Annotated in this window: 58 protein-coding genes (2 of these 58 cut by a window edge); 8 read left to right on the top strand and 50 right to left on the bottom strand. The window is 41.8% G+C overall.

The features are described from left to right. The 6 genes from amyS to EKQ44_RS14420 all read right to left on the bottom strand — a co-directional run. On the bottom strand, positions 1–1,379 hold the 5' portion of the coding sequence (gene amyS / locus EKQ44_RS14445; RefSeq protein ID WP_237664250.1) for an alpha-amylase. 172 nt of this gene lie to the left of the window's left edge; the window shows 1,379 of its 1,551 coding nt (coding positions 1–1,379); the start codon lies at positions 1,377–1,379; its stop codon lies off the left edge, out of view. A 332-nt stretch (positions 1,380–1,711) separates the two neighbouring features. Then, the gene (locus tag EKQ44_RS14440; RefSeq protein ID WP_237664249.1) at positions 1,712–3,235 is read right to left on the bottom strand and encodes a glycosyl hydrolase family 18 protein; all 1,524 of its coding nucleotides are present in this window, start codon (positions 3,233–3,235) and stop codon (positions 1,712–1,714) included. 144 nt (positions 3,236–3,379) lie between these two features. Continuing rightward, positions 3,380–3,817, bottom strand: coding sequence for a BrxA/BrxB family bacilliredoxin (locus EKQ44_RS14435; protein WP_237664248.1), 438 nt, complete (start codon positions 3,815–3,817; stop codon positions 3,380–3,382). Positions 3,818–3,992: 175 nt separating this feature from the next. Then, on the bottom strand, positions 3,993–5,018 hold the full coding sequence (gene meaB, locus EKQ44_RS14430; RefSeq protein ID WP_237664247.1) for a methylmalonyl Co-A mutase-associated GTPase MeaB: 1,026 nt from the start codon (positions 5,016–5,018) through the stop codon (positions 3,993–3,995). Then, on the bottom strand, positions 5,011–7,170 hold the full coding sequence (scpA, locus tag EKQ44_RS14425; RefSeq protein ID WP_237664342.1) for a methylmalonyl-CoA mutase: 2,160 nt from the start codon (positions 7,168–7,170) through the stop codon (positions 5,011–5,013). The genes meaB and scpA overlap by 8 nt, the downstream gene beginning before the upstream one ends. A gap of 7 nt (positions 7,171–7,177) precedes the next feature. Further along, on the bottom strand, positions 7,178–9,037 hold the full coding sequence (locus tag EKQ44_RS14420; RefSeq protein ID WP_237664246.1) for a methylmalonyl-CoA mutase family protein: 1,860 nt from the start codon (positions 9,035–9,037) through the stop codon (positions 7,178–7,180). A 204-nt stretch (positions 9,038–9,241) separates the two neighbouring features. Between EKQ44_RS14420 and EKQ44_RS14415 the strand changes: the two genes are divergently transcribed. Beyond that, on the top strand, positions 9,242–9,670 hold the full coding sequence (locus EKQ44_RS14415; protein ID WP_237664245.1) for a hypothetical protein: 429 nt from the start codon (positions 9,242–9,244) through the stop codon (positions 9,668–9,670). Between the two features lie 59 nt (positions 9,671–9,729). Here the strand turns inward: EKQ44_RS14415 and EKQ44_RS14410 are convergent, their stop codons facing one another. The 9 genes from EKQ44_RS14410 to EKQ44_RS14370 all read right to left on the bottom strand — a co-directional run bounded on the left by EKQ44_RS14410 (position 9,730) and on the right by EKQ44_RS14370 (position 22,003). Continuing rightward, positions 9,730–10,791, bottom strand: coding sequence for a DmpA family aminopeptidase (locus EKQ44_RS14410; protein WP_237664244.1), 1,062 nt, complete (start codon positions 10,789–10,791; stop codon positions 9,730–9,732). 537 nt (positions 10,792–11,328) lie between these two features. Beyond that, a complete protein-coding gene (locus tag EKQ44_RS14405) occupies positions 11,329–12,684 on the bottom strand; it encodes a dihydrolipoamide acetyltransferase family protein (RefSeq protein WP_237664243.1) in 1,356 nt (451 codons plus the stop codon). 220 nt (positions 12,685–12,904) lie between these two features. Beyond that, complete coding sequence (locus EKQ44_RS14400) at positions 12,905–13,888, bottom strand: alpha-ketoacid dehydrogenase subunit beta (RefSeq protein WP_064098284.1); 984 nt, start codon at positions 13,886–13,888, stop codon at positions 12,905–12,907. Positions 13,889–13,900: 12 nt separating this feature from the next. Continuing rightward, positions 13,901–14,893: a thiamine pyrophosphate-dependent dehydrogenase E1 component subunit alpha gene (locus EKQ44_RS14395; RefSeq protein ID WP_237664242.1), complete on the bottom strand. Its 993-nt coding sequence runs from the start codon at positions 14,891–14,893 to the stop codon at positions 13,901–13,903. 55 nt (positions 14,894–14,948) lie between these two features. Further along, positions 14,949–16,373, bottom strand: coding sequence for a dihydrolipoyl dehydrogenase (gene lpdA / locus EKQ44_RS14390; protein ID WP_237664241.1), 1,425 nt, complete (start codon positions 16,371–16,373; stop codon positions 14,949–14,951). Positions 16,374–16,389: 16 nt separating this feature from the next. Beyond that, positions 16,390–17,517, bottom strand: a complete 1,128-nt coding sequence (gene buk, locus EKQ44_RS14385) for a butyrate kinase (RefSeq protein WP_237664240.1) — start codon at positions 17,515–17,517, stop codon at positions 16,390–16,392. Between the two features lie 74 nt (positions 17,518–17,591). Further along, positions 17,592–18,695, bottom strand: a complete 1,104-nt coding sequence (gene bcd, locus EKQ44_RS14380; protein ID WP_237664239.1) for a Leu/Phe/Val dehydrogenase — start codon at positions 18,693–18,695, stop codon at positions 17,592–17,594. 220 nt (positions 18,696–18,915) lie between these two features. Continuing rightward, complete coding sequence (gene yqiS / locus EKQ44_RS14375; protein WP_237664238.1) at positions 18,916–19,815, bottom strand: phosphate butyryltransferase; 900 nt, start codon at positions 19,813–19,815, stop codon at positions 18,916–18,918. Positions 19,816–19,951: 136 nt separating this feature from the next. Next, complete coding sequence (locus EKQ44_RS14370) at positions 19,952–22,003, bottom strand: sigma-54 interaction domain-containing protein (protein ID WP_237664237.1); 2,052 nt, start codon at positions 22,001–22,003, stop codon at positions 19,952–19,954. A 190-nt stretch (positions 22,004–22,193) separates the two neighbouring features. Between EKQ44_RS14370 and EKQ44_RS14365 the strand changes: the two genes are divergently transcribed. Continuing rightward, entirely contained in the window at positions 22,194–22,442 is a 249-nt protein-coding gene (locus EKQ44_RS14365; RefSeq protein WP_237664236.1) for a DUF2627 domain-containing protein, read from the top strand. A gap of 24 nt (positions 22,443–22,466) precedes the next feature. On the opposite strand, the gene EKQ44_RS14360 is transcribed toward EKQ44_RS14365, so the two are convergent. Beyond that, entirely contained in the window at positions 22,467–23,192 is a 726-nt protein-coding gene (locus EKQ44_RS14360) for a glycerophosphodiester phosphodiesterase (protein ID WP_237664341.1), read from the bottom strand. Between the two features lie 91 nt (positions 23,193–23,283). Between EKQ44_RS14360 and EKQ44_RS14355 the strand changes: the two genes are divergently transcribed. Continuing rightward, a complete protein-coding gene (locus tag EKQ44_RS14355; protein WP_237664235.1) occupies positions 23,284–23,430 on the top strand; it encodes a YycC family protein in 147 nt (48 codons plus the stop codon). A 107-nt stretch (positions 23,431–23,537) separates the two neighbouring features. Here the strand turns inward: EKQ44_RS14355 and spo0A are convergent, their stop codons facing one another. Both spo0A and spoIVB read right to left on the bottom strand, forming a co-directional pair. After that, a complete protein-coding gene (gene spo0A, locus EKQ44_RS14350; RefSeq protein ID WP_237664234.1) occupies positions 23,538–24,329 on the bottom strand; it encodes a sporulation transcription factor Spo0A in 792 nt (263 codons plus the stop codon). Between the two features lie 275 nt (positions 24,330–24,604). Next, positions 24,605–25,900 (bottom strand): SpoIVB peptidase, encoded by a 1,296-nt coding sequence (gene spoIVB / locus EKQ44_RS14345; RefSeq protein WP_237664233.1) that lies wholly within the window; start codon positions 25,898–25,900, stop codon positions 24,605–24,607. 202 nt (positions 25,901–26,102) lie between these two features. Here spoIVB and EKQ44_RS14340 point away from each other — a divergent pair, with 202 nt between their 5' ends. Further along, a complete protein-coding gene (locus EKQ44_RS14340; protein WP_237664232.1) occupies positions 26,103–26,459 on the top strand; it encodes a hypothetical protein in 357 nt (118 codons plus the stop codon). 25 nt (positions 26,460–26,484) lie between these two features. Here EKQ44_RS14340 and recN read toward each other — a convergent pair whose 3' ends face one another. The 13 genes from recN to accB all read right to left on the bottom strand — a co-directional run bounded on the left by recN (position 26,485) and on the right by accB (position 39,619). Then, the gene (gene recN / locus EKQ44_RS14335) at positions 26,485–28,191 is read right to left on the bottom strand and encodes a DNA repair protein RecN (protein WP_237664231.1); all 1,707 of its coding nucleotides are present in this window, start codon (positions 28,189–28,191) and stop codon (positions 26,485–26,487) included. 22 nt (positions 28,192–28,213) lie between these two features. Beyond that, positions 28,214–28,663 carry a transcriptional regulator AhrC/ArgR gene (gene ahrC / locus EKQ44_RS14330; RefSeq protein WP_237664230.1) on the bottom strand — a complete coding sequence of 150 codons (450 nt, stop codon included), beginning with the start codon at positions 28,661–28,663 and terminating at the stop codon, positions 28,214–28,216. 108 nt (positions 28,664–28,771) lie between these two features. Continuing rightward, the gene (locus tag EKQ44_RS14325) at positions 28,772–29,608 is read right to left on the bottom strand and encodes a TlyA family RNA methyltransferase (protein ID WP_237664229.1); all 837 of its coding nucleotides are present in this window, start codon (positions 29,606–29,608) and stop codon (positions 28,772–28,774) included. Between the two features lie 5 nt (positions 29,609–29,613). Next, a complete protein-coding gene (gene dxs / locus EKQ44_RS14320) occupies positions 29,614–31,506 on the bottom strand; it encodes a 1-deoxy-D-xylulose-5-phosphate synthase (protein WP_237664228.1) in 1,893 nt (630 codons plus the stop codon). A gap of 19 nt (positions 31,507–31,525) precedes the next feature. Next, positions 31,526–32,131 (bottom strand): hypothetical protein, encoded by a 606-nt coding sequence (locus tag EKQ44_RS14315; RefSeq protein WP_237664227.1) that lies wholly within the window; start codon positions 32,129–32,131, stop codon positions 31,526–31,528. Positions 32,132–32,894: 763 nt separating this feature from the next. After that, positions 32,895–33,785 carry a polyprenyl synthetase family protein gene (locus EKQ44_RS14310; RefSeq protein WP_237664340.1) on the bottom strand — a complete coding sequence of 297 codons (891 nt, stop codon included), beginning with the start codon at positions 33,783–33,785 and terminating at the stop codon, positions 32,895–32,897. A gap of 12 nt (positions 33,786–33,797) precedes the next feature. Next, entirely contained in the window at positions 33,798–34,034 is a 237-nt protein-coding gene (locus EKQ44_RS14305; RefSeq protein ID WP_237664226.1) for an exodeoxyribonuclease VII small subunit, read from the bottom strand. Continuing rightward, a complete protein-coding gene (gene xseA / locus EKQ44_RS14300) occupies positions 34,027–35,382 on the bottom strand; it encodes an exodeoxyribonuclease VII large subunit (RefSeq protein WP_237664225.1) in 1,356 nt (451 codons plus the stop codon). Before xseA ends, EKQ44_RS14305 begins: the two co-directional genes overlap by 8 nt. 277 nt (positions 35,383–35,659) lie before the next feature. Further along, positions 35,660–36,535, bottom strand: coding sequence for a bifunctional methylenetetrahydrofolate dehydrogenase/methenyltetrahydrofolate cyclohydrolase FolD (folD, locus tag EKQ44_RS14295; RefSeq protein ID WP_237664224.1), 876 nt, complete (start codon positions 36,533–36,535; stop codon positions 35,660–35,662). Between the two features lie 29 nt (positions 36,536–36,564). After that, a complete protein-coding gene (gene nusB / locus EKQ44_RS14290; RefSeq protein WP_237664223.1) occupies positions 36,565–36,960 on the bottom strand; it encodes a transcription antitermination factor NusB in 396 nt (131 codons plus the stop codon). A gap of 356 nt (positions 36,961–37,316) precedes the next feature. Next, positions 37,317–37,721: an Asp23/Gls24 family envelope stress response protein gene (locus EKQ44_RS14285; protein WP_063560427.1), complete on the bottom strand. Its 405-nt coding sequence runs from the start codon at positions 37,719–37,721 to the stop codon at positions 37,317–37,319. 22 nt (positions 37,722–37,743) lie between these two features. After that, the gene (gene accC / locus EKQ44_RS14280) at positions 37,744–39,096 is read right to left on the bottom strand and encodes an acetyl-CoA carboxylase biotin carboxylase subunit (RefSeq protein WP_237664222.1); all 1,353 of its coding nucleotides are present in this window, start codon (positions 39,094–39,096) and stop codon (positions 37,744–37,746) included. Positions 39,097–39,112: 16 nt separating this feature from the next. After that, positions 39,113–39,619 carry an acetyl-CoA carboxylase biotin carboxyl carrier protein gene (gene accB / locus EKQ44_RS14275; RefSeq protein ID WP_237664221.1) on the bottom strand — a complete coding sequence of 169 codons (507 nt, stop codon included), beginning with the start codon at positions 39,617–39,619 and terminating at the stop codon, positions 39,113–39,115. Positions 39,620–40,438: 819 nt separating this feature from the next. On the opposite strand from accB, the gene EKQ44_RS14270 reads away from it, so the two are divergent. Beyond that, entirely contained in the window at positions 40,439–41,419 is a 981-nt protein-coding gene (locus EKQ44_RS14270) for a nuclease-related domain-containing protein (protein WP_237664220.1), read from the top strand. Between the two features lie 68 nt (positions 41,420–41,487). Here the strand turns inward: EKQ44_RS14270 and EKQ44_RS14265 are convergent, their stop codons facing one another. The 9 genes from EKQ44_RS14265 to EKQ44_RS14225 form a co-directional block, all read right to left on the bottom strand. Then, positions 41,488–42,153 carry a SpoIIIAH-like family protein gene (locus tag EKQ44_RS14265; RefSeq protein ID WP_237664219.1) on the bottom strand — a complete coding sequence of 222 codons (666 nt, stop codon included), beginning with the start codon at positions 42,151–42,153 and terminating at the stop codon, positions 41,488–41,490. 3 nt (positions 42,154–42,156) lie between these two features. Continuing rightward, positions 42,157–42,825 carry a stage III sporulation protein AG gene (gene spoIIIAG, locus EKQ44_RS14260; protein ID WP_237664218.1) on the bottom strand — a complete coding sequence of 223 codons (669 nt, stop codon included), beginning with the start codon at positions 42,823–42,825 and terminating at the stop codon, positions 42,157–42,159. A gap of 6 nt (positions 42,826–42,831) precedes the next feature. Beyond that, positions 42,832–43,455, bottom strand: a complete 624-nt coding sequence (spoIIIAF, locus tag EKQ44_RS14255) for a stage III sporulation protein AF (RefSeq protein ID WP_237664217.1) — start codon at positions 43,453–43,455, stop codon at positions 42,832–42,834. Positions 43,456–43,469: 14 nt separating this feature from the next. Beyond that, positions 43,470–44,642 (bottom strand): stage III sporulation protein AE, encoded by a 1,173-nt coding sequence (spoIIIAE, locus tag EKQ44_RS14250; RefSeq protein ID WP_237664216.1) that lies wholly within the window; start codon positions 44,640–44,642, stop codon positions 43,470–43,472. A 27-nt stretch (positions 44,643–44,669) separates the two neighbouring features. Then, positions 44,670–45,059: a stage III sporulation protein AD gene (spoIIIAD, locus tag EKQ44_RS14245; protein ID WP_082380912.1), complete on the bottom strand. Its 390-nt coding sequence runs from the start codon at positions 45,057–45,059 to the stop codon at positions 44,670–44,672. Positions 45,060–45,076: 17 nt separating this feature from the next. After that, positions 45,077–45,280, bottom strand: coding sequence for a stage III sporulation protein AC (gene spoIIIAC / locus EKQ44_RS14240; RefSeq protein ID WP_060666334.1), 204 nt, complete (start codon positions 45,278–45,280; stop codon positions 45,077–45,079). Positions 45,281–45,501: 221 nt separating this feature from the next. Beyond that, positions 45,502–46,017, bottom strand: a complete 516-nt coding sequence (gene spoIIIAB / locus EKQ44_RS14235; protein ID WP_237664215.1) for a stage III sporulation protein SpoIIIAB — start codon at positions 46,015–46,017, stop codon at positions 45,502–45,504. Beyond that, positions 46,014–46,946, bottom strand: coding sequence for a stage III sporulation protein AA (gene spoIIIAA / locus EKQ44_RS14230; RefSeq protein WP_237664214.1), 933 nt, complete (start codon positions 46,944–46,946; stop codon positions 46,014–46,016). The genes spoIIIAB and spoIIIAA overlap by 4 nt, the downstream gene beginning before the upstream one ends. Positions 46,947–47,023: 77 nt before the next feature. Next, positions 47,024–47,305, bottom strand: coding sequence for a YqhV family protein (locus tag EKQ44_RS14225; protein WP_237664213.1), 282 nt, complete (start codon positions 47,303–47,305; stop codon positions 47,024–47,026). Between the two features lie 153 nt (positions 47,306–47,458). Here EKQ44_RS14225 and EKQ44_RS14220 point away from each other — a divergent pair, with 153 nt between their 5' ends. Together EKQ44_RS14220 and EKQ44_RS14215 are read left to right on the top strand one after the other, a co-directional pair. After that, positions 47,459–48,964: a glycine betaine uptake BCCT transporter gene (locus EKQ44_RS14220; RefSeq protein WP_237664212.1), complete on the top strand. Its 1,506-nt coding sequence runs from the start codon at positions 47,459–47,461 to the stop codon at positions 48,962–48,964. A 36-nt stretch (positions 48,965–49,000) separates the two neighbouring features. Next, the gene (locus EKQ44_RS14215; protein ID WP_207556219.1) at positions 49,001–49,174 is read left to right on the top strand and encodes a hypothetical protein; all 174 of its coding nucleotides are present in this window, start codon (positions 49,001–49,003) and stop codon (positions 49,172–49,174) included. A 45-nt stretch (positions 49,175–49,219) separates the two neighbouring features. Here the strand turns inward: EKQ44_RS14215 and EKQ44_RS14210 are convergent, their stop codons facing one another. The 4 genes from EKQ44_RS14210 to EKQ44_RS14195 form a co-directional block, all read right to left on the bottom strand. Continuing rightward, on the bottom strand, positions 49,220–49,927 hold the full coding sequence (locus EKQ44_RS14210; protein WP_237664211.1) for a nitroreductase family protein: 708 nt from the start codon (positions 49,925–49,927) through the stop codon (positions 49,220–49,222). A gap of 111 nt (positions 49,928–50,038) precedes the next feature. Next, positions 50,039–50,452, bottom strand: coding sequence for an RrF2 family transcriptional regulator (locus tag EKQ44_RS14205; protein WP_237664210.1), 414 nt, complete (start codon positions 50,450–50,452; stop codon positions 50,039–50,041). A gap of 292 nt (positions 50,453–50,744) precedes the next feature. After that, positions 50,745–51,173 (bottom strand): hypothetical protein, encoded by a 429-nt coding sequence (locus EKQ44_RS14200; RefSeq protein ID WP_237664209.1) that lies wholly within the window; start codon positions 51,171–51,173, stop codon positions 50,745–50,747. A 158-nt stretch (positions 51,174–51,331) separates the two neighbouring features. Further along, on the bottom strand, positions 51,332–51,916 hold the full coding sequence (locus EKQ44_RS14195) for an NAD(P)H-dependent oxidoreductase (protein ID WP_237664208.1): 585 nt from the start codon (positions 51,914–51,916) through the stop codon (positions 51,332–51,334). Positions 51,917–51,998: 82 nt separating this feature from the next. On the opposite strand from EKQ44_RS14195, the gene EKQ44_RS14190 reads away from it, so the two are divergent. After that, positions 51,999–53,135, top strand: coding sequence for an AraC family transcriptional regulator (locus tag EKQ44_RS14190; RefSeq protein ID WP_237664207.1), 1,137 nt, complete (start codon positions 51,999–52,001; stop codon positions 53,133–53,135). Between the two features lie 160 nt (positions 53,136–53,295). Here EKQ44_RS14190 and EKQ44_RS14185 read toward each other — a convergent pair whose 3' ends face one another. The 6 genes from EKQ44_RS14185 to EKQ44_RS14160 all read right to left on the bottom strand — a co-directional run. Next, positions 53,296–54,027: a class I SAM-dependent methyltransferase gene (locus EKQ44_RS14185; RefSeq protein ID WP_237664206.1), complete on the bottom strand. Its 732-nt coding sequence runs from the start codon at positions 54,025–54,027 to the stop codon at positions 53,296–53,298. A gap of 286 nt (positions 54,028–54,313) precedes the next feature. Beyond that, entirely contained in the window at positions 54,314–55,030 is a 717-nt protein-coding gene (locus EKQ44_RS14180; protein ID WP_237664205.1) for an SDR family oxidoreductase, read from the bottom strand. 296 nt (positions 55,031–55,326) lie between these two features. Continuing rightward, positions 55,327–56,124, bottom strand: a complete 798-nt coding sequence (locus EKQ44_RS14175) for a carbon-nitrogen hydrolase family protein (RefSeq protein ID WP_237664204.1) — start codon at positions 56,122–56,124, stop codon at positions 55,327–55,329. Positions 56,125–56,518: 394 nt separating this feature from the next. Beyond that, positions 56,519–56,755, bottom strand: a complete 237-nt coding sequence (locus EKQ44_RS14170) for a DUF3977 family protein (protein ID WP_237664203.1) — start codon at positions 56,753–56,755, stop codon at positions 56,519–56,521. Positions 56,756–56,805: 50 nt separating this feature from the next. Further along, positions 56,806–57,507: a cytochrome c biogenesis CcdA family protein gene (locus tag EKQ44_RS14165; protein WP_237664202.1), complete on the bottom strand. Its 702-nt coding sequence runs from the start codon at positions 57,505–57,507 to the stop codon at positions 56,806–56,808. 49 nt (positions 57,508–57,556) lie between these two features. After that, a protein-coding gene (locus tag EKQ44_RS14160) for a TlpA disulfide reductase family protein (RefSeq protein WP_237664201.1) crosses the window boundary here: on the bottom strand, positions 57,557–57,671 show its 3' portion. It continues 395 nt past the right edge of the window; the window shows 115 of its 510 coding nt (coding positions 396–510); the start codon falls outside the window, past its right edge — the gene reads right to left on this strand; it ends in the stop codon at positions 57,557–57,559.

The raw sequence follows: 57,671 nt of genomic DNA, 5'->3' as shown, positions 1-57,671 counted from the left end.
ATGGTGGCAAGGCCTGAATTTGGATGGGAGCTATTTCCCTCTCTTGTCCAACCGATAATATCATGATGATCAAAGTAATCATTCTGCGTACCATAGGCGTAAGTTTGACGTGCCTGTAGAAGAGGGTCTATTTTCGATTTCATAGCCGGAACACCATGTGTTGGGATACCGTAGTAATCCCCATAAAATACGGAAGGATAACCTTGTTCCCTTGTCAGAACCAATGCATATGCAAGTGGTTTAAACCATTGTTGAACAAAGGATTCCAATGCTTCCCCGGGCTGAGAATCATGATTATCAACAAATGTTACGGCATGTGTTGGATGTTTCTGTACGACAGAACCATTTAGAATATTTCTCATATCATAATACCCACCACCGCTAGATGCATTGTACAAATTATAGTGGAGAGGAACATCAAACACCGAGTGATTCCAATTTGTTTTATTCAAATAGTTTTCAATTGCACCAAGGTCATTTTTCCAAAACTCAGCTACTGCAAACATCGGTTTACCTGTGGTGTTACGCACATGTGCAAGCCAATCTCTCGTAAAGCTATATTTTATATGTTTCACTGCATCAATTCTAAATCCATCAAGGTTTAGTGTATTCGTATACCACACTCCCCACTTTCTAAGTTCATTAATTACTTCTGGGTGATCCATATCCACGTCTGCATACATTAGGTAGTCATAGTTGCCATTCTCTGTATCGACTTCCCAGTCCCAGGCCTTTCCTGTTCCCCTAAATTTATATATTTTGTTTTGCAACTGGCGTGACTGATCCCAATCTGTCCCATCAAAATGATACCAGCGCCATTTAAAGCTGGAATGGGTATTACCTCTGCCAGGAAAATCAAACTTTGTCCATGCTTCTATGGAGTACTCTCCTGATGTTTCCTGGTTTCGGTTGCTCCTGTTTACTTCCACAGCGTTCACCATTTCAGTACCATCTGCTCCACCCTTATGATTCATGACGACATCTCCATATACCTGTATGCCATTATTTTTCAAAGATGTCACGGCAGACTGCAGCTGGCTACGTGTTCCATATTTTGTACGAATGGTACCTTTTTGATTAAACTCACCTAAATCATATAAATCATATGCTCCATAACCTACATCATTCTGGGAAGTCCCCTTCCATGCAGGTGGTATCCATACAGCTGTTATACCTTTACTCTTTAAGTTAGCTGCGTCATCCCTCAATCTGTTCCAATGATTCCCGTCATTTGGCAAATACCATTCGAAATACTGCATCATCGTGCCATTTGTCCCATTATGATGAGCCTGGGCTGGTTCAGTTGTAAACGGAAAAAGAGCAGACACAGCTAAAAGTATTATTAAAAATACACTTATAATACGTTTCTCATGTTTCATAAAATACCCCTCTCATTTAAGATTTGTGCAAACGCTTTCATATTAAACCAAAAACAAGTCTTTTTAATATCACTTCCTAACACTCTAGTTTTGCAATTTGTGCAAACGTTAGCATTTTTTCCATAGTTGTGAACTCCAAATTTATATTAACACGATGATTTTAACCTGCGCAATCGTTTTCTTTTTATTCTGAAAATAATGAACCTTTTTTCCTATCAGGCTTAAACTCCCGATATTAGGCAATGTATATTCAGGATTCTTTTACAATAAAAAACACACCTTAGGGTGCGTTTTTTATTGAATACTATAGCTTCAATCTATAATTTTTCTATTTATTCATCTCCACTCAACTCAGAAAAAATTCGTTCCAATAGTACTCTATCTGGATCCTGACTCAACTCCCACATCATCGCTCCACCAAGCCCATTAGCTTTCAGGAATTCTGTTTTCTTCACGATCGATTCTTCATCATCATAACTGATGAACGTATTGCCATCATAAAGGATTGGTACCTTTGTCTCTTCTATCCAATAACGCTCAAAGCCGTTCTTATTGATGTAATCCGAATCAAGCTTGGCATAGCTAAACGATGTACCTCCATTGAACGACTGATACAAGCCGTTGTTCGCAGCATCTGCATCATGGAACACCCTCCCATAGAACGGCATTCCCATTACCAGCTTATCTGCCGGCACACCACTTTCCATATAGGTTTCTATCCCGTCTTGCACACTCCACTGCCAACTGAAGGCACTATTAGGATCTGGATACAATGGCGCATTCAAACCGGTCAATTCATCCCATTCCCCATTGATGTCATAGGTCATCAACTGAATATAATCGACATATTGATGAAGTTCTGATAGCTCCATGTTCGCTGCGTGAGACTTACTCGCCCCAGTAGCAATTGTTAACAAATACTCTTTGCCATCCTTCTTTTCTTGCTCGTTCAAGGTTTCCCTGATCTTTTTAAGTAAAAGTGTATAATTACGCTTATCCTCGGGACGGTTCACATTATCAGGATGTCCCCCGCTTACTGGGTACTCCCAGTCCAGATCCACTCCATCAAAGCCATGTTCTAACATAAATAGTCGAACACTTTCTGCAAACCTAGCTCTTGAATCTTCTGAAGCCGCTGCGTCGGAGAAATTCTTCGACCAAGTCCAACCACCCACAGAAATCATCGTTTTTAAATGAGGGTGCTGCTTCTTTAGCTGTTGTAGCTGCTTGAAGTTTTCATGATCGATTGATGGGTCGCCGACTACTATCTCTCCATCATCTGAAACATTAGCAAATGCGTAGTTGATATGTGTCAGTTTACTAGCATCAATGTCGGTAACGTGGAAACCGGAATAACTGGCCCATCCGGCATAATAGCCGACCATTTTGTAATCCGCTTCCTCTTCTTCTTTATTTTCTACGATTACCTTTTTCGTTACTTCCGCCTTTTGTCCGGCACTATCGTAAACAACCACTTTCAATATCTGCTCCCCGTTTTCCACCCAGGGATCTGTTGCCCAATTGATGGTGTAAGGCGCTTCTGTCTTTTCGCCAATTAAGTAGCCGCCATTGCTAGAATAAAATTTAACTTTATTGATTGAGTTATCATCCTTTGCTTCTACTTGGAGTTCTACATCTCCACTTACTACAGCATCTTCCTTCTTATCTGATGAAGTATGCGTGAAATTAATAATTTTAGGTGGGTGATCTGTTACTTCCTCCACGACTTCCGATTGCTTTTCTGGGTTCGAATCAGTAGATACTGGCTTTGTTGAATTTATTAAATATATAGTTATGGCACTCACTATAACTAAGAGAGCCAAAAGAAAAAACGTAAGTTTCCATCTAAGTTGCATGTCCTGTTACTTCCCCCTATTAACCTGTCTAACTACTATTGTAATATGCTATGGGGAGAGGATGTAGCGGTAAATATTAGCTTTATAATCTACAACAAAAAATGCCGGTCCCAAAAAAGGAACCGGCATTCTTCTAATTACTTCTTATAACTCTTCACAATGCTCTTCAAAATAGCCTTGAAGCTTTGTGATGACTGACATAGGCGCATGGCCTTCGATTTCGTGTCTTTCTACCATCGTTACGATCTTGCCATCTTTTAATAATGCAAAAGAAGGAGAGGATGGAGGATAACCTTCGAAATATTCGCGTGCTTTCTCCGTTGCTTCTTTATCTTGACCTGCAAACACAGTAACCAAGTGTGTAGGGCGCTTGTCATAATGCACCGCATGCCTTGCAGCTGGACGTGCGATACCGCCGGCACAACCACAAACAGAGTTCACCATTACAAGTGTCGTCCCTTTACGTGCAAATGCTTCTTCTACATCTTCAACTGTTCTAAGTTGCTCATAGCCAGCGTTATCCATTTCTTCTCTGGCAGTACGCACAACATCATTCATAAACATATTAAAATCGATATTCATGTTGTATCACCTCAAGTTTTAAACTACTCTTATCATACCAATTTTTTTCAAATAAAAAAACAAAAAAGGTTTATTTTATTTGCCTGCGGGTATTATATCACTAACATCTAGATATCCATACCCCTATACTCCCTAGATGAAGGAAAGTGATATGCTCACTTTCCTTTTTTTTACCCTATAGTGTATGTTTGTAACTTTCCACTAACTTTTCCACTGCTAAAGACACAGAAACTTCATCTTTCCCAACTTGCCTCTCTAGCTTCGGCAACTCTTTTTTCACCTTTTCATCCTCAAAAAACATCCGCTCAATCTGATCCTTCAACGACGTATAAAACCAAGTCTTTTTTTGTGCATTCCTTCGTTCAACAAAAACTCCGGATTCTTTCGTGCTTTCCATAAACTTCTGAACAATCTTCCAGGTCTTATCTACATTCACATAATTCAAAGCCGAGCAAGTAAACGTCTTCGTTTCCCAGCCTTCTGTTGCAGGCTGAAGAAAGTGAAGGATTTGTTTATACTCATGAGCTGTTTTCTCCGCTCTCGCTTTATTATCTCCATCCGCTTTGTTCACTATAATCGCATCCACAAGCTCCATAATGCCCTTTTTCATGCCTTGAAGCTCATCCCCTGCACCCGTTAGAACCAGCAATAAAAAGAAATCGACCATATCTCGCACAATGGCTTCGCTCTGTCCGACTCCGACTGTCTCTACTAGAATCACATCATAGCCAGCAGCTTCACACAAAAGAATGCTTTCACGCGTTTTCCTATGAACTCCACCCAATGTGCCACTTGAAGGTGATGGACGGATGAATGCCTGTGGATGCCTTGCAAGTTGTTCCATCCGGGTTTTATCCCCTAGGATACTTCCACCTGTCTTGGAACTACTCGGATCGACTGCGAGCACCGCCACTTTATGTCCTTGCTCACACAAATACAAACCAAATGCTTCTATAAAAGTACTTTTGCCGGCACCTGGTACACCGCTTATCCCTATCCGAACAGAGCGTCCAGTCGAAGGCATGATTTCTTGAATGATTTCTTGGCTCTTATGAAAATGTCGTGTTGCATTGCTCTCAACAAGCGTGATGGCCTGAGCTAGGTCAGAGCGGACTCCTGCATGGATACCTGATATGATATCCGCTGTACTCCGCTCCTCCTTTTTTAGAACCTTTTTTCGCGGTTTACGCTCTTTAGTCATTCGTCTCTTCCACTTCCTCATAGCCTAGGCGTTCATAGATTTCCTCCAGAACTTTTTCGGCTGCACGCGGAATGACCGTTCCAGGTCCAAAAATGGCTGAAGCGCCTTTGCTATATAAGAATTTATAATCTTGGGCTGGAATTACCCCGCCAATTACAACGATGATGTCTTCACGGTTCAATTTTTTCAGCTCTTCTACTAGTAGCGGAAGGAGTGTCTTATGACCGGCAGCAAGGGAGCTGATTCCGATAACATGCACGTCATTTTCCACTGCTTGCAGCGCTGTTTCTGCAGGTGTTTGGAAAAGAGGTCCGATATCCACATCAAATCCAAGGTCAGCGAACGCGGTGGAAATGACTTTTGCCCCTCTGTCATGACCATCCTGCCCCATTTTCGCAATCATGATTCTTGGACGTCTTCCTTCAAGCTCCAAGAATTCCTCAATTTTATCCTTCACGGCCTTCATCTCCTCCTCATTGGAGAATTCACTGCTGTACACGCCGCTGATGGAGCGGATGACAGCACGATGGCGATTGGCAACCTTTTCTATGGCATCTGAAATCTCCCCAAGGCTTGCACGTGCACGGGCTGCGTCAACAGCGAGTTCGAGAAGATTCCCTTTCCCTGTACGAGCCGCATCTGTCAGTGCTTCTAGAGCAGAAACAACTTCTGTTTCATCTCTGTTTTCACGAAGCTCCTGCAAGCGAAGGATCTGCTTTTTACGAACCTCTGCATTATCAATATCCAGAACATCAATAGCCGTATCCTCTTTATCCAGGCGAAACTTGTTTACGCCAATGATGGCTTCTTTCCCTGAATCGATCTTTGCTTGTCGGCGTGCAGACGCTTCTTCAATTCTCATCTTAGGCAATCCTGTTTCGATTGCTTTTGCCATCCCACCAAGCTCTTCAATTTCTTCAATATGTGACCAAGCTTTATCAATCAATTCCTTCGTCAATGTTTCCACATAATAAGAACCTGCCCAAGGGTCAATGACTTTAGTAATCTCCGTTTCTTCCTGCAAATACAACTGTGTATTGCGTGCAATACGGGCGGAAAAGTCCGTAGGTAGTGCAATCGCTTCATCCAATGCGTTGGTATGCAAGGATTGTGTATGACCATTGGCAGCAGCTAGCGCCTCAATGCAAGTACGTGTCACATTGTTGAATGGGTCCTGTTCTGTCAAGCTCCATCCAGATGTTTGTGAATGGGTCCTTAATGCCATCGACTTCGGATTTTGTGGTAAGAACTCTTTCATCATCTTCGCCCAAATAAAACGAGCAGCACGCATTTTTGCCACTTCCATGAAGAAGTTCATGCCGATGGCCCAGAAGAACGAAAGTCTCGGTGCAAATTTATCAATATCAATGCCTGCTTCAAGACCTGTTCTTACATATTCGAGGCCATCTGCAAGCGTATAGGCAAGCTCAATATCGGCTGGTGCTCCTGCTTCTTGCATATGATAACCGGAAATACTGATGCTATTAAACTTCGGCATATGCTGGGATGTGTACGCAAAAATATCGCCAATTATTCGCATGGACATCTCTGGAGGATAAATATACGTATTACGAACCATATACTCTTTTAAAATATCATTTTGTATCGTCCCGGAAAGCTTCTCTGGACTAACACCTTGTTCCTCAGCCGTAACGATATAAAAAGCCATAATCGGAAGAACCGCCCCATTCATCGTCATGGATACGGACATTTTATCCAAAGGGATTCCGTCAAAAAGAACCTTCATATCCAGTATGGAATCTATGGCAACTCCGGCTTTTCCAACATCCCCTTCTACTCGGGGGTGGTCGGAATCATAGCCACGATGCGTCGCAAGGTCAAAAGCAACTGACAATCCTTTCTGACCCATTTCCAGGTTTCTTCTATAAAAAGCATTGCTCTCTTCCGCTGTCGAGAAGCCGGCATACTGACGGATCGTCCAAGGACGGTTAACATACATCGTAGGGTAAGGTCCACGTAAATATGGGGCAATACCAGGAAGTGTTCCAAGGTGGTCGGCTCCATTCAAGTCCGCCTGTGTGTAATTAGCCTTCAATTTAATTTGTTCATTTGTTTCATAAAATAGTTCTTCCACCGCTTCGTTGGATAATGGCACTTGCGTAACTGTGGTTTCCTTGTTTAATGTTCTCATTGAAAAATCAGGCTTCATTGTCGGTCAACCCCATTTCTTGATGTATCTCTAGTAATAGCTTATAACAATTCGAGCGCATATGAATAAAATCACTAACCCCTATTTCCTGCAGCTCTTTCTGACGAGTTGCTTCAGGTATGCCAGCAACTAATACTTTTCGGTTAGGAGAATTAACTGCCATCACCGCAGCATTTAACAACTCTTCGTAAGTATCATCACTGCCGCAAATGCATACATAGCCAGTGATGTTTTGAGCAGAGACCCACTCCACTATTTCTTTTGCATTTTCAAAACTTGGACTGACGACAGGTTGAAGACCTCCTACCTGGAAGAAGCCTGATACAAAGTCAGTTCGTGGCTTATGTGATGCTAATGAGCCAAGATTAATCAAGGTAACTTTAGGCGGTGTTCCTTGTTTTTCCTGATACATCTTCGCTTGGTAACGCAAGCTTTCAAAGGCACCCGATAGCCTTATTGGTTGAATGGCCTGTACCTTGACTGGAGCATGTTCATTTTCTTTAATAGGTTGCGTGCTTATTTGCCAATTTAGCTCCTCTTTAAGATTCGCATACATATTAGTTCCGACCAACACTTTTTTCCTGCTTTGGGCATCCTTAAGTCGCTTTTCTTTTACCTCGGCAATACGATCCTGTAGAAAATTCGTTCGCAACGCTTCCACAATCCCGCCCAGCTTGTCCAGTTCCTGAAACAGCTTCCATGCCTCATCCGCCAATTGATTTGTTAGGTTTTCGACGTAATAAGAGCCTGCTGCTGGATCCACTACTTTATTTAAAAAGCTCTCTTCTTTTAAGATATAGTGGGTATTTCTTGCGATTCTGCGTGAGAAATTGTCGTTACCTTGCTGATAGCTATCTACATTGATACTGTCTGCTCCTCCTATCGCTGCAGAGAATGCCTCTGTTGTCGAACGGAGCATATTGACGTACGGATCAAGATTAGATTTCGTAAACATAGAGGTTGTCGCATGGACCGTCATCTTCTGGGCTTTGTCATTTCCTCCAAACGCCTCCACGATATTTGTCCATAACACTCGTGCCGCTCTCAGCTTGCTAAGTTCCATGAAAAAGTCACTTCCTACCGGAAAAGTGAATGCTATTTCTTGGGAAGCTTCATCAATGGTCAATCCTCTATTCATCAGTTGTTGCAAATATTCAACGGCCGTTGCCATGACAGCCGCAAGCTCCTGTACAGCATTGGCTCCCCCGTTGTGATAGGCATTGGACTGGACCCAAACTGTTTTAAGGTGTGGGGCATTGTTCACTTTCCACTCTATATTGGATTTCATATCGTCATAATACTGCTCTATGGGTTGACTCAGCCTGCCTGTAGCTGCTAGTTCGCCGACAGGATCTGCCCCAATCATTCCTTGCAGGTTTTTCGTCTCCATCCCGCTATCAATCAACGCATTGATGAATGTAGTTGCGCTGGGGCCGGTATGCACTTGGAGAGCTATTTCATTCAATGAAATAGCTTTTAGTAAAGTTTTAAGGTCTGTTTGGTCTTTTATCAATAAAGCATTATGCTCCGTTGATGGATAAGTGGCAAAATGAATGGATTGCGAACCACTTTCTAGTTCCTGTTTTACTTGAATATTTAATTCTTCAAAGGAAGTAGATGCATATAGTTGCTGACTGACTGTCCAATCAGACTTATCTATTAGATTTTTAGAGACATGTTCATTTCTATCGTTTTCTGTATATACCGGTTTTCTTGTAATGCCTTCGTATGTATCGGTGTTGAGTTTGGTAACAGGCTTCCCCTTTAACGCTTTCTCTGCCTGCTCTACCCACTCTTCCATAGTCACTCTCGGGAAGCTATTGTTCTTCATTTCTTTCAATCTATTCACCTTCATCCCCTCGTTCCCTCAATTGCGTAATCGCTTACAAATTTAAATTTTTCAAAAGTTCATATATTTATTTTAATATAGTTATGTGGGCACGGCAAATAAAGAAAGCATTGGAATTACTTATTTTCGGTGGTATTCCATAATGAGAAAAACTATACTTACTATATGAATGATAGTTTTTTAAAAAGGTAGTGATTTGTCGCGATGTTATACATATGGAATATTGAAAACATAATTAAAGAGACACTAGAAGAGCTTGGTTTAGATATTAATTTTGAATTTGATAACAAGTTAAAAGCACCAATGAGTTTTAACATATCAACCAACACGATTAAATTCAATTATTTGGAGATTAACGGGTACAAAGCGAAGATAAATAATAAAATCAGGGAATCCGATGAAAACTTTGTGAAGCTCATACTCTTTCATGAAGTCGGCTATTACCTGGATTTTAAAAAGAACAAGCATGATTTGAGGATCTTGATGTATGGAGGGGAAGATGAAAAAGTAATCCTTATGCGTCAAATCGAAAAGAATGCGTGGGTGTTTGGAAGGACGGTCGTACCTGACCATTTGGTAGAGGCTTATGATAAGATGCGGGAGTTGGATGAGATGTTTTCAAGGGTTAAATAAAGCAACCATTCTTTTCGACAAGACAGGCTAAGAAGCAATGCTTTTTAGCCTGATCTATTTTACAAATCAATATTAAGTTCTTTCAATAAATCTTTTAAAGTAGGTCTTTCATTTCCGTTTCTACCTGTGATTTTTGATGCGGTAATCAATGAGTTTAACACAGCTTCTTCTGTCGCCTCCCCAATTGCCCGAAAAGCGAGATCAATATCTTCCTCATGTATGATGGGAACCGTTATGCAATCAACTGATTTGTCATGAGGAATTTTTGTAGCTGTCGAAAACCCAATCACGACTTCTCCACTCCCCGTGGTAATTATGGAACCTGTCCGGGACAATCCAGTGACCGTTCTTTTTATAATCCTATTTAGTTGTCGTTCAGATACGGGAAGATCTGTACCGACAATGATAATAATGGAACCTTTGTCCTCTTCCGTGACAGGTTCTCGTAAGGCTTCTTCCATTTGTTCCCCTATACATTTACCACCTATGGTTAAGTCACTCAAACTACCGAAGTTGGTCAACACCAAGACCCCCATCGTATATGTCCCTTGTTGCAGCTCCATCTCTCTCGAAGAAGTTCCAATCCCACCTTTCAAAGAATAGCAAAGCATCCCCCTTCCAGCCCCTACTGATCCTTCTTCCACTTTAGACGAGGTGTTATGCAGCGCTTCAAGAATATGCTCCTTTGTAACAAATCTAGCTCGAATATCATTCAATACCATGTCATTACACTCACATACAACTGGGTTGACAGTACCTGTTGTCCGCCCGATTTCTGGATTCCGTTCCAGCATATAGTCAAATACAGCATCTACTGCCGTCCCAATACTTAGCGTGTTTGTCAGAATGATTGGAGTTTCTAATGTACCAAGCTCCATAATTTGAATGGTACCCATTGATTTACCAAATCCATTAATTATATGGCTTGATGCAATTAGCTTTTCTTTAAAAGTATTACCTTGATGTGGCAGGATGGCCGTGACACCGGTTTGTTTATCCCCATCACTAAGTGTAACATGTCCAACTGTAACTCCCTTTACATCCGTGATGGCGTTATTTGGGCCAGTTTTCATCTTTCCCACTTTCACGCCATAATCTCTTATTCTCTTTTGGTGTGACATGGTGAAGTCTCCTTTCAAGTCCCTTCCTGATTACTTTTATATTACCACATTAATCCAATTAGGCATGTGTTTAAAGAGACAATGAATATTGGTGTATATGTAAGAAGGTGAAGGTGGTTGATCTGTACAATTGTCCGAAGATTTTTGGTTTTTGTCCGAAGATTTCGGATAGTTGGCCGAAGAAAGCCGATAGTTGTCCAAAGTTTTCCAATTTATGTCCAAACCTTAAATCTAATAGTCCGAAGCTCCAGTAAAGGTTATCCGAACTCCTCGGTATTTTGTCCGATCCCTTGGTTGATTCCACCGCAATTTGTCCATAGGGAGAAGAAGAGTGTCTGAACCCAAATTCTCACTATAAAATACTATAAAATGCTATAAAATATAGGTATTCACCAATAAAATATACCATCTTTTCATCAGTAGCAGTGTCACAAACAAGCATAGACAGAATCCATCCAATGGAACGATTCTATATTTTCTTTAACAATCAAAAACCGACAAAACCCCCTAACCGGGATCTTGTCGGTTTCCTAGATATTAATAGATCGAAGTATTCTCTTTAGACATTTTCTCGATGATTTCTTTAACGCGCGCCAGGAAGCGTCCGCATACAAGACCATCAAGTACTCGGTGGTCAAGAGACATACATAAGTTTACCATGTCACGAACAGCGATCATGCCGTGGTCCATGACAACAGGACGTTTCACGATGGATTCCACTTGCAGGATTGCTGCCTGTGGGTAGTTGATGATGCCTTGTGATTGAACAGAACCGAAAGAACCAGTGTTGTTCACGGTAAATGTTCCACCTTGCATTTCTGCAGATGTTAGTTTACCAGCGCGAACTTTGTTGGCAAGCTCTGTGATTTCACGTGCGATACCTTTGATTGTTTTTTCATCAGCGTTGCGGATAACCGGCACATAAAGTGCGTCGTCTGTTGCAACGGCGATGGAGATGTTGATGTCTTTCTTTTGGACGATTTTGTCGCCAGCCCACATGGAGTTGATTTGTGGGAATTCTTTCAATGCTTGTGCAACGGCTTTTACGAAGAATGCGAAGAACGTAAGGTTGTAGCCTTCTTTTTTCTTGAATTCACTCTTCAATGAGTTGCGGTATTCTACAAGGTTTGTTGCGTCCACTTCGATCATCGTCCAAGCATGCGGCGCTTCATGTTTGCTGCGCAGCATGTTTGCTGCGATTGCTTTACGGACGCCTGTTACAGGGATTTCGATATCTCCTGCTTCCACTGGTACGTTCACTGGTTGAGCAGCTTTTGGTGCACTTGCTGCTGCCGGTGCTGTTGGAGCCGCTGGTGCTGCTTTTTCTACTTTCGGAGCTTCCGCTGCTGGAGCTTGAGCCGCTGCCGGCTTGGAATCAGCAGTTGGAATGTTACCGGAATCGATCACCGCTTGGATGTCTTTTCTTGTAATACGTCCGCCTGCGCCACTTCCTTTTACTTGCTCAAGATCTACACCGTTTTCTTGTGCAAGACGTAGAACTGCAGGGGAATAACGACGCTTGTTGGGTGCGTCTGCATCCTCTTTAGTAGCTGGTGCTGATGGAGCTTCAGATTTTGCTGCTGGTGCAGATGCAGCTGCTGGTGCACTTTCTTCTTTCGGTGCGTCTGCAGTTGCTTCTGCTTCTCCGCCACCTTCTGTTTCGATATAGCAGATGATTTCTCCTACTGCCAGTGTGTCACCGTCTTCCGCTACAAGTTCTTTGATTGTTCCTGTAAAAGAAGATGGAATTTCTGCATTAACTTTATCAGTCATGACCTCTGCTAGAGGGTCGTATTTGTTTACTTTGTCGCCTACGCTTACGATCCAGCGGCTGATTGTACCTTCAGTTACGCTTTCCCCAAGCTGTGGCATGGTGATTTTTTCTACTGCCATGATGAGAACCTCCTTTAATCAGTGGGCTCTGTTGAACTGTGCAGTTGATTTCCGTTCCAAGAGCTTGCTTTCCGCGGGCGATCCGGGAGCCTCCTCAGGCTACGCCTTTCGGGGTCTCCCATGTCCCTTCCTCCCGCAGGAGTCAAGCTCCTTTCACTACAATCAACTGCATGAAAATCAACATTACCAATCGTTCACTCTTCCACTTAAAAATCAGCTATTAGTACTGAGCTAGCTCGCGCATCGCTTTTTCTACTTTGTCTGGGTTAACCATGAAGTATTTCTCCATAGTTGGTGCATATGGCATTGCAGGTACGTCAGGGCCAGCAAGGCGCATGATTGGTGCATCAAGGTCGAATAAGCAGTTCTCTGCGATGATTGCAGACACTTCACTCATGATGCTTCCTTCTTTTGTATCCTCTGTAAGCAGGAGTACTTTACCTGTTTTAGATGCCGCTTCCATGATTGCTTCTTTATCAAGCGGATACACCGTACGTAAATCTAGAATGTGAGCGGAGATTCCGTCTTGTGCAAGGCGCTCTGCCGCTTGCAGTGCAAAGTGTACGCAAAGACCGTACGTGATGACTGTAATGTCTTCGCCTTCGCGTTTTACATCTGCTTTACCGATTGGTAGTACGTAATCATCTGTTGGTACTTCACCTTTGATTAGACGGTATGCACGTTTGTGCTCGAAGAATAGAACTGGATCTTCGTCACGGATAGCTGCTTTTAATAATCCTTTTACATCATAAGGAGTAGAAGGCATAACAATTTTTAAACCAGGCTGGTTCGCGAACACTGCCTCAACGGATTGAGAGTGGTAAAGTGCACCGTGAACTCCCCCACCGTATGGAGCACGAACAACTAGTGGACAAGTCCAGTCGTTGTTGGAGCGGTAACGGATTTTAGCCGCTTCTGAAATGATTTGGTTTACTGCAGGCATGATAAAATCAGCGAACTGCATTTCTGCAATTGGACGCATGCCGTACATTGCCGCACCGATTGCCACACCAGCGATTGCGGATTCCGCTAGAGGTGTGTCGATGACTTTATCTTCCCCAAATTGGTCGTAAAGGCCAGTAGTGGCTTTAAATACTCCACCCTTTCTTCCTACGTCTTCTCCAAGAACAAATACTTTAGAATCACGTTCCATCTCTTCACGGATTGCCATTGTTACTGCATCTATATAAGAAATAACTGCCATGATGGTTCCCCCTTACTCTGCGTAGACATGCTTCATTGCGGATTCAGCATCTGCATATGGAGCATTTTCTGCATATTCTGTAGCGTCGTTTACTTCTTTTGCAATTTTGTCATTGATTTCTTTCTCTTTTTCATCTGTTAGAACGCCAACTTCTTTTAAGTAAGCTGCAAAACTGATGATCGGATCTTTCGCTTTAGCTGCATCCACTTCGTCACGCTCACGATATGCGCGGTCATCATCGTCACTGGAGTGAGGAGTCAAACGGTAGGAAATTGCTTCTACAAGTGTAGGACCATCTCCACGTCGCCCGCGATCTGCCGCTTCTTTCACTGCTGCATAAACTTCAAGCGGGTCGTTTCCGTCAACTGTAATACCAGGCATTCCGTATCCGATTGCACGGTCAGAGATTTTCTCACATGCCACTTGCTTTTCGTAAGGAACGGATATTGCGTATTTGTTGTTTTCGCACATGAAGATAACTGGTAGCTTGTGAACTGCTGCATAGTTAGCACCTTCATGAAAGTCCCCTTGGTTGGAGGAACCTTCACCAAACGTTACAAACGTACAAAGGTCTTTTCCTTCTAAACGGCCACCAAGTGCCACTCCTACTGCGTGTGGAACTTGTGTTGTTACTGGTGAAGAACCGGTTACGATTCTGTTTTTCTTTTGACCGAAGTGACCAGGCATTTGACGTCCGCCTGAGTTTGGATCTTCCGCTTTTGCGAAACCGGAAAGCATCAATTCCGTGGCTGTCATGCCGAATGTAAGAACGACACCCATGTCACGGTAGTATGGTAATACATAGTCTTTTTCACGGTCTAAAGCGAATGCCGCTCCTACTTGAGCTGCTTCTTGACCTTGGCAAGAGATTACGAATGGGATTTTCCCTGCGCGGTTCAGTAACCACATGCGCTCGTCAATACGGCGCGCCATTAACATTGTTTCAAACATTTCTAGTACATTTTCATCTGTAAGCCCAAGAGCTTCGTGACGATTTTCTGCCATTATATTTACCTCCTATATGTAGAGAGTTGGGAGCGGGTAGCTCCCATTTCTAGTTTTAAGAATGTATCGCTTTCCCATCTACCGCTAGGGCCGCTTCGCCGATTGCTTCGGAAAGGGATGGATGTGGGTGGATGGTGTGGCCGATTTCCCATGGTGTTGCATCAAGAACTCTTGCAAGACCTGCTTCAGAAATCATATCGGTAACATGTGGACCGATCATGTGAACACCAAGTATATCGTCGTTTTCTTTGTTTACTACCAGTTTCACAAAGCCGTCAGACTCCCCGTAAACAAGTGCTTTTCCAATTGCACGGAAAGAGAACTTACCTGTTTTTACTTCAAAGCCTTTTTCTTTTGCTTCTTCTTCCGTATAACCAACGGACGCCACTTCAGGGCTAGAGTATACGCATTTTGAGATCATCGAATAGTCGATTGGTGCAGGATTTTCGTTTGCCATATGCTCTACTGCCACAATTCCTTCATGGGAAGCAACATGTGCCAGTTGCAGACCACCGATAACATCTCCGATAGCGTAAATGTGAGATTCTTTCGTTTGGAAATGGTCATTCGTTTTGATGAATCCTTTTTCCACTTGGATGTCTGTATTTTCAAGGCCAATGCCTTCTACATTAGCTTGACGACCAACGGATACCAGCATCTTTTCTGCAGTGAAGGATTTCTCTTCTCCTTTATGCTCGGCTTTGATGGTTACAGATCCGTCTGCTTTTTCCAGTGTTTCTGGAAGAACCTTCGCACTTGTTACTACTTTGATGCCGCGCTTTTTCAATAGACGCTGCATTTCTTTGGAAACTTCTTTGTCTTCTGTTGGCAATACGCGATCTGCATACTCAAGTACCGTTACTTCCACACCAAAATCATCTAGCATGGACGCCCACTCAATACCGATAACCCCGCCACCAACGATGATGATGGATTTCGGAAGTTCTTCTAACGCTAATGCTTCATCAGAAGTCATCACCTGATTGCCATCGATTTCAAGTCCAGGTAGGGAACGAGGACGGGAACCTGTGGCTACGATCACGTTTTTGGGGATTAACATTTCATTTTCATCACCGTTTTCGAACTCAACGGAAATGGTGCCAGGCATTGGTGAGAAAATGGAAGGTCCTAGGATGCGACCTGTTCCGTAAAATACATCAATTTTCCCTTGCTTCATCAAATGCTGTACGCCACCATGTAGTTGATCGATGATTTTTTGTTTACGTTCTTGCACTTTGAAGAAGTCCAATTTCACTTCACCAGAGATAACACCGAACTCTTCACTATTCTTCGTTTGCGCAAATACCTCTGCACTGCGAAGTAATGCTTTACTTGGAATACACCCTGCATGCAGGCATGTTCCACCGATTTTTTTCTTTTCTACTACTGCTGTTTTTAAGCCAAGTTGAGATGCACGTATAGCCGCGACATACCCGCCTGTTCCGCCACCTAGGATGACTAAATCATATTCTTGTGCCATTATTCCTTGCTCCCTTCTAGCTCTGTACTACTTTTGTGTCTACAACCGTACCTGGGTATTCTTTTGCTTGTTCTTCACCACGCAATACGCGTAGTGCACCTTCTGTTAGAGCTTGCAATTCGTTTTCGCCTGGTTGTACGATAACATCTGCAATCCAGCTGATTCGTTCGGAGATCTGTTTAACAAAACCTTTTCCATAGGCAAGTCCACCAGTCAAAATGATCGCATCCACTTTACCCGCAAGCACTGCACTTGCTGAACCGATTTCTTTGGCAACCTGATAGGCCATCGCATCATATACTAGAGCAGCATTCCCATCGCCCGCTTCTATCATCTGTTCCACTTTTACGGCATCGTTTGTTCCAAGGTATCCAACAAGTCCGCCCTGTCCTACTAGTTTTTTCATAATTTCATCACGGTAATAATCACCTGAGAAGCAAAGTGATACAAGGTCACCGGCCGGTACCGTTCCAGCACGCTCTGGACTGAACGGGCCGTCTCCATGAAGTCCATTGTTCACATCGACAACTCTTCCTCCAACGTGTGTACCGACGGTGATTCCCCCGCCCATATGGGTGACGATCAGATTTAAATCTTCATACTTTTTCCCAAGGTCTTTGGCTACTCTGCGCGCCACTGCTTTTTGGTTCAGTGCATGAAAGATGCTTTTTCGCTCAATCAAGGAGAAACCTGTGATACGGGCAATGTCGGAAAGCTCATCCACTACCACAGGATCGACGATAAAGGATGGAATATTTAATCCTGTCGCAATCTCATAAGCGATGATTCCACCAAGGTTGGATGCATGTTGCCCTGCAAATCCAATCTTTAAGTCATGTAACATTTCTTTATTAACGGAGTATGTCCCACCTTCGATTGGGCGTAAAAGTCCACCACGCCCACATACTGCACTAAGCTTCGATATATTGATACCTTCTTGGTCCAATGTTTCAAGAATGGTCGTTTTTCTAAATTCATATTGATCATAAATACTTGCAAAGGAATTAATCGTTTCGCTATCGTGACGTAAAGTTTTCTCAAAAACAGAGCGTTCATTATCAAATACGCCGATTTTCGTTGATGTGGATCCTGGATTGATGACAAGTATGCGATATTCCTTTTCTAACACTGTTGAAACCTCCATTTCAGACGGACGGCAAACGAGTGAATGATACGTTCACTTCGTTTGCCCCTTCTGAGATACTTATATTTTCTATATTAGCGTCCGTTACGACGGCTTAAAATATGATGTCCGTTTTGTAAAAATTGACTACGGGAATTTTTCATACGCTCAATGCGCTCTTCAGCTAAGCGATCTGCTGCGCGGTAAGTTGGGATGCCGTCACGTTTTGCAATTTCAATAACTCTCTCGATGTTGTCGTAGATTCCTTCTACTTTTTTCATTGCACGCTCACGGTTATAACCGTATAGCTCATCTGCAACGTTGATAACTCCACCAGCATTGATTACATAGTCAGGGGCGTACACGATGCCCATTTCATGGATGATATCCCCGTGTTTCGTATCAAGCAATTGGTTGTTTGCTGCACCAGCGATTACTCTTGCTTTTAATTGTGGAATTGTCTCGTCGTTGATCGTCGCACCAAGAGCACATGGTGCATAAATGTCACAATCAACACTGTAGATGTCGTTGATGTCTACAGCTTTTGCACCAAACTCTTCTACTGCTCTGTTAACCGCCTCTTTATTGATATCCGTTACGATTAGTTGTGCACCTTCTTCGTGCAGATGACGGCAAAGGTTGAATGCCACATTTCCTACACCTTGAACTGCTACCACTTTACCTTCTAATGAATCAGTTCCGAATGCTTCTTTCGCTGCAGCTTTCATTCCGCGGTATACACCAAATGCTGTTACAGGAGATGGGTTACCGGAAGAACCGAATGCAGGAGATACACCTGTTACATAGTCTGTTTCTTCATAGATCAAGTCCATGTCAGCAACAGTTGTTCCAACATCTTCTGCTGTGATGTAGCGTCCGTTTAATCCTTGAATGTAACGGCCGAAAGCGCGGAACATTTCTTCGTTTTTGTCTGTGCGTGGGTCACCGATGATAACTGTTTTACCGCCGCCAAGATTTAATCCAGCTGCAGCGTTTTTGTATGTCATCCCTTTTGCTAGGCGAAGTGCATCTTCAATTGCTGCACCTTCGTTTGCGTATGTCCACATGCGTGTTCCACCAAGTGCTGGCCCAAGTGTTGTATCGTGAATGGCGATGATTGCTTTTAGTCCGGATTGTTTGTCTTGGCAGATCACCAATTGCTCGTAGTCGTAAGTCTCCATATATTTGAAAATTTCCATGATAAAATTCCTCCCCAAGATAGTAAATAATTTTAATGTGATGGTCTCTGTTGTATACTGTTGGTGATTTCCGCACATGGCTTCGCTTTCCGCGGGGCGCTTGTGGAGCCTCCTCGGCAAGCCTGCGGGGTCTCCACTAAGCGCTACCTTCCTCTGGAGTCTACGCCCCGTGCTCCAATCACCAGCTAAATTTAATGAATCTTAGCTACTGACAGAGTGTTTATTTAACAGAGCAAACCGCTAGTGCCAAGGAGTTTAATTTACTCTCAGCTGAATCGGCTCTGGATGTTAACACAATTGGTGCTTTAGCGCCGGCGATGATTGCGCCGACTTTTGCTTTTGCAAAATATATCAATGATTTATATAGGACATTCCCAACTTCAATGGTTGGTACAAACAGGATGTCCGCTTGTCCTGCCACTTCACTTTTGATTCCTTTATGCTCTGCTGCAAGTGCTGAAATGGCATTATCCAGCGCTAATGGCCCATCGACGATACAGTTTTTGATTTGTCCTCTATTATTCATTTGTGTAAGTAAGGCTGCATCAACAGTTGCTTGCATGGCAGGGTTTACTACTTCTACTGCTGCTAAAGGCGCAACTTTCGGCTGATCAATACCTAATGCTCTTGCCACCTGTACGGAGTTTTGTACGATTTGAACCTTTTGATTAAGATCTGGATCCACATTCATTGCTGCATCCGTCACAAATATAAGTTGGTCGTAGCCTGGCACCTCAAATGCCGCCACATGGGAAAGGACATTTCCAGTACGCAGACCGTATTCCTTATTCAATACTTCTTTCAGTATGGCTGCGGTCGGTACATTCCCTTTCATCAAGACGTCCGCTTTCCCGCTTGATACAGCTTTCACTGCAAGTTCTGAAGCTTTCTTTGCACCTTCAGCTGCTACTATATCCAACGCTTGATGTGATGGATCGATATTGTGTTCCTTCAGTAATGCAATTATTTTATCCTCATTCCCAAACAATATAAATGAAGCCAACTGTTTGTTTAAGGCGTGAGAAACTGCTTCGATCACTTCTTCATCTTCCGCAGCTGCAATCGCTACCACCTTTGAGGTGAGCTGGGTTGCTTTGGTGATAAGTTCCTCTAGTTTCATAATTCTCAACCCTTCCTTTCTACTCCAATATTACTTATGCAAGAAGCGTGCCAACTTCATTTTATTGAAAACGCTTTATTTACAAATGAATGAATCTGCAAATCATTTCATACCATGCAATTATTTGCAGGCAATATTATTCAATCGAAAACTTCTCCATTTTATAATAAAGATTTCGAATAGAAACCCCGAGTTCTTTGGCAGTTCTCGTTTTGTTTCCTTTATTCTTCTTCAAGGTCTTCTGAATTATTTTCGCCTCATAACCTTCAAGCATTTCCGCGAGGGTATAATCACTTGCAACAGCTTCTGTAGAATCTTGGGAAACTTTATCCCCACTTGTTGCAAGCGGAGGGATATGTTCTGTATCAATAAACACTTCATTAAATTTCATGAAAATGATTGCCCGTCCCAGTACATTCTCAAGCTCCCTCACATTCCCAGGCCAATCATATGCTGCAAGATGATTGATGGCTCTTGGGGTTAGTCCTTCTACATTTCTTCCATAATCTTGATTGATTTTTCGGATGAGATGTTCACTCAACGCTTCAATATCTTCTTTTCTTTTCCGAAGCGGGGGAATATGGATCGGCATCCTATTCAACCTGTAATAAAGATCCTCCCGAAATGAACCATTCGCAATTCCCTTTTCAAGGTTGACATTCGTTGCTGCGATGACCCGGACATTTATCGATATGGACTTAGTGCCACCCACACGGATAATCTCATTTTCTTGTAATACCCTTAATAGTTTTGCTTGTGTGTTGGCCGACAATTCCCCAATTTCATCAAGGAAAATACTGCCGTTGTTCGCCTCTTCAAAAAGCCCCTTCTTACCGCCACGCTTTGCACCGGAAAATGCACCCTCCTCATATCCAAACAACTCACTTTCCAGTAACGACTCAGATAAGGCAGCACAATTCACACGAATGAATTTGTTATATTTCCGATTACTCGCATTATGAATGGCATGCGCAAACAATTCTTTCCCTGTTCCCGACTCCCCTCGCAAAAGAACCGTCGCTGGAGTCTTTGCCCCAAGCTTTGCCTGCTCGATTGCTAGCCCCATTTCTTCAGAAGATCCAATGATATCTTCAAATGAATATTTAGCTTCAAGCGTTCTTATAATCTGTCTCGCCCGGTCAAGCTCAGTTGTCAGCGTTTGGATTTCAGAGACATCATGGATGACACCTACACTCCCCTTAAGCTTTCCATCCACTATGATTGGTGCTACATTAACAATTACTTCTTTCTTCGAAGGACCTACCTTTAGGTTCACCCCTCGGACGGCTCGCCTTGTTTCAAGCACCTTCATATGCATACTTTCCCCTTCGGAAATATCGGCCGTCGCAGGTTTTCCTATGACCTGTCCTTCTTCTAGTCCAGTCAGTCTAGAGTAAGCAGGGTTTATCATTAACCCTCGACCAAATTCATCCACTACCGATATAGCTTCATCCGAAGATTGTATGATCGCTTCTAGCATCGTCTGAATGCCTTTCAGGTTGGTAACTTCCTCTGCAAGATTCATGACTTCTGTTATATCCTTAAAAACCGCAAATGCTCCGATGACCATCCCATCCTCATCAATTAAAGGAGATCTGGTGGTAATGATCTTCTTGCCGTTTTCAAGCAACATTTCTTTATTTTTTTCTACCTTTTGTGTATGTATCACTTCTTGCAAACGACTAGTCGGAATATTTTCAAGTATATGCTGACCCAACATATGCGCTTTTTTTATTCCCACAATTTTCTCTGCACTTTTGTTATAGATGATTACCTTCCCTGTTTGATCAACAACCATCAATCCATCATGCAATAGATTAAAGATGAGATCTCTCTTATGGGATTCATATTTCATTTTCGCGATCAATTCTTCTTTTTCTTCCACCAAAGTAGCGGTAATATGAGCTACCGTTCCAGGTACAAGAACCGTTTTCTTATTCTTCGCATCTCGAATTTCTCGAAAAACTTCATCAGAGCCTGTAGCTTCAATAATGATATCGATTTTCTCAGAAAGGAATTCCTTCCAGTCGGACCCTATCTTTATCCCCATTTCTTTTGCTAACGACAACCCAGGTGCAGCTTGGTTTACATCGACCACAGCAAGGAGATTGAACATTCCTGAATGCGTTAACATTTTTAAAATCGCAGAGCCACCTTTACCAGCGCCAACTACTAATACCGTCTGCATATAAAACCCCTCTACACCGGATACATTTATTTCTCTTACTAATAAGTAAATTGAAAGAAAATTCACAGTGTTCTATAAAAGGTGTGAAATTTCTTGCACACTTTTATCATAATTCTTTTTCCTCTTCTGTGCAAGATAATTTCTGCTATAATATAAGTCGAAAGCTTTGAAAGTGAGGCCAACAATAGATATGCAACGAATAGTCGCTCTAATTATTTTATTAATCCCAGGTATCATTGCCGTATATGGAATAAAACTTATGCGTGATATGGTCTTCAATATCGCCCATCCCCTTATTCCGTCCCTAACTTTGCAATTCATTATTGGATTCCTATTTTTCCTGATAGGCTTGTGGTTTGTGGCTGGTTTCATCTTTTACCGAGATAGGAAGCGCAATAATGTACAAAAGAGGTTTCAAAAGAAAGAGAATGGAAAATAAAAAACCGCTGATCACTCAGCGGTTTTAATTTTGGTATTTTAATTGTACAGCTATCTTGGGATAATCTGTGAAAAAACCTGCACAACCCTCATCAAACAGTCTTTTCATCATTTTTTCATCATTTACTGTAAATGGACGGACAGGGACTCCCGCAGCTTGTGCCCGTTGGATAATACTTGGCGTAGCCGCTTTAATATGTGGATGAATACCATTTCCTCCGACCCATTTTGTGTAGTCCCACGGTTTATAAATTCCTTCCATATACAACACTGCCTTTTCCAATTCCGGTGCAAGTGCGTGTAATCGCGCGATACTATAATGATTAAAGCTCGAAAAGATGATCAGATGCTTCATATTGTACCTATTAATCAAATCCAATACTTTCTCTTCCATCCCGGAATAAGGTACTATACTATTTTTCAGCTCGATATTTACGATCGTTTGCTTTTTACTAGCCCACTCCAAAACCTCTTCTAAAGTTGGTATTTCTGCTTGTTTGTACAGTTTTTTGAATTTATGGACCGCATTTAGTTGTTTAAGTTCCAACAGGGACAAGTCTTTGACCAATCCTTTTCCATCCGTCGTCCTGTTTACTTTTTCATCATGAATGACAACCGGAATGCCATCTTTACTAAGTTGTACATCAAGCTCAATGCCATCGGCTCCATCTTTGTATGCTTGTTCGAAGCTGATCATGGTATTTTCCGGATGGGTACCAGCTGAGCCCCTATGTCCAAAAATTTTCGTCATCATTTATCACCCTTCATTTTTCATATCCCAGAAAAAATTGTAAACATACGTATCATTTAGTAAAATCTTAGTTGAAGAGAGGTGAACCGACATGCGCCCACTACAAATATCCGCAGAAACTGCTCAAAAGCTCGCTAAAGCCTTGGATGTTCCCATTGAACAAGTAATGCATCTACCACAACATATTCTCATTCAGAAGCTTGTGGAATTGGAGCGAAGTGAAGCTGAAGAAAAGTAGTAATTGTCCTTATATACCCGGATAAAATTATATGTAACAATAACAAACCCAACATACCGGTTCGCATGTTGGGTTTTTTACTTTACCTAATTAGATTCCTTACCCTCTCAGGAAGCCCTATGCTCCAATCGCAGCTTGTCCGCAACCATTGCAATGAACTCACTGTTTGTTGGCTTGGCCTTGGACATGGAAACTGTATAACCAAAAAGGGAAGAGATGCTGTCGATATTCCCGCGGGACCACGCAACTTCGATTGCATGTCGAATCGCACGTTCTACTCGGCTAGCTGTGGTATTGTATTTTTTGGCGATATCAGGATATAAAACCTTTGTGATGGATCCCAATAATTCGATATCGTTATATACCATAGATATTGCTTCACGTAAGTATAGGTACCCTTTAATGTGGGCAGGAACACCAATCTCGTGAATGATACTTGTGATATTCGCATCGAGATTTCTACCTTTGTTTTCTGGGCTGGAGGAACGGACAGAAGACGAGTTGGATCTCTTAAGGATAGGTGATGCTTTACCGCTCACTTGACGGATGTTACTAACAAGGTTCTCCATATCAAAAGGTTTTAAAATAAAGTAGGATGCCCCTAAATCGACTGCCTTTTTCGTTACGTCTTCCTGCCCGAAAGCTGTCAACATAATGACATTAGGCGACTTTTCCAAAGTCAATGAACGCATTTTTTCAAGAACACCCAAACCATCAAGGTGAGGCATGATTATATCGAGAACTAAAACATCAGGATTTTTATCTTGAAGCAACTGAAGACATTCTTGACCATTGTGAGCTACCCCTACAACTTCCATGTCCTCTTGCGCTGAAATGTACTCTTCCAATAGACCTACCAACTCACGATTATCATCAACGACACATACTTTAATTTTCATATAACTAGTTTCCTCCTCAGTCCCTATACTTTCTTGAAAAGCAATTAAGCCTTATTTTTATTCTAAATGTTAAATTCGACAATGCAACCTCTTTTCCTTTAAAAAAATTAAAAAACCTTAAAAATTATATATTATCTTTATTTTTCTCCAGAATACTCTTAAATTCGACGTAATACGCAAAACCTTACATTTACTGGAACTTTTGTCGAATAATCTTTATCATTTTTACATCATAACGTAATTTATCTCATAATAAAAGAAAAAAGCGAGCTTTTTCAGCCCACTTTCTCCTCTTTATCTTTTTGATAAATGTCTATTCCGGCTTCGTTCAGCATCCATTCTATATGAACGCCATACCCGCTTGTCGAATCATTTACAAATACGTGGGTGACAGCACCAATCACTTTGCCATTCTGAATGATTGGACTTCCACTCATCCCTTGCACAATTCCACCTGTCTTTTCTAAGAGGACCGGATCTGTGATTTTAATGACCATCCCCTTAGTGGCAGGGAATTTCTGAGGGATGCTACTCACTACTTCCACATCAAATTCTTCCACTTTATCTCCATCCACAACGGTCAGAATTTTAGCAGGTCCTTCTTTCACTTCTGTCGACAACGCGATTGGCAAGGCTTTGTCCATGATGCCATTCTCAATATCTTTGTTAAGCGTTCCGAAGATCCCGAACGGGCTGTTTCTAGAGATATCACCGATTGCCGATCTATCGTTGGAAAACCTTGCAAGCTTTTCACCCGGTACTCCATTGCTTCCCTTATCAATGGAGGTAACGGTCGATCGGACAATCTGGCCGTCTTGAACGACAATTGGCTTTTTAGTATCCATATCTGAAATCACATGGCCTAATGCTCCATATTTCATGGTAATCGGGTCATAGAAGGTCATGGTTCCAATTCCGGCAGCCGAATCTCTAATATAAAGTCCAATCCTGAATGAACTGTCCTGTTTGTCTTTTAAAGGAATAAGCTTTGTGTTAATGGTTTCTTTTTCTCGTGTGATGACAACATCAAGGGGATTACCGGTCTTGCCGGACTCTTGTACAAATGGAGCAACATCACTCATCTGCTCGATGGTTTTGCCGTTGATTTTTGTAATAATGTCGCCTACTTGGATACCCGCAATTTCTCCAGGTGATTGTTTACCTTCTTCCGTATCGACCTGGTGGTGGCCGACAACCAGAACACCCAATGTGTTTAATTTCACTCCAATGGATTGACCACCCGGATACACTTTATATTCCGGTATGACATCTACATTCACCTGTTTGACAGGAACACCGGCAAGCTGCAAAACAACCTGACCTTCTCCTGCTTGTTTTCCGTTAAGTGCTAACGTTTTATGGTCTGTCTCGATCCCGAGAGAGGAGGAAGAATTTTCATTTATCTTGGCAGTCACCGGTACGGACGACTGGAAATGTAATCCTTGTCCTTCAAACATCGTTATATTATTTGGGATTTGGACATACTCTTTAAATGGCTGACTTACACATAATACCATGACTGAAACAAGGAGAAATACACCAACAATTTTTCTAATTATATCTTCTCTCAAACATTTTCACTCTCCTCGGTCCTATCCCACACCATTCATGGCTACATTATATAATTTTGCCTTGTCAGGCCACATTTATAACAACGATATTAATTTAAATGCTACCCATTATGGATAGTTATGTTATATGAGGTGAGCGGGGATAATTATTGGGGATGTGAGAACGTGGAAATTATGTAATGTCTTTTAAAGAGTACAGTTGATGATGATGAGCATGTCGCTTGCATTCGCTGTTTCAGAGGAAATGTCCGAAGTTTTTCGATTGTTGACCGAAGTTTCCGCATTTTTGTCCAAAGATTTTCAAAAGTTATCCAAAGTTTTTTTATTCTTGTCCGAACCTCAAAATGAAATGTCCAAACCCCGCTTCATACTTGTCCAAACCACAGAATATCTTGTCCGAACCTTCCCAATAATGCACCTCCAATTATCCGAATACCCAAGCAATTTGTCCGAATGGTTTTTTTCTGAAAATCACCCTCAAAAACACAAAAATATAAGCGAATTTTCGCCTTGCGTTCCATGTCACGCCCTCAAAAAAGCCGTCCACATCATCATCTAATGTGAACGGCTTTCCTAAAACGTCCTTACCCTTGCTTAATACTTCCCGCAATCTCCAAAAGCTCTCGTGCATGCTCTTTCGTTAACGAAGTTATCTCCACACCCGAAATCATTCTTCCGATTTCCCGAATCTTTTCATCTTGATCCAGACCACGCACCTTGGTTTTAGTGCGTTTGCCGGAAACTTCCTTGCTGATGAATAGATGGGTGTCGGACATTGCTGCAACTTGTGGCAAGTGGGAAATGCAAAGGACTTGCGAACCCACAGAAACCTGATAAATTTTCTCCGCTATGGACTGTGCCACCCTGCCACTGACGCCTGTATCGACTTCATCAAAAATGATGGATGTGATCCCTTGGTGCCTGGAGAATATACTCTTCAATGCAAGCATGATCCGAGAAAGCTCTCCACCTGAGGCGACCTTTGCCATCGGCTTTAACGGCTCACCTGGGTTAGTCGTAAGATAGAACTCCACGTCATCCACGCCATTTTTGCCGAACAATACATCGCCTGAGGACTTTTCTTTTTTCAGTTCCATGTTAACATCAAAGATCGCTTTTTCCAGATAAAGATCTTTAAGCTCCTTATGGATGCTCTTCATAAGCTTTTCAGAAGCTTTCCTCCGTGCGTCTGTTAAAGATTTGGCTTCTAGCGCAAGGTCCTGCTTTAACGATTCCAAGGATTCTTGAAGATGGTGAATATGTGAATCCCTGTTTTGTAGGGTCTCCAGTTCCTCTTCTATTTTAGAGGCGTACTCCAGAATTTCAGAAACGGTGCTTCCGTATTTACGCTTCAACTGCTTAATTTCATTTAATCTGCCTTCAATAAAATCAAGACGATTCGGATCAAACTCGAGCTGATCTATTTCATCCCTGATACGATAGGATAATTCCTCTAATTGATAATAGGAATTTGATATGATTTCGTGAACATCTTTGAGGTTTTTATCGATTTCCTCGAGACCTTCTGATTCCGACATCGCCTGGCCAATCCAGTCAAGTCCCTTCTGTTCACCATGCATGGCATAATAACAGTTATTCAGGGACTGATAAAGACGCTCATAATTGCTGATTTTATTTCTTTCTTCGAGGAGCTCGTCCTCTTCATTCACACTTAATTCCGCACTGCTGATTTCATCTGCCTGGAATTGAAGCAAATCAAGGCGGTGGGCAACCTTCTGTTCATTATCTGTTAGCTCAAGCAGCCTTTTTTCCACATCCTTATAGGACTTGTATACGTTGCTATATGACTGTAGTTCTTTTTGAACAGCAGTGCCACCAAACTGATCTAAAAGCAACAAATGAAGATCCGGATCCATCAGCTCTTGGTGTTCATGTTGTCCATGAATGTCCACTAATGTTTGTCCCACTTCTCTTAAAAGTGCAATGGTGACCAGCTTGCCATTCACACGGCACACACTTTTACCGGTTGCATGGATTTCTCTTCGTAAAACGACCATTTCATCTTCAATTTCAATGCCCAGTTCCTTGCAGACCCCATAGGCAGGATGACTATCATTTTCAAGCAGGAATAAACCTTCTAACTCTGCTCTTTTTTCACCGAAACGAACAAACTCATGAGAACCCCTCCCCCCTGCCAGCAAGTGGATGGCATCAATGATAATGGATTTACCAGCGCCGGTTTCCCCTGTCAATACCGTGAGCCCTTTTTCAAATGAGATGGAAAGAGATTCAATAATAGCAAAGTTTTTGATTGTCAATTCAGCAATCATACCATCACTTCCTTGGGTGTTTTTATAGCATATTAATAAAGCGGTCGGATAAATTCTTTGCATCTTCCGGCGTTCGGCAGATGATCAGGCACGTGTCGTCCCCACAAATGGTTCCGAGTATTTCCGACCAATCAAGATTATCAATGAGAACACCGATGGCATTGGCATTACCCGGCATTGTTTTCATGACAATCATGTGACCGGCTATATCTATTTTGACAAACGCATCCATCAAAGAGCGCTTCAGTTTTTGCAATGGATTGAAACGTTGGTCAGCAGGCAGGCTGTATTTATATCTACCATCCAAAAGCGGAACTTTTACAAGATGCAACTCTTTTATGTCTCTAGAAACCGTCGCTTGGGTCACATTGAATCCTAAGCTTTTCAAGCGGTCGACAAGCTCGTCTTGGGTTTCGATTTCACTGTTCGTAATCAATTCTCTGATTTTAATATGTCTTTGGCCCTTTGTCATGTTGGCACCCCTTATTGTCTATGTAACCTTTATTACCTAGCTCTATGTTAATTCAAACCTTATTCTATGTAAAACAGTTAGCCAAGAAAAAAGGAACAACCATATTAGTTATTCCCCTTTTTCGACCTTCAGTTGTTGGTGGGCATCTGCGACCAGATCAGGTATGGTTACCTGAAGATTGTTCTGTGAGCTTTCTTCTGTATGCCCATTCCATTGCAGGTGAAGAAGGAATTCAATATTCCCCTCACCTCCCGTTATAGGAGAGAAGGAAGCATTCATCACATCATAGCCTTCTTTTAAGCTAAAGTCTATAATCTTCTGCATGACCGCCTGATGGGTCTTAGGGTCTCTGACAATCCCTTTTTTCCCAACCTGTTCTCTTCCCGCTTCAAACTGGGGTTTCACTAAAGCAACCACATCACTTTCAGGTACCAGTAACGTTTTTAATACAGGAAGAATCAATTTTAAGGAGATGAAGGAAACGTCGATGCTCGCGAATTCAGGCATCCCTTCGTTCAAATCAACAGGTGTTACATAACGGAAATTGGTCCGTTCCATCACGACGACCCGTTCATCCTGTCGTAATTTCCACGCCAGCTGGTTGTAGCCGACGTCGAGTGCATAGCTCAATTTTGCACCATTTTGTAGGGCACAGTCGGTAAAACCTCCTGTGGATGCACCAATATCAAGGAGGATCTTATCCTTCACGTTCAAGCCAAAGACTTTCAGCGCTTTCTCCAGTTTCAACCCACCACGGCTTACATATGGCATCAGGTTCCCCTTGACGCTAAGCGGTGCATCTGTTGCCACTTTTTCACCAGGTTTGTCCAACCGTTGTTCATTTGAATATACAAGTCCCGCCATTATGGAGCGCTTTGCTTTCTCCCGCGTTTCCACAAGGCCGCGCTCCACAAGGAGTACATCTACTCTTTCTTTTTTTGCCATATCCGTTAAGCCCTTTTTTGTTTTCTTCTAGCTGCAATCAATTTAACATTTTCCACGACTTTCTCTGTTGTTAAATCTATTTCCTGTAGCAGCTCCTTCACACTTCCATGTTCAATGAAGCGATCTGGAATTCCCATTCTTACGACGCGATTCGTGTAACCATTATCGCTTGCAAACTCGACTACCGCACTACCGAATCCACCTTGCAATACTGCTTCTTCTATCGTTACAAAAGGTATGCCTGATTTGAATAGGTCATGTAATAATGCTTCATCCATCGGTTTGATGAATCGTGCATTGACCACTTTTACAGAAAGATTTTCTTTTTTCAGGTAATCAGCAGCTTCGAGTGCCATCCCAATGGTGGTTCCGAAAGTAAGGATAACCGCGTCCGTTCCTTCTTTCAGCACTTCCCAGGATCCGATCGGCAGTTCCCTCAACTCTTCATCCATTTTTACGCCCAACCCATTTCCACGGGGATATCGAAGCGCAATTGGACCATCGTCATATTTGTTTGCCGTGTACACCATGTGCTGGCCTTCATTTTCATCTTTTGGCATCATCAGCACCATGTTAGGCAAGTGTCGCAGGAAGGCGATATCAAATACACCTTGGTGGGTCTCTCCGTCTTCCCCAACCAACCCGGAACGGTCAATTCCGAAGAATACGTTCAAGTTTTGACGGCAAACATCATGGACAACCTGGTCATACCCTCTTTGCAAGAAGGTCGAATAGATAGCCAAGAATGGCTTCATACCTTGCGTTGCCAAGCCAGCAGCCATCGTAACAGCATGCTGTTCTGCAATTCCAACATCAAACATTCTATCTGGGAACTCTCTTGCAAAATTCTCCAGTTTTGATCCGACTGGCATTGCTGGCGTCAGCGCAACAATACGTTCATCTTCCCGGGCAAGTTTTCTGACTGTTTCACTGACAACACTGCTCCATGCTGGAGGTGCACCAACCGGTTTAAGGAAATCACCCGTCTCGATTTTATAGGGGCCAGTTCCATGCCAAGTTCCAATCGTATCGAGTTCTGCAGGTTCATATCCTTTCCCTTTTTTCGTGACCACATGAATAAGCACAGGGCCTTCGGTTTTTTTCGCATATTTAAGATTATCAATCAAATCGTTATAATTATGCCCATCAATCGGACCTAAGTACGTAAAGCCCAATTCTTCAAAGAACATGCCACTAACAACAAGGTACTTCAAACTGTCTTTGATGCGCTCCGCCGTTGACGCCAGTTTCCCGCCAACTGCAGGTATTTTCTTAAGAAGCACTTCCAATTCGTCTTTTACCCAGTTGTATTTACCCGCAGTTCTCATTCTTCCAAGTGCACTGTGCAGCGCTCCTACATTTGGGGCGATGGACATTTCATTATCATTCAAAATGACAATCATGTCTTTCTTTTCATGCCCGATATGGTTTAAGGCTTCCAACGCCATTCCACCGGTCAATGCCCCATCCCCTATGATTGGGATGACATATTCGCCCGTTCCCATTATATCCCTTGCAGCCGCCATTCCCATCGCTCCGGAAAGAGAAGTCGAGGAGTGTCCTGTTTCCCAAACATCGTGCTCGCTTTCATTCCTTTTCGGAAATCCACAAAGCCCTTTGTATTTTCTTAAAGAGCCAAATTCACAAGCTCTCCCCGTAAGGATCTTATGAACGTAAGCCTGATGGCCCACATCCCAAAGGAATTTATCTTTGGGGCTGTCAAAAACCTTATGAAGTGCGATCGTCAGTTCCACCACTCCAAGGTTTGGTCCGATATGCCCCCCAGAAGTGGAAAGTTGCTCAATCAAAAACCGTCTGACATCCTCGCTCAGGCTCTCCAATTCAGCTATAGACATTTTCTTTAAAAACTTTGGATTTTCAATCTTTGTAAGATCCAAAAGGGATCACTCTCTTTCCTTACTGATTTCTCTTATTCTTACGTTTATTTTTGTTTTCTTTCATCACGACTATCTTAAATCTGTCTTCCAGGATATAAAAAAGCTTGCCCACTTGAAAAAGAATGGGGGTCGAATAACGGATGGCCATCGATTTTCCGAAGGCCTTCCCACCAACTGTCACTGCAGCCACTACACTTGTGAACACCACAGCAACAATATAATGGAAAGCCGAATCCTCCCGTTGGCCCATGGAAATGGTAAACGAAATCACCACAATAGCAGATGCGGTTCCGCTGATAATACCAGATATATCCCCGATAACATCATTACAGAAGCTTGCAAAACGATCGGCACTCCTGACAATCAATATACTCTGTTTGGAACCGTTTACCCTTTCGGCTGCCATGGCATGAAATGGTGTTTCATCTGCCGCGGTAGCGGCAATCCCGAGCATATCGAAGAATATCCCGATAAACACAATGATGAAAACGATGACCATTCCGATCGCCCAAGTGACACCTGAAAGCAGATACGTGGAAACGATTGAAAAAATAGCCGCTAACACGAGTGTGATAACGGCGATAGCTAAACTCCAATTTATTGCATCTTTCCATTTATTTAACATGGTATAATTTCCTAACTCTATATAAGTAAGCTTTTGTGGTTATCCTACATTTTATTATAGACATTTTTGACTTAATCCACCAAATTTAAATATGTAGAGAGTGGTCATGCATTAGGTAAAGACTGCGGCTTAGGTCCAGTAGGTTTTCCCAAGCAAGTACCAGATGTCGCCATACTGGCGGTTTCCCATTAAACCTGCCTTAGCTGTGTCGCCATCAGCTAGACTGGATTACCACTTAGTCCGCACTATAATCCCCAATGCATGTCTTAGAAACAGAACAGTCTAGGAGTTTTCCTCTACAGCCTTTAACCAGTTCTTAGCCTCTTTTGCAGAGCGGATTTCATATGGAATACAAAGATAGTTTCACTGGCCTAGTGAAAAAATCCTATACCATAATCCCCTCCAACTCCACTCAAGGCAGGCTACGCTGTATATATCTAACCCAGTTAGATATATATCAGGTTTATCACCATTCCATCACATGCTACCCTAGGGGAAAAACATGGATGAGAATGGGCCTCCACGGAAGTAGGGTCTTCGCCCACATGCCATTGTGGATCGCCCTACAACCTTAACTCCCAGCATCAACCCAAGGCTGGGCGCCTCAAGCCGACACAAGGAACTTCATCGATGTGCCCTTTAGCGGATTTTTAGGCCCGCCTTCAGAAAAGGTAGACTGACTAGAATACTGCACCACCCATTTGTATCATTTATTATATCACAAAAAGAGGAAATGCTCAATTTCAGCCTCTATTTTTGTCGATTAGTGGTCCCTTTTGGCAATAAGATCACAAAGCTGTGATAAGAGATCAGATTTTAACGACATGTCGGAAAGCAAACGCTTAGCTTCACTAATATGATATTCCAATTTTTCTTTGGCGCCATCCATAGACAGCAAAGATGGATAAGTAACTTTTTCGTTGAGGGTATCCGAACCGACCGGCTTGCCTATTTTCTCAGCATCACCTTCGATATCAAGGATGTCATCTCGTATTTGAAAAGCGAGTCCAAGGTGGTCGGCAAACAGAGTAAGCTTTGAGATTTGCTCTTCGCTCGCATCCCCAAGGATGGCCCCTGCCATAACGCTGTACCCCAGCAACTTACCGGTTTTATTCCTATGTATATACTCCAGCTCTTCAAGCGAAAGGGCCTTACCTTCCCCTTCCCCTTCCATATCTGCTACCTGTCCCCCGACCATCCCTGTTGGGCCTGACGCTTTTGAAAGTTCCTTCATAAGGGTGACCACTTTAATAGGGGACACCCCCAGATTTAACAGGTCCTCCATCACCTCGAAACTGTAAGTCAAAAGCGCATCTCCTGCCAGGATGGCCATGGCTTCCCCATATACTTTGTGATTGGTTGGCTTACCACGTCTATAATCATCATCGTCCATACTTGGAAGATCATCATGAATCAATGAGTACGTGTGAATCATTTCAACAGCGCAGGCTACCGGCAACCCAAGTTTCTCAGACTTGCCAAATGAATGCAACGTTGCAAGCACCAGTAGCGGACGCAGCCTCTTTCCTCCAGCTTTCAATGAATAGCTCATAGAATCCAGCAAAGCTTGCGGGGCCTCCACTGTGTTCACATAGGAAAAAAGAGCCTCTTCCACTAGTTTCTTTCTTTCCTTCATAAAGGTTTGCAAATCCATCACTTGTGCCAATTAAGCTTCATCCTCCTGTACCTGGAACGACTCCAATTCCCCATTTTCTTTTAATATTTTCTCCATCTCTTCCTCTACGTGGGATAGTTTGTCATGACAAAACTTGGACAGTTTCATCCCTTCCTTGTAGAAAGAAATCGCTTCTTCCAATGGTACATCCCCTTCTTCAAGCTTTTCTACTATGGTTTCCAACTCTTTCATCGCTTCTTCAAATGTTACTTGTTTCTTTTCACTCATCGTTCTTTCTCTCCTTTACATCTTGTATTTCACAAGCAAACTGCCCATCTTGGAGATGGACCTGAATGGTGTCACCTTTTTCCGCCTGGCCCACACTTTTTATGATGGTCCCATCCTGTTGATAAGCCAAACTGTATCCTCTATTCATGATCTTCAGAGGACTCAAGCCATCTATTTTCGTCAGTTTATGTTGAAACTCCCATTGTTTCTTTTGCAAGGCTTGTTGCATCAGCTTGGTAAGCATCGTCGTGCGTTGTTCGAGGGATAGCTTTTCCGTCTCCCATTGCTTTTTCGGATGATTACGTTCGAGCAAGGAAGAAAGTTGCTCCCACTTTACATGCTTCCGCTCTACCATTCTTTTCATGGACATATCCAAATCGTCCAGCACACGATCTAGGTCCTGTTGCTTTTGCGCATAAAGGTTCTTTGGAAAACGGAAAGCATAAGACTTTTGCAAGGTAGTCAGTCTATCTTTATAATGTTGCATCAATTTATTGGAAGCCCTGTGCAAGCGGAACTTCCGATCTGACAACCTTTCCATTAACTCATTGATGTGTGGGACGGCGAGCTCAGCAGCAGCAGTCGGAGTGGGCGCTCGCATATCCGCCACAAAGTCTGCGATGGTAAAGTCCGTTTCATGTCCTACCGCTGAGATGACTGGAAGATTGGAAGCGAAAATCTCCCTGGCTACGACCTCTTCGTTAAAAGCCCACAACTCCTCAATCGATCCACCCCCACGCCCAACAATCAAAACATCCAAATCAGGTTGTTGATTGGCCATTTGTATCGCCTTCACGATGGAAGGTGCAGCATTGACTCCTTGAACAAGAGCAGGTATCACGATTATCTTGGTCAGCGGGTATCTTCTTTTCAAGGTTGTGATGATATCACGGACAGCAGCCCCTGTCGGAGAGGTGATTACGCCAACAGCACGCGGATATTTTGGCAGGACCTTTTTATGTTCCGGTGAGAATAGCCCTTCTTGTGATAGTTTCTTTTTTAATTCTTCGTAAGCCAAAAAAAGACTGCCCACACCATCTGGTTGCATTTCTTTTATGTACATTTGGTAGGATCCACTTGCCTCATAGACCGTCACTTCCCCGCGAACAAGGACTTTCATTCCTTCTTGTGGCTTGAAGACAAGGTTGCGGTTCTGACCGGCAAACATGACGACCGATAATCGTGCATTCTGGTCTTTCAATGTAAAGTACATATGCCCTCTGCTATGTTGTTTAAAATTTGATATTTCTCCTTTCAGCCATACGTCCTGCATATGTGGATCTACATCAAATTTTCGTTTTATGTATTTTGTTAGTGCAGTAACAGTTAAGTATCTGCGTTCACTCATAATATTAACTCCTTTTTCGAGACTGCTTATACGAAGGCTATGTTAAAGTATACGTTTAATTTTTGCAGCAACCTAGCTGTTGATTAGAGCAATGGGCTTAGACTCCTAAGGGAGATAGCGTTTAAGGGGAGACCCCGCAGGCTCAAGCCGAGGAGGCTCACCAAACGCCCCTAGGAAAGCGAAGCCTAGTGCAGAAATCAACCGCGGTGTTTAACAGAGCTTATACGAAAAAAAGACGGAAGAACTCTAAGTTCTTTCCATCTTCTAAGATACCATATTAACGGGAAAACGTCTTGTTTTCCCTTGCTTCGTTTTGTGCTGATTCAAGTGTATTCTGCAATAACATGGTAATCGTCATCGGACCGACTCCTCCAGGAACAGGTGTGATATAGCTCGCCTTTTCTTTTACCGTATCAAAATCAACGTCGCCACATAACTTTCCTGTTTCAAGCCTGTTAACTCCGACATCAATGACGATTGCACCATCCTTCACATATTCAGGACCAATTAGCTTCGCACGACCAACGGCAGCGATCAGGATATCCGCCTGTTTAGTGATGGCGGCCAAATCCTTCGTCCGCGAATGACAATACGTGACTGTCGCATCTTCTTTCAATAGCAATTGACCAACGGGTTTGCCCACAATATTGCTTCTTCCGATAACGACTACATGCTTCCCTGAAATGGGAACATTCAAGGACTTAATCATTTCCACAATCCCATAAGGCGTACATGGGAGAAAGGATTTCTGATCAATCATCATTCTACCGACATTGACGGGATGGAACCCATCTACATCTTTATTAGGGGAAATATGTTCAATAACAGCCAATTCATCGATATGATCAGGCAAAGGCAACTGTACCAAAATACCGTGAACAGAAGCATCTTGGTTAAAGTGGGTGATTCTCTCCAATAATTCCTGTTGGGCAATGGAGCTTGGATACTCTTCCAAAATGCTGCGAATTCCAGCCTCTTCACAAGCTTTCTGTTTCGCTCTGACGTAGGATTGGGATGCAGGGTCTTCCCCCACAAGAATTACTGCCAAGCTTGGTTGAATATTTTTTAGCGTATGTAGCTCTGACACCTTTTCTTTAATAAAAGACCTTTTTTCGGTTGCAAGTACTTTACCTGATACAATCACTGCTGACATGAATAGCTCCCCCTTTTACTACTTATGCATTATTTTTCGATTGTTGTTTTGACTTTGGACAAGACCGCGTTGATAAACCCGCTGGATTTATCATCGCCAAATGTTTTCGCAAGCTCGATCGCCTCGTTCATGCTCACGTTTGCCGGAATCTCTTCTATATGCATCATTTCAAATACAGACATACGAAGAATGGTACGATCGACAGTTCCTAAACGATCCAATGACCACTTTTCCAAATGGGCTTTCAGCGTGGAATCGATTTCCTCTTGATGCTCTTTTGTTCCAAGCACAATACTTTTTAGGAAGTCGTCCGCTTTTTCTCCTTCTTCCAATACATTTCTAATTGCTTCATCAGGCGCAATATCACTTAAGTCCATTTGAAAAATGGCTTGAAGCGCCTTTTCTCTTGATTTACTTCGTTTCATTGTTCGATCTCCTTATCGTGCCTATACTAGTATAAAAAGATAATAGCACATTTTTATAAAAAAACACATGTTTTTTGACTGTTTTTACGCTTATTTACATACAAAAATTAAATTGTCGTTCAAAACGTTCGGAATTAACCGTTTTCATTTTTGCTCTGGGGGAGCTAGAAATATTTTTGAATATCACTTTCATCATTACCTACATCATACACTGCTATACTTTTCCTCTAAAAGAGAAAGCGACTAAAATTGTACCTAATATCGGAGGCTAACACAAGGGAAAACTTTATGTGGTAGTAACGCAAAAAAAATGTAGGCACCCTTCTGATGAGAGTGCCTACAAGGTGAACGTCCTTTTAAATTTCCTGCTCTACTTCTACTTCGTTCTTTTGCGTTTCAAATTGAACACCAACTACGTGAATGTTCACTTCCGTAATTTCAAGTGCTGTCATGTTCAGTAGTGCTTGGCGGATATTATCCTGTACCTTTTGCGCAACAGTCGGAATAGAAATGCCAAACTGCATCACACAGAAAACGTCCACTTTAATGCCTTCTTCGCTAAGATCCACTTTTACGCCTTTACCGTGGTTCTTTTTTCCAAGTCTCTCTACCACACCAGCTGCGAAGTTCCCACGCATTTGCATGACACCTTCCACTTCAGAAGCAGCAATACCGGCAATGACTTCAATTACTTCTGGAGCAATTTCCACTTTACCAAGAGAATTGTTGTTTTCCATTTCCAATAAATTTCTTTCGCTCATAATTAACCCTCCTATTTATATTTTAAGAATTCATGACATCATATTTTTCAAGGAATTTCGTATTGAAATCTCCATCTTTAAACTTTTCGTGATCCATTAGTTTCAGATGGAAAGGAATCGTTGTATGAACGCCTTCAATCACAAACTCACTTAATGCACGCTTCATTCGGGAAACCGCCTCTTCGCGTGTTGCCCCGTATGTGATAAGCTTGGCAACCATGGAATCATAATAAGGTGGAATACTGTAGCCAGGATATACAGCAGAATCCACTCGGACACCAAGACCACCTGGAGGAAGGTACATCTCAATCTTTCCTGGAGAAGGCATGAAATTCTTTTCTGGATTTTCCGCATTGATTCGGCACTCAATCGACCAACCGTTGAAGACAACATCTTCTTGCTTGATTGATAAAGTTTCCCCAGATGCCACCTTAATCATTTCCTTAATCAGGTCCACTCCTGTCACCATTTCCGTAACGGGATGCTCTACCTGAATCCGCGTGTTCATTTCCATGAAGTAAAACTTCTTATTTTGATAGTCATATATAAATTCTATCGTACCTGCACCCATATAGTCCACTGCTTCGGCCGCTTTTACCGCCGCATCACCCATCTGCGCACGAATTTCTTCGTCCAGAACAGGGGAAGGCGTTTCTTCGACGAGCTTCTGCAAACGACGTTGAATGGAACAATCACGTTCACCTAAGTGAATCGTATTTCCATGACCGTCCGCCATCACCTGTATTTCTACATGTCGGAAATCCTCGATGAATTTCTCCAGATAAACCCCCGGATTTCCAAAGGCTGTTGCCGCTTCCCGTTGAGTAATGGAGATTCCCTTTTTCAGTTCCTCTTCATTTCTTGCAACGCGGATCCCTTTACCGCCGCCACCAGCCGTCGCTTTGATGATGACAGGATAACCGATATCATTGGCGATGGACATGCCGTCATTGATGTTTTCGATGATACCTTGAGATCCCGGAACGATTGGAACTCCCGCTTTACGCATCGTTTCACGCGCGATATCCTTCGTCCCCATCTTACTGATCGCTTCAGGACTTGGTCCCACGAATGTGATGTTGCATTCGCGACAAAGCTCCGCAAAGTCTGAGTTCTCCGCAAGGAACCCATATCCAGGATGGATCGCATCTGAAGCAGTCAGTTTTGCCACACTGATGATATTGGTGAAATTAAGGTAGCTGTCTTTGGAAGCGGTAGGTCCAACACAATAAGCTTCATCCGCTAACTGGACATGAAGGGATTCCTTATCCGCTTCCGAATAAACTGCCACTGTCTCGATATTCATTTCTTTGCAGGCACGAATAATACGAACTGCAATTTCTCCTCTATTCGCAATCAATAATTTTTTTATCATGAGTGTCTCCCCCTCCTTATACTGTTTTTACAAGGAATAAAGGTTGACCATATTCGACTAATTGGCCATTATCAACCAAAACCTCTACAATCTCGCCTTTAACTTCTGCCTCGATCTCATTGAAAAGCTTCATTGCTTCTACAATACAAACGACAGAGTTTTCGCCCACTTTATCGCCTTCCTGTACATATGCCGCTTGATCTGGTGATGGGGAAGCATAGAATGTTCCAACCATCGGGGAAGTGATTTTATGTAGGTTCGCGTCTTCTTGCTTTGGCTCCGCTTGCGGTGTTGGTGCAGCTGGAATTGGAGCTTGTTGAGGCGGTTGAGCTTGTGCTGCTTGTGGTGCCGGTTGCTGAGGCGCCGCTTGTAGTGCTGGTGCAGCCACTTGGGTGCTCACCACTGTTTGGGCAGCATGCTTTTTCATTTTGATTTTTGAACCTTCATTCTCATACGTGAATTCATCTATATTGGATTGGTCAATCAACTTAATAATTTCTCTGATTTCTTGGATCTTTAACATGTTTCGTTCACTCCTTGGTCCTATTGATGATTAGTTTCTGCTTAGCTGTTGCTTAACAGTAGCTTGGGCTGTTGCTATGTACATTTCAACAAAATAGTTCATATTCATCATACGATACAAGCTTCCGAAATTCAACTAGAAATAGTAATAGATATTATTACCTAGTGCTAAATTGCGGTGTTTCGGGCCAGAGTTAGGCTGGTTGTATCAATGAGGAATGAAAACGCTTTAAATTTTATTATAGGGGAAATTATTTGTTATGAATAGAGGTGGTCTTTTTATCAGGCTCTCAAAGTGGGCAGTTGGACATTTTACTGCTTACTCACTTTGAAGGTTGCAAGTAGTATTTTTAAGTCCAGCAGGGAAAATAGCACGACAGTAAGGAGTATAACGGTTGATGTAATAATACGAAAAAGCAACATAGTTTACAAAAATAGCTTTTATTAAAAGTCCATATTATTTTATTTTAATACGGCAGGGCCTTGTGACGGGATTTTGTTAAGTTATGAAGGGATTTTCGGGAGTTGTGAGCTGATTTTGTTACGTTGTGAAGGGATTGTAGGTCTATGTGACGGAATTGATGTTATGTTTTCTCTGTACTGATTTAAAAGAGAAGTTTTGGCATTTGTTATGAAGGGATTTTATACAATTGTGACGGGATTCGTCTTTTTTGTGATGGAATTAATATCTTCTTATTATAATCTGGTCTATATACCAGTGAAGTGCGCAGATAACATTTTTCATTATATCTAAAACATTTGAAGGAATTTGTCTACTTTTATCAAATTTAGTAGTAACCCCATTAAAGGAAGTGATTTGTTGATTGTATTAAAAGAAAGAGAATATTCCATGAAGATTCAAGTGTTGCAAGCTCTTATTCGAAGACTGAGACCTAATCACCCGTCATTACCTATTATTAAAAAAGATCTTGGTATGGCAATGGCTGGCTATAGAGGAGAGGAGTCAATAGATTATTATTTAGGCATTCTACCTGAGATGGAACATGATATTATAGTATTTCATGATTTAAGGCTCCCCTATAATAATAAGTATTTTCAACTAGATACCCTTCTTATTTCCCCTACATTCTATCTCATATTGGAAGTTAAGAATATGATTGGAATTCTTCAGTTTGATCCTGCATTTCAACAGCTAATACAAATAATTAATGAAGACGGAAACGAAAAAAGAATTCCTCATCGGGATCCTATCCAACAAGTAAACATACAACTATCACAATTTAAATCTTGGCTAAAAATTGCCAAGCTCCCTTACCTCCCCTGCGAATGCCTAGTCATTATGGCTAATGCCAATTCTGAATTAAGGGCATTATCTCATCCTAATATCGTTCAAAAATTCGTTACCAGGAATACTGCTATTTCCGATAGAATAGTTGCATATATAACTGAATATGGAATAGGAGAATGGGATACAAAAGAGTTCAAGAAGATAAAAAATAAAATCTTGAAAAACAATGAACCCTCCTTATTCACGGATTTGCTTAATAAGTATGCTATTAAAAGAAGTGATATTTTAAATGGGGTATTCTGCAAATCTTGCGATACTCTCTCCATGAAGAGAAGAAGAGGTTGTTGGGTATGCGTGGAGTGTAACTTTAAATGCTCCGAAGCACATTTAGAAGCTTTGAAAGATTATAAATTATTGATTTGTTCTACTATCACTAATAAATCTCTCAGGGAGTTTCTTGGTATCAAGTGTGAAAGTACTGCCTTGAGGTTGTTAACCTCTGCCAACCTCGCTTACTTTGGCTCTACCAGGAACCGTCGGTACATCCTTTAGTCAAATATTCATACAAACAAAAACACCGAAACCCCGGAAGGTTTCGGTGCCTTTCCTATCCTATACGATCACTCACTAGCATCTGCAGTGCTGAACTCAAATGCGATGTTTTCGTTGCGCACATCGGCAAATTCTTGGCGTACCATATGATAGATATCGTTTGCCATTTGTGGAGAATGTTCTGCCGTTTTGACGGTTACGCGGATTTTGCCGTCTGTTACGCGGACAAGTGCGTCATCGACGTCTTTTCGGGAACGGATGGTGGATTCTAAGATCAGTTCTTTTTCTGAGATTTGTGCTAGTTCATTGTATTGGTCGACGGCTTTGGAGATTTCTTCAGCCGGTAGTTCTGTGCTTGCCATTCTATCTTTCAATTCAGCTCGGTGAACGCTGCGAAGGTTTTCAAGTTCATAACGCATTTCAGCGAATGTTTCATCTGTAGAGATGTATTTGACTACTGCGCTACCGTCTTCTTCTGTTGCTTCTTCCCCCTCGGTACCTTCAGCGCCTTCTGTACCCTCTGTTCCTTCGGTGCCTTCTTCTCCATCTGTTCCAGCTGCTTCTCCTTGATCGCCGTCATGGTTTTCGGCTGATTCTGTTGCTGCAGGTTGTTCTGCATGTTCGTTTGCCATTTGTTCACCGGCTTGTTGGTCACCGATGAAATAGTAAGCGGATAGGACGAAAACTAGACTAAGCATGGTTAGTAACCAGACGGTTTGTTTTTTTAATAACATGGATTATTCCCCCTCGGATTTTTTTGGAAGTACTGCTACTTTGTGCTGCGGTACGTCGAGCACTCTTGTGACAGCTTCCAAAATCATTTGTTTAACATGTATATTTTCAGCGCCCTTTGCGACTACCAGAACACCTCGGATGACCGGTTTTTTTGTTTCGGATACGACCGGGATCTCTTGTTCATTTTTTCTGATTACAAGTACCTGTTCGTCTTTTGAACTGTCTGTTACATCACGTTTCCCTCCTGCCTTATCTGTTTCTACGGTTGTTTGCTGGGAGGTGGTGATGTTTTTCTGAAAGACTTTCTGTTCGGATGCATCGACATTTACGACGACAGAGACGTCATTGACGCCGGTGATCGCTTCCAGGGCTTCTTTCAGCTGGTTCTCAAAACTTGCCTCGTAATCAGAGATAGTAGAAGGTGCGTTGGCATCATCACTATGTCCGAATACTTCTTCGTCTTCGGTTTCTTGCTGTTTCATTGCCGGTAAGACTCCCCCGCCAGGAGAGTTGGCACTATCTTCCCCGAAAAACAGGGTACCAAAAAGCATGAATGCTACACCTAATATGAGAACGACGGTCATGTATTGATATTTTGCTTTTTTGTCTTTTGACTGATTGGATAGCAGAGATTTTAGCCATGGAATGAAAGCTTGGTTTTTCTTTTCCACCTTGTACTAATCCCCCCCTTCGACTGCTACAGAGATATTGGTTGGTTGTAGTTGCCATCGATCTGCTAGGAAAGTTGCTATTTTTCCTTCTTCTTTCGAGGAAGGAGCTGGTTCCTTTTGTCTGGAGGTGTCAATTTGAACAGGCTTTACTACTTGAATGGCTGTCTTTTGTTCGGCTTGTTCGAGCAGAATCACAACGGATTCTATGTTTTCTTCTATTGGTATTTCTGTTAGCTGGTCCTCATTTTTCACGACGACTTTCAAATCTTTAACGGTTAAACCATAGCTTTCCCTCAACTCCTCCTCCACATCTTCTTTCATTAGGACAGCCGCTTTATCTAATATGTATGCAGCATGTGAGGCTTGTATTTCTTTTTTCTTCATTTCTATTAAATTTTCTGTGTTTGATTCTGGGGTGTAGGAGGAGTGAGTCGTCATTTTTGCAAAAAGCTCGTCCATGTCCGTTGAAAGCAGCTTTAATATGGGAGTGAGAATGACGACGATCAGCAACAGCCCAATCACAAGTTTTGTATATTTTTGCATAGAAGAATTCGGCAGAAGCATTTCTACTACAGTGGCCAAAAGAATAAATAGAATGATGCTGGTGATCCATTCTGTTAAGTAACTCATCGGTCCCCTCCCCCTTACCTGACCATCACAGTGATATTTCCGGCTGCAATAATGACGGTTATGCTTAAGAAAAACATAAAAGAGACAATGGCCAATGCCGCAAAAATGTAGATGATGCTTTTGCTGATGATATCCAGGCACTTGATTACCGTTCCCCCACCAAGTGGTTGAAGGAGGGCGGCAGCGAGTTTATAGATAATAGCAATGGATAGGATTTTCACTGCAGGAAAAGCGGCCAACAAAATCAACGTGGCAACACCAAGGATTCCCACGGTATTTTTCATTAAAAGAGAAGCGGTAATGACTGTATCGGTTGCGTCCGTAAACATTCTTCCGATAACCGGTATGAAATTGCCTGTCACAAACTTGGCGGTGCGGATGGCAATGCCGTCTGTCACTGCTGCCGTTGCCCCTTGTACAGAGATAACTCCAAGAAAAACGGTTAGGTAGATTCCTAGAATTCCGATACTCACGTTTCTTAAAAGTTGAGCAAGTTGGGTCACTTTGTATTGTTCACTAAGCGTGCTAACTATGCTAAGGATCGCCGAAAGAAATAAGAGCGGTAAGACGATATATTGAATCAGCAGGCCGCTGGTGTTCATTAAAAATAGAATAATAGGATGAAAAAATGCAGCTGAGACCAGTCCACCGGAGGAGGCGATAAGCGCAATGAGCAGTGGTACGAGTGCAATGATGAAGCCAGTCATGGCTGTTATTGCTTCCTGTGTGTAAGAGATGACGATGTGGAAACTATTGAGCGCGATGATGATCAGCACCATGAATACAACACTATAGGCCACTTTACTGACCGTTTTCTGTTCAAAGGCGTTTTGGAGAGTTTGTAGAAACATGCTGAAGATAGTGAGTAGTATGAGACTTCCCAGTAGCTTTCCATTTGCCAAAAGCTCATGAAAAAGATATTTGACGAAGCCTTTTAACCACTCTTTTAAGGAAAAGGACTTGTCCCCTTTCACAAATTCCATGAAAGTCCCTTTTTGGGTTTCCGGTAAAAAACCACCGTACTCTTGCATTATTTCTTCCCAATACGCCTTTATTTCCTCCACGTCCACTCCCTCCATTTGCTCTGTCACAAGTTCTGATGGGGAGGATGGGGATGCTTGTACAATTTCGAATGGAATGAACAGTAGTATCAACAAGGCTGCAATGATTGCGAGAATGATTTTCATTGGTATACTCCCCTCTGTCGTTTCAGTTTAAGAAGGAATGAGATTAATAATAGTTTCGATGATAACGGTCAGGATGGGAATGGCCATGGCCAAAATTAATATTTTTCCGGCCAATTCAATTTTAGATGCAATTGCGCCTTGCCCCGCATCCTTTGTTATCTGGGCACCGAACTCTGCGATATAGGCAATCCCGACGATTTTCAGTATGGTCTCGACATAGATCAGATTCACATTGGCATTAATGGCGATTCTCTCGAGCATCCTGATGACGTCAAACACTTGCTCTACTAAAAATAAGAAAATGGCACAGCCGACAAACACGACAAGCATGAAAGCAAATGTCGGCTTCTGCTCTTTCACCACTAATGCAAGAAACGTGGCAATCAGGCCAAGACCTACTATTTGAAGGATCTCGATAGGTCAACACCCCTTTGTCATTGGAACAGGAATACCGATTTTATCTTTTTGAACAGGTCGTCGACAATACTTGCTACCATAAAAAGAATATAGATGAATCCAAGTAAGGTTACCCAATGTGCGTATTCTTCCTTGCCGAGCTGTTTCAGCACGGTATGCAGGAAGGCTACGACGATTCCGATGCCGGCGATTTTGAATATTACGTCTACTTCAATGCCCATGGACGCTCCTCCTATTTTTTACGAATGGCTTTGTTGCCTTTAAATGCCGCCGCTGTTACTTTCCGCAAATGGCTTCGCTTTCCGCGGGGCGACCTTGAGCCTCCTCGCTACGCTGCGGGGTCTCAAGATTGTCGCTACTCTCCCGCTGGAGTCTACGCCATTTGCTCCAATTCACAGCTAGAAAATCTCATACTTACCAAAGTCCCACTAACTTTCGTACCCTAAATCAACAAAATAACCAGTAGTAATCCTGAGAGGACGCCGAGGCTTTTGACCATTCGTTCGTAGCGGATTTGTTTGTCGCGGGCTTCGAGTTCTTCGCGTTCTAAATGTGTTAAGGCTAGTTGGATGTGCTTTTGTTGAGTATAGCGGTCGTGTTGGCCGAGTGTTTCGCCGAATTGTTTCATGATTTCGAGTTCTGCATTTTTGTAAGCAGTGGTATTCCACACATCCTCCAAACTTTGTTGCCATGCCTCTTTGACTGTGAGGCTTGCTTTCTCCAATTTGTAGGAGAAGCTTTCAAAAAACCAGGAGAGAGGTTTCTCCAATTGCTTAGCAATATTTTTGGTCGCATCTGCTAGTGGAGTGTGGCCATACATGATTTCGGCTTCGAGCGACTGCAGCGCAACCTTCAATTGTCTCAATTGCCTAGGCCTTTCCGTCAGATGCCTTGCCGCTTCAAAGCCTGCCCAGGATGTAGCCACTATGATGAAAACTGCCCCTATCAATTTGATCATCGTCTCACTCTCTCTTCCCGGTAGATCTCCTCTCCCGCTTCATTCATAATTCTCTTGATGGAGCCTGGTCCGTTGCTCCTCGACAGTTCTACAAATCGTTTCACTGCACGCATGGATAATATCTCCCGGAGACTTGGCCTGCTTTGTAATTCATCAAAAGAAAAAGCATGAACCGACATAAGCAATCCCACACCAGCATTCACCGCTTCCATGACAGCCTCACTGTCTTCCATTCTTCCAATCTCATCCACAACAATAACATCAGGGCTCATGGAACGAATCATCATCATCATGCCTTCTGCCTTTGGACAACCATCGAGCACATCCACTCTTTGTCCCAAATCATGTTGCGGGATTCCATTTACACAGCCGGCAATTTCAGATCTTTCGTCCACTATCCCCACCTTGCATGAAGCAACGTGTCTTTTTTCGCAACCAGAACTCATGATTCTAGCCAAGTCTCTTAAGAGCGTAGTTTTTCCTGTTTGCGGAGGACCGATTACCATCGTGCTGTGCCATCTACCCTTTTCGTACAGGTATGGCAGTAAGGGTGTTGCCACTCCGATTTTTTGTTTGGCAATCCTGATGTTAAACGAGGAAACGTCACGAATTGCCTTTACTTTTCCTTTTTCCGTAATCACCTTGCCAGCAAGTCCAACACGGTGGCCTCCGGTGATGGTGATATACCCACGTTTTAGTTCTTCTTCGAGGGCATAGATGGAATGCTTGCTTATTTTATTCAAAATATGGATCGCATCCGCTGCAGTCACTATATGGGAGGGGAAGTAGGGTTCTCCATCTATAATCAGCTCCAAGGGGCGATTCACCCGGACACGTATTTCCTCTACTCTTTCTTGCGCCTGTGGTAAGAGAGTATCCAGTACACCTGAGATATCTGGAGGCAAAACCCCCGTAATACTTGCGAACATACATATCCCCTTCTTGTCCTTTTGTTACTTACAATGTATGCGCGGGTGGACAATATATAACAACGGAATACAAATTCTCATTTGTAGATGCCAAATAAGATAAAACCCACTCCAATCGCGATGTAGATCATTTTGGAAAAGGAGATTTCATCCGCCATGCTAATCAGTCCGATCATCATGGTGGAAATAAAGATCAGCGGGCCCACCACCGCTAGCATCGAGTTCACTACGATTGCTTTTTTTACATCATTTAAACTGAGCATGATAATGGCAGCGGTAATTTCTAATAGTCCAGAAAAGATTCGAATCCCTGCCATCGATAGAACGGACGGGTCGAAATGGCTTAATATTTTTTTCATTGGAAATTGTCCTCCCTCTTGCAGTTGCACATTAGAGCATCTTGTACAACCTATGCTGAGGAGGATGAAAGAAGAAGTAAATTTAATTTGAAAGGAATGAGGTAATTTAGGGAATGCTAGCGAAAGGATTATATCGGGAAAGGCGTGGATGTCATGAAAGGTATCGGTAAAGTTTTCTGGATTTCCGTTATCATTGCTGCTTTGTTTGTGTTAGTGGGGGTTATTTTCCCGGAGCCGTTTAGTAAAGGAATGGATCAGGCAAACTCATTCATCCTCAATGCTTTTGGCTGGTTTTATCAGTTGGCAGCTACTTTCTTTCTTTTATTTGCTCTGTTTCTCATCTTCAGCAAGTATGGAAAAATAAAGCTTGGAAAGGACAAGGATCTCCCTGATTATTCTACCTTGACTTGGTTTGCGATGTTGTTCAGTGCAGGAATGGGGATTGGGCTTGTTTTCTACGGAGTCGCAGAGCCAATCTCTCACTTTACCACTCCACCTCTTGGTGAGGGTGGCACGGCAGCTTCTGCTAAATTAGGACTTCGTTACACCTTTTTACACTGGGGGTTTCATGCCTGGGCCATTTACGCCACTATCGCTCTCTCCATTGCGTATTTTAAATTTAGAAAAGATGCACCTGGATTGATGAGTGCAACGCTATACCCCCTATTAGGGGAAAAAACGAATGGGACGGTCGGAAAAGTTGTAGATATTGTTGCCGTGTTTGCCACTGTCTTTGGAGTCTGTGCTTCATTGGGACTTGGGGCTCAACAAATAAATGGCGGGCTCAATTATCTGTTTAACATCCCAAACAACTTTGCCATCCAACTGACCATCATGGCGATTGTGACTGTTTTATTCCTTATTTCGGCTGGAACGGGTCTATCCAAAGGAATCAAGTATTTAAGTAACACCAACATGATTCTAGCCACGCTTCTGCTTTTTGCGATGCTGTTTATCGGTCCTACTACTTTCTTATTGAATCTATTTACGACTACTCTTGGTGACTACATACAAAATCTCCCAAGCATGGGGCTCCGTCTTGCTCCATTTAATAATGAAAATGCCGAATGGATTGAAGGGTGGACGATTTTCTATTGGGCCTGGTGGATTTCTTGGTCGCCTTTTGTCGGAACGTTCATAGCCAGGGTGTCAAAGGGTCGAACCGTCCGGGAGTTTGTTATCGCAGTATTATTGGTGCCGACACTTGTGTGTGCATTCTGGTTCAGTGTCTTTGGCGGGACTGGCATTCATATGGAGTTAATGGAAGGTGCCCAGGTTTCCACGCAAAGCTTTGAAACAGCTTTATTTTATGTTTATAAACTTTTGCCTTTCGGAACACTCTTATCCATTATTACTATTCTTTTGATTGCCACCTTTTTCATCACAAGTGCGGATTCCGCTACATTTGTGCTAGGAATGCAGACTACCAATGGGGATATCAACCCTCCATTTTACGTGAAATTGACATGGGGGTTGATTCTCTCTGCTTCTGCAGTAGTGCTGATGTATTCAGGAGGATTGGAAGGGCTGCAAACAGCCATTATTGTCAGTGCTTTTCCACTGACATTCGTATTGTTGATGATGGCCTTTGCGATAGTAAAAGCCTTTCGGTTGGAGATCAAGGGGAAGGTTCCATTGAAGAAGACAAAAGAAAATTGAGGATATAAGACCAATTAATGAAAGGAATGTTTAGCCATGAACTTTAAAAGTGAATTACAAGAAGCGCAAGATATCATTCATAAAGCACACCATCATTTAAAACAAGTCAGTTCAAATGCTACAGAGTCAGAAGCTTGTTATTTCGCTATAGACGAGCTTGTAAAAGCTCAACAGAAAATCCAACAAGTTCAACAACAAATCAATGAATAACAGTAAAAAGAGTGCGCACCTTCATAAAATGCGCACTCTTTTTTATTAATATCTATTCCAGCTTACAACCTCGTCAAGCGGAAGACGCGTTTTCTCAAAGCCAGCTTTGGAGCCTTTTCCAAGAGAAATCAACATAATGGCCTCATAGTTTTCTGGAACATTGAATGCTTGTAAGAATTGCGCTTCATCGTATCCGCCCATTGGAACGGTATCATAGCCTTTAGCCTTTGCTGCCAGCATTAATTGCATTGCGACAAGTCCACCATCAATGTGAGCAATCTTCGCTAAACGTTCCTTTGTAAAGTTCCCGTAACCATCAAGAATGCTGTTCACATACATGTCTTTCACGTCTTCTGGCATTCTTCCTTTTTCAGCGATTGCACGATAGATTCTGTCTGCATTTTTGTATGCTTCTCGGTCTCCAAGCACGGCGATAACAACGGAAGCATCGACTATTTGTTGCTGATTATTGGCGATTGGCAACAAACGCTCTTTTTCCTTTTGATCTTCAATAATTAGAAATCTCCAGGGTTGAAGGTTGCTAGATGATGGCGCTAACGTAGCTGTTTCTAGAATCTCCAGGATTTCACTTTTATCCATTTTAAATTCAGGATCATATTGGCGTACAGAACGGCGTTCTTTTGCGACTGTCAGGAAGTCGGTGTTCTCTAATTGCTTTGGAGCTTCTTTGGTTGTATCAATTTCTTTTACTTTATTTAAATACTCTTCTTTACTCATAGTGTTCTTAGACATTTTCGAATCCCCTTTAACTGTATTTTATACAAGAACAGTATAGGTCGTTAACTGTTCCTTTGTCAACTACAGTTAATCGAGATAAAATAAAAAAAGCGAAACTTCAAGGTTTCACTTTTTCATTAAATCAGCTATGGTCTTTTGTTCTAATCCGGCTACCACCCAGCCTTCCATCTCATCACGGAGGGTACAAAGGGATTCGCGTGTAGAGGAAGCAAAACATTCTTTACTTTCTACATTAAAAAACCCTTTAGGGAATGTTTCTGCTTTCATTGCATCATACACTTCAGACAATTTAATTTCGCTAGGGTCTTTTACAAGAAAGTAGCCGCCATCCCGGCCTTCTTTCGCCTGGATTAATTCGGTTTTGACCAGATGCCTTAATATTTTTCTTAAAAAGACAGATTTAGAATTTAGTTTGTCCGCTAATTCTCCGCTCGGACATCGGCCTTCATTATTAGCAAGCACCACGAGTGCCTGAATGGCTATACTGAACCACTTTGTACTCGTTACCTTTTCACTCATTGCTTCACCTCTTCATCTACCCTTTATTCTGAAACATCTCCCATAAAAAGTCAAAGTGTTTAGGGAGTAGGTAGATGACGTGGGATTTGTGCTTTTTGTTCCGGTGTAAACTTTCTTCGTTTGGTGCTCATACGACTAACTTGCTCCTTTTTTGCTATCTGGATTTCTTACTCCATTATATAGGGCTCTTCTAAAAAAACTTATAGGATATGATCGTAGAAACAAAGTATCAGTTTCTATCTGAAATTTTTAAACTTTCAGCGAAGAGGATTCCGATTCAAAACGAAATAGGCTAAACCCACCCCGGTCTTCTCTTTTTTGCTTCCCTGTAAAGAACTGCCGAAGCCGCTGCACCAACTACCGTAAAAACAATGTAATCAAAAGCTTCCTTAAAACCGATCGAGAAAGTCATGCTCAATAGGAATACTAAAAGCTGGGCAAGACTAGCTAAAGCCGCCTCTTTTAAGCGAATACCACTCACCAATAAAACACCAAGCACAACTTCTAAGAAGGTTACAAAATAACCTAGGATATCAGACACTACTCTTGGGAACCAAGGGTTCAAAGTAGCTGTATACTCCAAAAAGAGATCAAAGTTTCCCCAGACCACACCTAGATTTCCAACTGGACCCAAGATGCCTAAACGGTCAGCAACTACCCATAAATACATCAAGCCCAAAAAAACTCTTATAAAGATAAAGCTTCCTGTTTTCACAGTCATAATGCCCTCCGTCCAATTAATTATACTTTATTTTTTATTTAACCTCACATGACTAAAAGTCACGAGACTCCTGCGTTGTATACTCCAACGAGTGAAGATAAGCAGGCTATCCTAGCAGTTCCTGCGGTTGTTGCGAGGCTAAATAGCATACATGAGAATCAGGAGAGTTTGGCACCAAGCTCTCGAACGTGAGCAATCCATTTATCCCGCTGGCCAGATGTAGATGGTCTGATAGGACCAATCTCGGTTATGCGTACTGGTTTGATACCGCAGAAATGAAGTACGTTTCGCTTCATGACATTCAGCCCGGCCCGATGGTACACGAGTCGATTGTACCAGGTAGGGGTGTCGGACGTAACGATTAGGTGCGCAGATTTACCCAATAGAAGCTTATCCCATAACGGTGAATGGTGCCTATATTTGAAGGCGAACCCGGGCAAGAATACCCGATCGATAAAGCCCTTTAGAACAGCCGGCGTGCTCCCCCACCATATCGGATAAACGAATATCAGGTGATCCGCCCATCGGATCATCTCCTGTGCTTCAAGAAGTTCCTTTTCCAGTTCTGTCCGCTTACCGTATCCATGTTGCAGATTCAATTCGAAGGAGATTGAGCTTAAGTCGATATATCGGACTTGGGCTTTGCTATTCTCTTGAACTCCTTCCGTATATGCTTTGGCCAAGGTTGCACAGTAGCTCTGTGCATCCGGATGACCGTTAATGACAAGCATTTTCGATTTCATTGCTTTTACCTCCCCGGTTTTTTCATTGTGATATAATAGTTAAAAAGCAACCTTAGTATATACCTGCAACTGGCGGAATGAAATGATCAACAACGTACTTTTACTTGATAAATCACGCAAAGGGGAGAATTCGGTGATCGATTCGGGTGTTTCTGTTACCATGCTGTATCCAATCATGAAATCGCTTGTCCATAAGGGCGTGGACACAGATTCGTTTTTCCGGTATGTATCGTTTGACAGCACTGTTTTGAAGCAACAGGATGCACGTATCCCAACAATGGAGTTAGAGAGAGTGACAAACGCGGCGGCGGTCTATACACAAGATGATTATTTCGGATTGCAGATGGGGGCGTTTACGGAATTTGCCGATTTGGGCGTGCTCGGATACGTCATGATGCACTGCAATAACATAGAAGCTGCACTTAAGTCGTTTCAGACTTACAATGAAGTGTTATGCAGCGGATTCAATCTGGATTGGGAGATCGTAGATGAAGATGTGAGAATACGCATGTTTACCCAATCTAACTGGAATTTTCCCCGCCATTGTGCAGAGGGTATGGCTTCTTCGCTCTACCGTCTGATCGGAATCCTGTGTAATCGAACGGTTCCGTTGCATGAAGTCAGGTTTATGCATGAGTCATTGGGAGGAATACATCCATATGAAACAGTGTTCGGAGTAATTCCCACATTTGGAGACAGTTCCACAATGCTGTGTATGAGTAAGTACTTGTTGGAGAATCCGGTTCTGTATTCCGATACAAGATTGTTATTCGTATTCGAAACGATTGCCAAAGAAGCCATTAAGAAGTTACAAGTGACAGGATCGTTCTCGGATGAAGTATTGCAATGGTTGGAACACTGTCTTCCGACCCATTATCCTACCGTACGGCAAACTGCGGAACACTTTCAAATGAGTGTGCGAACGTTACAACTTCGTTTGAAAGAGGAGAAAACTTCTTATAACGAATTGTCTATTTGTGTGCGAAAGCAATTGTCCATCGGTTATTTGGAACAATTGCATATATCTATAGGTGAAATTGCATATGCTCTCCATTTCTCGGAACCCAGCGCATTCAGTAACGCCTTCAAGAAATGGACGGGGGTAACGCCGTTACAATATAGGGATAACCTGAAATGCAAAACGGTAAATACAGGTTCATTTCGGGGTCCTACCAACAAAAAAAATCGGAAAACATACGCTAAGAGAATTTTGGAATAAAAAAAGCCGATTTTCCCTACGTTAAGGAAGTATCGGCTTTTACAGTTGCTTTGGAATTAAAAGTTTGACCATTGCTGACATCCATCCTTATGCCATTAAAGCGCCCGATCTTTGAATTAGAAAAACGCCCCTACAACACGTAGGAACGTATGATAACCATTTATTTTTCAACTGAGATTATTAAGAACATAGGTCTACGGAGTTCGTCTTTCATTTCAGGAATACTTTCTAACATTTCTTCAGAGGGAATTGGTTCTCTAACTTTCTTTATATTAAAACCAGCAATAATTAAGTCGTTGATATAAGTTGAAAATGTACGATGGTATTTTATAACGTTATCAGTAAGAAATGTTGTTTCGCGTAATCCTTCTAATTGGTAATTGTCAACTGCCCAATGCAGACGATTCCCTTTGTCATCAAAATACCAATCTTGGTCATTCCGAGAGGTAAAAATTGGATGCTCAATTGAAAACACAAATGAACCTCCAGGCTTTAGACAATCATATACCTTTTTACAGATTGTTTCAAAGGACTCTATATAGTGAAAAGCCAAAGAACTAATGACAACATCAAATTGAGAGTGGGAAAAATTAATGTCTTCAATTGGCATCTTAATGCATGATATTAAAGAATCATTATTCATTTCACGAGCTTGTTGAAGCATTTTTTCAGATATATCTACTCCAATAACACACCTTGCTTGCTGTTCACGAGCATAACGGCAATGCCAACCGAAACCACATCCCAAATCCAGTACACTTTTATTCTCTAGTGAGGGTAAAAGCTCTTTTAATACGTGCCATTCTCCCGCACCTTCAAGTCCTTTAACTGAACGCTCCATTTTTTTATATGCAGAAAAGAATTTCATATCATCATATTTGTTTTGCTTCATAATTAATACAACTCCTATATATTTAGTTAGCCTCCAGAATAAAACAACATCTAATTCAGGAGGCTAACTATCTTCTTCTAACCATCTCTTACACCTCATTTATAACATTTAGTTCTTATTACAGGAATGTTGCCCTATAGCTTAATACAATCATTTCATAATTAATAAATTCCTACAATATGTTATTCTACATCCTGATAAAAATAAAATGAGCGCGGATTCTTGTTACAGGATTGCGCCCTTTTCTGGAATAAGTCAACTTGTAGTATCTTTTCGTTAAAATGGCTTAGGCATTCGTATCTAACATCGCAGGCATATTGATTTCTTTCACACAGGATGCTTTTGAAAGATTAGTTATAGTCTTTACCAATGAAACGATATCCTGAACAGGAATTCTCGTACCTTTATAAGTGGTTAATGTCTTTTCTAATCCTTCTTCAAAAGGTATTGTTGCTGCAATATTACCAGGGTTTATACACGTTACACCTATCTCATATTTCCTTAGATTCTCACGCAAAGAATTGCCTATGCCACGTATTCCAAATTTGGAAGCGACATACGTTACTTGTTTACTTTCGTTGTTTTCAATACCATCAGAAGATCCTATCAAAATAACCTTTGCATTCTTCGACTTTTTAAGATTTGGCATTAATTTTTGAGTACAAAGGATTGCAGAAGTTGTATTTACATTGATGATGTTTGCGATATCTTTTGGATCATCTTTCTCAAAGTCATAATGGTCTTGATACCCTTCTTTTTCCCATATCCCTGCATTATAGATGAGCACATCTATTGGTTCATCTTTTATGGCATCAGCAATACAATTACTTGAAGAATTCAGCGATAAGTCAGCCTCAACCCAAAATCTATGAACACTATCATTCATTGTCAAACTCATAGGACGGCTTCTAGAAACAACCCAAACTTGATCATCTTTTTCGGGTAGCCCTTTTACGAATGCATCACCCAACCCTTTACTTCCACCTAATATAACAAAATTCATCTTAACTCCCTCCTATTTCAACAAAAAGTATGTAACAGCTTTTTAAGCTGCTTATATGGTAACAACTAATATCAATCCAAACATCAGTTAAAATGCTGGATTTCCCCTACAACTTTTGTCTGAAATATGGAATCTTGCAACAATTATTTAATACTTCTTAAAAACTTCGAATCATTAAGTTTTATCTTACTCAAGAATATGGCCCTAAAATGAAAAGTGAGCGCCAATTCTTGTTCCAGAATGGCGCCCGATTGCGGAAGATCGATACTTATATATATAGAATATTGCTCTAACTATTACTGCCTACCATTATTAAAAGGTCCAACAGCTGTAACATCTAGTAAATCTTTTCGACTCTGGCTCAAATACCAATTAGAATTTTCACTTAGATCTATTTGTATTCTTTCTAATGACTCACAATCCACTTCTAGCGTTTTAATTACTCTCCCCTTTGGTGAAATTACCATTGATGAACAGCCTTGTTCTACATGTGCTATATTTGACGAAATAACATAGCGTTGATTTTCTGCTGCACGACTAATCAAGTGAGCGTTCCAAATTTCAAGTTCTTCAGTATCAATAATGTTAGTGAGATAAAAAATAATATTTGCACCATTTAAAGAAAGGAACTTCCATTGTTCAGGGAAACGTATCTCTCGACATAATTGAATAGCAACTTTAATATGTGCTTCTCCATAATCCAAGTCGAAACAAGAAAGATCGTTTCCTTCTTTGAGAATTCCTCTTTCATGAATAGCCAAATTCACCTTTTTATAGATATGTTTAAATCCATTGGGAGATATGTAGATTCCCGCATTATACCAACTTCCCTTTTCCCTTATACAGGAACCAAATATTATATGAACCTGGTGTTTTTTCGTATAGGATTGAAGGTTTATTAGTGCTTGCTCTATTTCGAAAGCTATATTTTCATTTAAAAATTCAAGGTTATGTGAATACCCTGATAAACAGCCTTCAGGCATTACCACTATATCATTCTCTTTAGTTTGTGTTATCATCTTAATCATCTTATCAAGATTCTCTGATACATTAAGTGTTGGTTTAAACTGGGTTAGAGCAATAATTAGTTTCATTAGTTTCTCCTATGAATTTGTTCTTTCTTTACAATGATTACATCAGATTCAGGTAAACATCTGGTCTCTATTCCTAGATACTTAGCTATCGCCCCAGTTAGTTCAAAATCGGTAACTCCCAATCCTTCAAAAGTCCCCAAGTAATTTCAGGATTTCTTTTTAAAGATTTCGTAGAACCCACTTATACTTTTTCGTTATACTTGCCTACCTGGTCATAATGTTTAACTATTTCTATGGTAGTAGCTGATACATTAAAGTTTAGAATACCTTTGAAACTAACCCAAGATAGCGATCCTTCATCACTCTCAATTAGAGAGTAATTTTCGCTCACACTTCCAATATAAACATATTGTATTCGAATCTCTTTATAGTCCTTTATCCTATAGAACGAAGCTTATTTACTCACCATGCCCAGAATTAATTTTAATTCTTTACGTTTTTTCTTCATTCGCTTAAATCCCTCTTTTGAATCTATTAAAAAAACAGTGCTTCCTACCCAAATCCTTATGTATATAGACTGCAACTTAATTGGACCTACTATCCCTTGTTCCTCAAACTCTGTACCATCATCTAATTCTGTTTCCGTCCTAAATAACCAACTATTTCCTATACCAAACTCCATATACTTCAAAAACTTGACCTCTTTCTATTATTTCCAGATCTTAGTTTATCCTACAATTCTTATTCAAATAATTCTATTATTCGCTTCATCCAAATATTCAAATAGAACATTTTATTAAAAAAGAGAATTAACCCAATCGCTATCATTAATATTCCACCCAGTTTCAAGAAGCCTGAAGAGTACTTTGTTAGCAGCTTCACTTTAGATATAAATAATGCCATTATGATAAATGGGGTGCCAAATCCTAAGGAAAACGCAGTTATATTTATAAATGTTTCACTTGGATATAAAACATTAGCATATATTATTGCTCCAAAAATCGGACCGATGCATGGAGTCCACCCTGCTGCAAAGATCAATCCTACCAGAAAAGAATTTAATAGATTTCCACTCTTTTTTACAAATGGCAGCCTTCTCTCTTTTAATAAAAACTCCGGAGAAAAAATTCCTATCATGAATAATCCCATTGTAATAATAAAAATGGCACCTAGCATTCTTAGTAGGTCATTGTACTGTACATAAGCCTTTCCAAAATAGCTAGCTGAAAATTCTACTAAGTAAAATACAATAGAAAAACCTAAGACAAAGGCAACCGAATGCTTTAATGCTACACTTCTAATTTTTAATTCATTTTTCTTAAGATCCGAAACTGAAATACCAGTAATATAAGATATAAATGTTGGGTAAAGAGGTAAACAACACGGCGAAAAAAAGGAGATTAATCCACCAGTGAAAGCTAACCAAATCGTGATATCTTCCATACTAACCCCTTATACTAAATTATTGTAATCTAGAAACATGTTTAATTAATTATTTGAGTTTCGTTTTAAATTGTTCTAACATCTCGAACGTTAATTCTCCTGAATAATTGTCTAGAATCTTTCCATTTGAATCAATAAAGTATGTAGTTGGTAAATTCATGACT

This window comes from Sutcliffiella horikoshii (assembly GCF_021991925.1).
In the GTDB taxonomy this organism is placed as follows: domain Bacteria; phylum Bacillota; class Bacilli; order Bacillales; family Bacillaceae_I; genus Sutcliffiella_A; species Sutcliffiella_A horikoshii_F.
Note: the sequence above shows the minus strand (reverse complement) of the source record. Positions and strands in the feature narration are given on the sequence as shown.

Excerpts from the sequence above, each read along its gene's own strand:
- EKQ44_RS14190 (WP_237664207.1), top strand. The coding sequence starts at position 51,999 with ATGATCAACAACGTACTTTTACTTGATAAATCACGCAAAGGGGAGAAT.
- nusB (WP_237664223.1), bottom strand. The coding sequence starts at position 36,960 with ATGAAACGAAGTAAATCAAGAGAAAAGGCGCTTCAAGCCATTTTTCAA.
- spoIIIAF (WP_237664217.1), bottom strand. The coding sequence starts at position 43,455 with ATGAGTTACTTAACAGAATGGATCACCAGCATCATTCTATTTATTCTT.
- EKQ44_RS14205 (WP_237664210.1), bottom strand. The coding sequence starts at position 50,452 with ATGAGTGAAAAGGTAACGAGTACAAAGTGGTTCAGTATAGCCATTCAG.
- spoIIIAE (WP_237664216.1), bottom strand. The coding sequence starts at position 44,642 with ATGAAAATCATTCTCGCAATCATTGCAGCCTTGTTGATACTACTGTTC.
- spo0A (WP_237664234.1), bottom strand. The coding sequence starts at position 24,329 with ATGAAAATTAAAGTATGTGTCGTTGATGATAATCGTGAGTTGGTAGGT.
- EKQ44_RS14305 (WP_237664226.1), bottom strand. The coding sequence starts at position 34,034 with ATGAGTGAAAAGAAACAAGTAACATTTGAAGAAGCGATGAAAGAGTTG.
- folD (WP_237664224.1), bottom strand. The coding sequence starts at position 36,535 with ATGTCAGCAGTGATTGTATCAGGTAAAGTACTTGCAACCGAAAAAAGG.
- buk (WP_237664240.1), bottom strand. The coding sequence starts at position 17,517 with ATGGAGGTTTCAACAGTGTTAGAAAAGGAATATCGCATACTTGTCATC.
- scpA (WP_237664342.1), bottom strand. The coding sequence starts at position 7,170 with ATGAGAACATTAAACAAGGAAACCACAGTTACGCAAGTGCCATTATCC.
- accB (WP_237664221.1), bottom strand. The coding sequence starts at position 39,619 with ATGTTAAAGATCCAAGAAATCAGAGAAATTATTAAGTTGATTGACCAA.
- recN (WP_237664231.1), bottom strand. The coding sequence starts at position 28,191 with ATGATTGCTGAATTGACAATCAAAAACTTTGCTATTATTGAATCTCTT.
- meaB (WP_237664247.1), bottom strand. The coding sequence starts at position 5,018 with ATGACTAAAGAGCGTAAACCGCGAAAAAAGGTTCTAAAAAAGGAGGAG.
- EKQ44_RS14360 (WP_237664341.1), bottom strand. The coding sequence starts at position 23,192 with ATGACGAAAATTTTTGGACATAGGGGCTCAGCTGGTACCCATCCGGAA.
- EKQ44_RS14185 (WP_237664206.1), bottom strand. The coding sequence starts at position 54,027 with ATGAAGCAAAACAAATATGATGATATGAAATTCTTTTCTGCATATAAA.
- EKQ44_RS14225 (WP_237664213.1), bottom strand. The coding sequence starts at position 47,305 with ATGAAAAAAATATTAAGCCATTTCGACCCGTCCGTTCTATCGATGGCA.
- EKQ44_RS14440 (WP_237664249.1), bottom strand. The coding sequence starts at position 3,235 with ATGCAACTTAGATGGAAACTTACGTTTTTTCTTTTGGCTCTCTTAGTT.
- EKQ44_RS14215 (WP_207556219.1), top strand. The coding sequence starts at position 49,001 with ATGAACTTTAAAAGTGAATTACAAGAAGCGCAAGATATCATTCATAAA.
- EKQ44_RS14220 (WP_237664212.1), top strand. The coding sequence starts at position 47,459 with ATGAAAGGTATCGGTAAAGTTTTCTGGATTTCCGTTATCATTGCTGCT.
- EKQ44_RS14355 (WP_237664235.1), top strand. The coding sequence starts at position 23,284 with ATGCGCCCACTACAAATATCCGCAGAAACTGCTCAAAAGCTCGCTAAA.
- bcd (WP_237664239.1), bottom strand. The coding sequence starts at position 18,695 with ATGGAAATTTTCAAATATATGGAGACTTACGACTACGAGCAATTGGTG.
- EKQ44_RS14325 (WP_237664229.1), bottom strand. The coding sequence starts at position 29,608 with ATGGCAAAAAAAGAAAGAGTAGATGTACTCCTTGTGGAGCGCGGCCTT.
- EKQ44_RS14415 (WP_237664245.1), top strand. The coding sequence starts at position 9,242 with ATGTTATACATATGGAATATTGAAAACATAATTAAAGAGACACTAGAA.
- xseA (WP_237664225.1), bottom strand. The coding sequence starts at position 35,382 with ATGAGTGAACGCAGATACTTAACTGTTACTGCACTAACAAAATACATA.
- EKQ44_RS14285 (WP_063560427.1), bottom strand. The coding sequence starts at position 37,721 with ATGAGCGAAAGAAATTTATTGGAAATGGAAAACAACAATTCTCTTGGT.
- EKQ44_RS14340 (WP_237664232.1), top strand. The coding sequence starts at position 26,103 with ATGATGATGAGCATGTCGCTTGCATTCGCTGTTTCAGAGGAAATGTCC.
- accC (WP_237664222.1), bottom strand. The coding sequence starts at position 39,096 with ATGATAAAAAAATTATTGATTGCGAATAGAGGAGAAATTGCAGTTCGT.
- EKQ44_RS14165 (WP_237664202.1), bottom strand. The coding sequence starts at position 57,507 with ATGGAAGATATCACGATTTGGTTAGCTTTCACTGGTGGATTAATCTCC.
- EKQ44_RS14365 (WP_237664236.1), top strand. The coding sequence starts at position 22,194 with ATGCAACGAATAGTCGCTCTAATTATTTTATTAATCCCAGGTATCATT.
- spoIIIAA (WP_237664214.1), bottom strand. The coding sequence starts at position 46,946 with ATGTTCGCAAGTATTACGGGGGTTTTGCCTCCAGATATCTCAGGTGTA.
- EKQ44_RS14370 (WP_237664237.1), bottom strand. The coding sequence starts at position 22,003 with ATGCAGACGGTATTAGTAGTTGGCGCTGGTAAAGGTGGCTCTGCGATT.
- ahrC (WP_237664230.1), bottom strand. The coding sequence starts at position 28,663 with ATGACAAAGGGCCAAAGACATATTAAAATCAGAGAATTGATTACGAAC.
- EKQ44_RS14395 (WP_237664242.1), bottom strand. The coding sequence starts at position 14,893 with ATGGCAGAAAATCGTCACGAAGCTCTTGGGCTTACAGATGAAAATGTA.
- EKQ44_RS14200 (WP_237664209.1), bottom strand. The coding sequence starts at position 51,173 with ATGACTGTGAAAACAGGAAGCTTTATCTTTATAAGAGTTTTTTTGGGC.
- EKQ44_RS14195 (WP_237664208.1), bottom strand. The coding sequence starts at position 51,916 with ATGAAATCGAAAATGCTTGTCATTAACGGTCATCCGGATGCACAGAGC.
- EKQ44_RS14400 (WP_064098284.1), bottom strand. The coding sequence starts at position 13,888 with ATGGCAGTTATTTCTTATATAGATGCAGTAACAATGGCAATCCGTGAA.
- EKQ44_RS14435 (WP_237664248.1), bottom strand. The coding sequence starts at position 3,817 with ATGAATATCGATTTTAATATGTTTATGAATGATGTTGTGCGTACTGCC.
- lpdA (WP_237664241.1), bottom strand. The coding sequence starts at position 16,373 with ATGGCACAAGAATATGATTTAGTCATCCTAGGTGGCGGAACAGGCGGG.
- yqiS (WP_237664238.1), bottom strand. The coding sequence starts at position 19,815 with ATGAAACTAGAGGAACTTATCACCAAAGCAACCCAGCTCACCTCAAAG.
- EKQ44_RS14310 (WP_237664340.1), bottom strand. The coding sequence starts at position 33,785 with ATGGATTTGCAAACCTTTATGAAGGAAAGAAAGAAACTAGTGGAAGAG.
- EKQ44_RS14175 (WP_237664204.1), bottom strand. The coding sequence starts at position 56,124 with ATGAAACTAATTATTGCTCTAACCCAGTTTAAACCAACACTTAATGTA.
- EKQ44_RS14315 (WP_237664227.1), bottom strand. The coding sequence starts at position 32,131 with ATGTTAAATAAATGGAAAGATGCAATAAATTGGAGTTTAGCTATCGCC.
- EKQ44_RS14265 (WP_237664219.1), bottom strand. The coding sequence starts at position 42,153 with ATGTTATTAAAAAAACAAACCGTCTGGTTACTAACCATGCTTAGTCTA.
- EKQ44_RS14210 (WP_237664211.1), bottom strand. The coding sequence starts at position 49,927 with ATGTCTAAGAACACTATGAGTAAAGAAGAGTATTTAAATAAAGTAAAA.
- EKQ44_RS14180 (WP_237664205.1), bottom strand. The coding sequence starts at position 55,030 with ATGAATTTTGTTATATTAGGTGGAAGTAAAGGGTTGGGTGATGCATTC.
- spoIIIAB (WP_237664215.1), bottom strand. The coding sequence starts at position 46,017 with ATGATCAAATTGATAGGGGCAGTTTTCATCATAGTGGCTACATCCTGG.
- spoIIIAC (WP_060666334.1), bottom strand. The coding sequence starts at position 45,280 with ATGGGCATTGAAGTAGACGTAATATTCAAAATCGCCGGCATCGGAATC.
- EKQ44_RS14405 (WP_237664243.1), bottom strand. The coding sequence starts at position 12,684 with ATGGCAGTAGAAAAAATCACCATGCCACAGCTTGGGGAAAGCGTAACT.
- EKQ44_RS14410 (WP_237664244.1), bottom strand. The coding sequence starts at position 10,791 with ATGTCACACCAAAAGAGAATAAGAGATTATGGCGTGAAAGTGGGAAAG.